The organism is Microvirga makkahensis (assembly GCF_009830105.1).
In the GTDB taxonomy this organism is placed as follows: Bacteria; Pseudomonadota; Alphaproteobacteria; order Rhizobiales; family Beijerinckiaceae; genus Microvirga; species Microvirga makkahensis.
In genome coordinates, this window is record NZ_WURB01000002.1 from 282,089 (window position 1) to 339,759 (window position 57,671).

Sequence of the window (57,671 nt, forward strand, 5' to 3'; positions counted from 1 at the left end):
CGACCATCACGTACCCGCTCGCCATCAGCTGAGTCGGATCTCCCTTGGCGCCATTCACAAACTGGGCAATGCCGATCGTCCCACCCGCGCCGGGAACATTGGTGACCTGCACGCTCTTGGCGAGGCCGGCCTCGGTGAGGCCCTGTGCCACCGAGCGCGCGGTCTGATCCCAGCCGCCGCCAGGAGCTGCGGGCGCCATGACCTTCAGGCTCGGGGCCTGCGCGAAAGAAGCCGATGGCAGGGCCGCACCTGCTATCAGAGCCAGCCCGAAAAATGTCCTACGGTTGAATTTCATGGTTTATCCTCCTTGGGTAAGTGGTCATGCCCGACACTGGCGTGGCGTCGGGCTGTTCTTGGAGCCCGTCTGAGGCTCGTGGCGCCTCCTCACGCTCCAGCTTTGGCGTTCGGAATGGCGAGAGCCTTGGCTTTCGACGGGGTCGGCTCGTGGAGCGCGCGGCGCTCCTTGGCGTAGCGAACAAGCGCTCCGAAGCGGTAGATGCCGTGCACGAACTTGCTGTACGGCATGGTGATGAAGAAGCCGAACACGAAGCCCATGTGGAGCGCCAGCATCGTACCCATCATGGGGGTTGCACGCAGCACCAGGAGCAGCAGGCCGGTCAGGCTCACAAGGAACAGCATGGCGATGAAAGCCATCTCCATGCCGCGGCCGTTCTCGTCCCGCAGGGCCGGATCGCGCTTGACCTTCGCCCACATCAGGCCCGCAGGCCCGATGACAAGGCCGATCCCGCCCAGCGTCCCGAGCACCACTGGCAGGTCGTACCAGGGGTACGGCGCCTGCATTCCGAGCAGATAGTGATAAAGGGTCGCCGTGCTGGTCGCCGCCAGGCAAAGGAAGAATCCGTAGAATGTCAGGTGGTGATAGAGGCGGCGACGATCGGTCGGCCGCTCGTCCTCGTTGAAGCAGCCGGGACCGCCGCCATCGAGGTAGCGCAGCGCCATGGTATCCTTCATCGCCTGCCAGACCGAGACGCCGTTGGTCAGCGTCTCCCGCGTCTCGCCGATGTCGCGCCAGAACATGCGAAAGCCCATGATCAAGGCCGCGATTGCATAGAAGAACGCGGCACCGAACACACCGGCCATCGCGTTGTGAGACATGATCCGGTAGAACGCGCCGGGCCCTGTCTGCACGCCGAACATCACCGCCGGATCGTTGATCGCCATCAGCCCGAAGAAAAACACGCCGACGCTGAGCGCCGCGATGAGGCTGACCGCTAGGCCGTTGCGCTCGAACAACGGAGCCAGCGCCCGTGGCCAGACATAGAACTTGTAGGAGTCGTTACGAACCTTCGCCAGCGTCTGCGGCACGTTGACGTTGAACTCGTGCGGCGGCGAGAACTGGCAGTCGGTGTAGCAGGCTCCGCAGCTGTGGCAGAGATTGGCCAGGTAATTGAGATCCCCGTCCGAGAAGGCGCGCCGCATTTCCATAGCAGGAAAGACCGCGCACAGTCCTTCGCAGTAGCGGCAGGAATTGCAGACCGTCATCAGACGGTCGGCTTCCTTGAGTGCTTCAGTTGCGTGCATTGTTCGCAGCCTCCCGTCCGGCAATCCGTCCGAAGACGCTGCCGATGGTCATTCCGATTCCGGCGGCATAGCCCTTGCCGAGCACATTGCCGGCCATGATTTCGCCTGCGGCGAACATGTTGGCGGCAGGCGTCCCGTCGGCCATGAGCATCCGCGCTTCCTTGTTCACGCGCGTTCCGAGATAGGTGAAGGTGATGCCCGGCCGCACTGGATAGGCATAAAACGGCGCGGTCTCGATCCGTCTGGCCCAATGGGTCTTCGGCGGGTTCAGTCCTTCTGTCCGGCAATCGTCCAGGATCGTGTGGTCGAAAGTGCCAGGGCGGACAGCCTGGTTGAAGGTTTCGACCGTCGTCTCGAGGGCCTGGGGATCGAGCCCGAGCTTGCCGGCAAGTTCCCGGATGCTGTCCGCCTTCACGGGCGGGTAGAGCGACGGCATGAACATTTCGAGGGAAGGTCCGTCGAAGATGATGTAGGCGATCTGATCGGGCTGGGCCGCGACAAGACGGCCCCAGATGGCGTAGCGCTTCGGCCAGATGTCCTCGCCCTCGTCGTAGAAGCGCTCCGCGTTCTTGTTCACCACGATGCCGAAAACGACGCAGTCGAGCCGGGTGATGATGCCGCCGTCGAACTTCGGCGCCCGCGCGTCGATAGCCACCGCATGGCATTGGGTGGGATCGCCGATCTGCTGCACACCCTTGTCCAGCAGCATCTTGAGCACGGATCCGCGGTTATAGGGCGTGCCGCGGATGAGAAAGTTCTCGGCGACGTCGCCCCAGTACTGCTTCAGCCACTCGATATTGGCCTCGAAGCCTCCCGCAGCGGCGACCAGGGCAGCCGCGCGTACCTTGTGCCGCTGCCCCCCGTAGGCCACTGTCGTCGATTGAAACCTGCCGTCCTGAATGTCGAGGTCGACGACTTCCGCGTCGTAGAGGACGTCGACACCAAGGTCCTCCGCCGTGCGGTAGAGCGCATTGAGCATCGCCCGGCCTCCCCCGAGGAAGAACGAATTCGTGCGCCCCAAACTGAGAGTTCCGCCAAGAGAAGGCTGCCAACGGACGCCCTGCTCGACGATCCAGTGAAGAATCTCCTTCGATTCCCGGATCATGAAGCGGGCGAGCTCCTCGTCCGTCTGGCCGCCGGTGACCCGCAGAAGGTCTTCCCAGAACTCCTCCTCGGTGTAGGGGCCGGTCAGGATCTCGGTGGCTGTATCGTGGGCGCAGCGCATGTTGCGGGTGTGGCGCGTGTTGCCGCCCCGATAGAACTTGGGAGCCGCCTCGAGCACAAGCACGGAGGCGCCGGAACGGCGGGCGCTGATGGCGGCGCAGAGAGCGGCGTTCCCGCCGCCGACGACCAGGACGTCGTATTTGCGTGTCAGTTCGACCGGGACGGTCCCGGCCCGTACATCAGAACGGGAGGCCCCCTTCGTCCCATCCTGCGGAAAGTCCCTCGCCACCACAATTCCCACCTTCACCTCTCCAATTCCCGGCATAACCGTCGGAGTTCCGACTGGCGCGAGCCCGAAACAGCCCGGAGCCCATCGAACCCACCCGGACTGGGACGCAGCGCCACAGCGACGGCCGATTGCCCAAAGATCCAGACAATGAGGGTGCCTCCCTCAAATGTGCCCTGATCTGCAGCTCGCATTTTGAACACCTTTGTATACAAAAATATCCAAACCCTCTCCCTAGTCAACCCGGATGTTCGGTGCTTCATAGAATTGAGCAATATCCTCAGGAGGACCGATGGCAGATCAATCCGCTCACGAGCTGGAACTGGTTGGCCGGAACTCCGGCATTCCACTGAGCGAGGCGGTCTTCAGGTCGCTCTGCCAAGCTTTCCGTGTCGGAGTTTACCGCCCGGGCGACCGGTTGCGGGAGGAGGACGTGGCCCAACGCCTCCAAGTCAGCCGCACGCCGGTCCGGGAGGCTCTTGGGCGCCTTCTGGCCAAAGGATTGGTGGAGCCAGCCGGAGGGCGGGGATTGGTGGTGCGCAGTCTTGGGACTGCCGAGGTTCTCGAACTCTATGCCATGCGAGAAATCCTGGAAGGCGCCGCAGCCCGCCTCGCAGCCCAGCATGCCTCTCGGTCGGAGATCGACGCCCTCGTTGATCTGGAGAGCGCCTTCGAGGCTCGGTCGAGCGACCCTCTCGAAATGGCCCGGCTCAACCGGGCCTTCCACGAGATGATCTTCCGCTCCGCCCGAAACCGGTATCTCGACAGTGCCTTGCAAGAGCTTCAGGACGGGATCGCCCTCTTGGGCACGACCACGTTCAGCATCGGAGGCAGGCCCTCGACGGCGGCCGAGGAACACCGCGCCCTCATCGATGCCATCGCCGCACACGACGCCGACCAAGCCGAGAGCTTGGCAAGGGCGCACATCCGGGAAGCCTTGCGGGCGCGCCTGAGGCTGCTGCAGGAGCGTTGAAGCATTCTTTGGCGAAGTGGTTCCGGTTCGCAGCCAAAGAATGAGACGAGGTGGAGCAGCTCCCTCCTGCTGCGCGGAGTGGCGCAGTATATGGGCGACCGCTCGGATCCATGCCTGAGACAGCATCAGCGAAGAGGGGGCGGCCGATGGCCAACATGGGGCCAGTCGCCGACCGCGGCGAGCCCGGACTTTCATCAAGCTCCTCCGGGCTCTTTCTAACGACCGGGACCCGCACGGCCGAAATGTCGCCTGCAAGGCCATTCGTTGCGGTCAGGATTCCCTTACGCTCACGCGCCATGCCGTCGCTCAACGCAAGGCCTAGGCCCGTTTCCGCTCCGGAAGGCGTCGTCGTGACGACGGCTTGAAGATCTTGTCGAAAATGCTGCCTCCGTTATCCTCAACCAGAATGCGCGCGAACTGACCGGCCTCTCGTCGTCTATCCGGCATGTGATTCGATCCGGCCGAAGAATCCGTATCAGCCGCGCGTCCTTTCCTCGCGGATGGATATCGGGCATTCCGTACGAGATTGACGACGCCCTGCTCAATCTCATCCTGGCGACTGTTCTACCTCCTGAACCTTTCGAACTGATCGGAAGCGTAGACCAATCCGCGTTCCCGAAAGGCTTGCGGAAGTTCCGCTCAGCTCGTGATCTCGAGCTTCAGCTTGACCGTTTCGGAGGGAATCCCCATTGCTTCCGCGATCCGGTGCCTCGCCTCGTTCAGAATGTCCTCCACACTCGACTTACTGATCCCTGATTCAGCCTGGCCTTGATCAGCGATACGTTGAGGCAGACTGGCGCCAAGTGCTGTGCCCTGCGACCCTTCAATGAAGGCGACCCCATGTTCCTTTCCGTCAGACCAGACTGCTTTTGCCTTCACCGAGATCTTTCGGCTCGGTATCTCCAACTCGAATTCCGGAGGGATTTCGGTGGGGTGAGAGAAAGCGATTCGTGCTCCTGTCTCGGACAGGTTCCTCACGGTGCATTCGATCAGCGAGAACCGATTGTTGAATATGACCCGCGCATCGAGCAGCGTGCGTACGCGATTGCTGGAACGACGTTTGTTCATGAGGATCTACCCTACCATTGCCGACCCACCGAAGCCGGATTCGGCCAGGCTTGCAGACACACCTGCACTCTCGGAGCGGGACCGCATCCTGGTCACACGATCGGCATGCATTCAGTTGCGACTGTCGTGTCTAAGCATCATCGTCTTTGTCCGCAGATACCAGATGCCGGGCTCCAAGCGCCGCGGCAGCAGAACGGCTGTTGACGCCGAGATTCTTGAACAGCGCGGCCATATGAACCTTGATCGTGCCGTCACTAAGCTGAAGGGCCCTTGCAATCTCCTTGTTGGACTTGCCCGCGATCAAAAGATCCAACACCTGCCTTTGCCGTGGCGTGAGCGAGCTGACATCACCCGTCAGACGACTCGAGCGGCCATGCAGGAACGTGGCCGCATCGGAGGCGGAGGACACTTCGGCGACAGAGGGCGGAACATAGATCCAGCCCTCCACGATCTTCCGAAGAATCTTCGTCATCTCGGCCATGGAAAGATCTTTTGAGACATAGCCATGGGCGCCCGCATCAAGGGCCATCAGGATGTCCCCGCGCGCTTTCGATGCGGACACCATCGCGACCTTCGTGTTCGGAAAGAACTCCCGAACTGTTCTCAGGCTTCCCGGGCTGTCCATGCCCGGCATGGCTAGATCGAACAAGGCAAGGGCAATGTCACCCCGTGCCGTGAGATACTCCAGGGCATCGTCGAACGATCCCGTCTCAATCACTTCCGAAAAGCCGAGATGGCTGGTGAGAATGAATTTCATCGCAGCCCGGAAGAACTCGTCATCATCGGCCGTCAGAGCTATTCGAGGAGCGTCCTGCAAACTCATCTCCCTACACTGTATGCGCATTCACGCGGTTGAGCATTTCGCATACCCTTGCATGCACGTCGTCGGCAGCAACCCGTACAACCTGGAACACACCGGATAGCTCCTCGCGAGCCTTGCACGCTTCTTCAAGCCTGACGCAAAGATGCGCGAAATCGGAAAATCCGAAGATCGAGGAACGGGAAACCATCACGTGCGCTTTTCGGGCCAGCTGCTCACTCTCGATGGTTTCGGGATCTCCTTCGAGAAAAGTGCTTTCCAGCTGCTCCTTGAGTTCCGTCAAGCCTCGGGCGACCCACTCGCGCCCCATGAATTGGCAAAGGCTCTCTATGCTGTCGGGTTGATCCGAGCCTTGCGATACTCCATCCATTTCAGGCTCTCCTGCAGTAACCGCCGCAGCGACCAAAACGGCGTCCACCTTCTCCAAAAGTTGCGCACGGGTGTATGGCTTAGCAAGATGATCGTTCATTCCCGCCGCCCTGAACTCCCTGATGTCCTGCGGGAGGACGTTGGCAGTCATCGCTATGATCGGAACATTCCTTGCCGGATGGTCGAGGCTACGAATCATCCGCGCAGCTGTCACCCCATCCGTATCAGCCATTTCGACATCCATCAGAACAAGATCGTAGCGCCTCGTTTGAACGGCTGTGACAGCCTCTGCTCCATCCTTCGCCGTGTCAACGATATGGCCGGTCGCGCGGAGCATGGCCTGTGCGAGCTCACGGTTCTGGTCGAGGTCATCGACAACGAGGATGCGACCCGTCCCAATGGAAACGTGAGGATTATCGGCCTCAGACACATGGCGGGCCGCCGTCTCGGCTCTTGGTAGCGGCACGACGAACCAGAAGGTCGAACCTTTTCCCTCTTCGCTTTCGACGCCGATCTCACCACCCATGAGTTCGACGAACCGCTTCGAAATGGCGAGTCCAAGTCCCGCTCCACCCATCCGACGGCCGGCCGGGTGATCTAATTGCGCAAAACGCTTGAACAACTTTCTCTGCTGATCAAGGGCAATTCCAGGTCCCGTATCGATAACCGAGAACCGTATGCGATCACCCTCGTCGGAAGTTCCCGTGTTCTCAATCCGAAGAGTTATGTTTCCTTTGTCGGTAAATTTCACCGCGTTATTAAGGAGATTGAGAAGAATCTGGCGCAGCCTGCCGACATCGCCAAGCAAGCATTCCGGAACGTCTTGGCCCGCTTCAACACGGATGGGCAGCGCTTTCTTTCGAGCGGCTGCGCGAACGATGGATACCGCGTTATCGACGAGCTTCGGCAAAGAGAATGGCTCGGCTACGAGAAGCACCTCGCCTGCTTCGACCCTCGAGAAATCGAGAACGTCATTGACCAGTGCGAGCAATGCGTAGCCTGCATTTTGAATATGATCGACATAGCTTCGCTGTTCGCGCGTCAAGCCCCGGCTTTCGTGCAGGAGTTCGGTATAACCGATCACTCCGCTCAATGGCGTTCGGATTTCGTGGCTCATCGTGGCCAGGAAATCCGTCTTTGCCGCGCTTGCTCTCTCGGCCACGTCACGGGCCTGCTGCGCCAGCTGCTGGGCTGCCTTCAGCTCTTTCTCCACGCCGCGCCGACGCCGAAGATCTCTGGCCACGGCCGTGGAGGCGACGATCATCGCAATGACCATCCCGGTGAGCAGAGTGAGTGTGATCGTCTCCCACATGTGTGCCTGCCTTCTGAGATTCTCGGACAGGCGTCGACCGGTCTGGACTTCCTCTGCACGGGTTCTTTCGATAAGCGAGCGGATCTCATCAACACGGATCTTGCCGGTCCTGCCGTGAACTGTCCGAAGCGCTTGATCCGAGCCTACGAACTGATAAACGGTAATTGCGAGGTGCAGCTCGGCCAATCTGTCCTCGATCAATTTTCTCAATATTTGCATACCGGGCCGGAGACTGACTCCGTTCTTGACGAGCGCATCCAAGTGGCCCGAAACGGCATCATAGGCGGTCTGATAAGATTTCAGGGCCTCGGGATCCCCTCTCAGGAGATATACGAGATGATTGATCTCTGCCTCTTGAAGCGCTTCGGACAGATCGCCGATCAGAACGCGCCGCTCGAAAGACCGACCAAGGTTTTCGCCGAACTCGGTGCCCTGCCTTCCCTGTGTCAGGATCAGCGCGAAGATCACGGGGAAAAGAAGGCCGATCGTGCCGATCACGAGCAGCGTCGCGCGTGCGATATGCCTCCCATCCCTCGCAGACAGATACGAACGCAAGTCTGCTAACTTCCGGCGAGTGTCGAACATGGTATCCAGAAGGTCATTCAGTGCCGCCCTGCCCCGGTGGTGTTGCCGGCCCATCCTGATCGGGCAGGGCCGCTGCCGCTCCAGTGTTGGCGTCCGCGCCGCCGTCGAAATAGCTGCGAGTGGCTCTGGCCACTCGCTCGCCGTCGCTCGTGATCCGCGTGTTAGTGACGTATGGAGGCCAAGGATCGACCGTATGGACGACGCGGTTCCAGGCTTGCGCCTCTCCGGCCGCGAAGGTGATCGTGTCGCGCCGCTCCAAGTAATCGGCGCAGCCACCAAGGGTCGAGGTCGTCAACGCAAGAACAAGCGTGACTACCTTAGTCCTTGACGATCTTCTTCCGGACGATCCTCTTCTTGACGACTTTCTGTGCGGCATGCGGCTTTCCGGGCGTGAGGTCGACGATGTGTCCGTAGGGACCGATGATCCCTTTGCCAGCAGCGATCCCCTGCAGTGTGTCGTTGTCCACCTCCAGCTTGCCGAGAAGGAAGAACTCGAGATCGTTGCTGGGACTGGCTGAATCGAGCGGCGTACGGAGAGGGCGCCCAGGCCGCGTGGGCTTGACGAGGCGCGGCGTCACGATGATGACGAGATCGGTTTCCTGCTCTCTGAAGGAGGAAGACCGGAACAGGGCTCCCAGAACCGGCAACTGTCCAAGCCAGGGAAGTTGGTCTTGGGTTTTGGTATGAACGCTCTGCAAGAGACCCGCGATGACGAAGCTCTGACCGTCCCGGAGCTCGATTGTCGTGTCGGCCCGCCTTGTCGTGAACGCCGGAATCTGAATGGCCCCAGTACGCACCGTCGTCGAGAAGTCGACCTCGCTCACCTCCGGCTGAAGCTTGAGATTGATCAGCCCGCCATCGAGTACGGTTGGCGTGAAGTTCAGGCGTACGCCGTACTCCTTGTATGTAACGGTGACCTTGCCGTCCTCCTCGGAAACGGGAATCGGAACTTCGCCGCCGGCCAGGAAGCTCGCCTTGTCACCTGAGAGCGCAACGAGATTCGGCTCTGCGAGGCGGCGGGCCAGTCCCTTCCCCTCCAGAGCCTGGACCAGGATGTCAGCATCGATGCCAACGCCCAGCACTTCCGCTAGGATGGTCCCGAATGGAGCGCCTCCACTCGGAAGATTCGCGTTGAAAGTGATAGCGCCCGAGGAATTGGGGCCGCGGAACGCTCCGGTTGCCACTCCGCGACCGCTCCGATCGTTCTCCCGGCGCATGAACCAGCTTATTCCGAGCTCCCGCCCGGCATTGCGGCTCGCCTCGACGAAACGAACCTCCAGCATCACCTGCTGGCCACCGGTCACGCGAAGCGTATTGATCACTCCTTCTGATCCGTACTGCTCAGCAACCTCGAGCACTTTGCGCAAGGCTACGGCGTCTGGAACCGTGCCGCCGAGCCGGATACGGCCATTGACCGTGTCAACCCGGACATTGGCGTTTGGAACGGCCTCTTGGATCGACTGTTCCAGATCGATGGTATCGGCGCCGACCTCGACATTGGCCATACCGATCATTACGTCGTCTGCATTGAACACTGCAACATTCGTGCGCCCCTCGCCCCGGCCAAGGATATAGAACGAGCGACCGCTCATCACGACGGCCGTTGCAATGTCAGGATCGCCGACAACCACCTTGCCGATGTCGACCGCCGTCCTCACGGTCATGAATTGACCTTTGGCCAGGTCAATCCCGCTGGCGCGGCCGTTTACGAAGGTGATCAGCCGCTCCCGTGCCTGGGATTGGGACGGGACCAGGAGACTGCCCAAGCAGGAAAGGACCAGAAGAAGCACCTGGGAGAGCGCCAACAAACGGCAAGCAACAAGCCTGCGACGCCACTTCGTCAGAAACACGGGCATATCCCCATTGAGGCAACCAGAAAGCCGTAATGAAATTCACCGGAATCTGACGCTCTGCGCATATGCTTCAAGTGGCAACATAGCCGTTGGAGCAAGGTCCCCATACACGTGAGAAAATTTCGCTCATGGAGGTATTAACGAAATTTCGTTTCGTCACGTGAGAACCATTATCGCTCTTCCGCATGAACCTCTATCAGGCCACCGAGAAATTCCGCTCGGACTCCGCTGCACTCTATCATTGCACTTGCTGTTCCTCGGCGGATGGTGTGCATTAATGCGTCCTCCGACAGTGCATTACCCCATCGTACCGAATAGCGGGCGAAGACGGCTGAGAGTAAATCATTCCCACCAGCGAGGACGAACGGTTCGGCCTCCACAGGGATACATGAAATGATCAAGCTCATCACTCGCTTCGGCAAAGATCAGTCTGGCGCCACCGCAATCGAGTATGGCCTCATTGCCGGCCTCATCGCCGTCGCCATCATTGGTGCGGTTCAGCTGATCGGCGCCGATCTTGCTGCCTACTTCAACAACATTGCGACGACTCTTACGCCCCCGGCAGCCAGCAGCTAATACATTTGCGTCTGGCAGAGGCTACTATCCCAGCGCCTTCTGGCAGAGTGCATTCCAACTGACCTTCACAAAAAGGCCGCTGTTTTCAGCGGCCTTTTTCGCATCTTGGCCAAACTCCTGCCCACAAACGACGGCTGCGCCGTACATCCTGAATGGGCCATCTCTGGGGAAAGACATCACTCCACGAGCTTGACCGACTGGCTGGTCACGATTGGCCGCGTTCCGGTCGCCTGGCAGTCCGACTGCACCTCGGAGTTGCCGGTGAAGGTGACGGTCTTGCCGATGATCTGGGTGCAGCCGCCTGTGGAGCCGGCACGTCCCGAATATTCAATGCCCGAGCCAGGGAAATAGATTGCTCCATTGAAGGCCGATCCGGACGCGCCGTTGACCTGATGGCTCGCAACCGTGCTGTCTCTTGCACCGAAGAAGAGGATTCCGGCGAACGGGCCTTCGGCCGGTGCATCCAGGTTGATCTGGGCGCCACCGTTGAGCTTCAGACTCGCCCCCTTGGCCATGTAGAAGGTCACGCCAGACCCTACGAGAGTCGTTCCGGCACTCACGGCGAACTCCCCCTCGATGATGTAAAGGCCGGGGTTGAAGGTGATGCTCCCGCCCGTCACCTTCAGGCCAGCACAGAAACGCAGGGTCGGAAGGCCGCTCGGGTGCGATTGGTAGGTCGGAGTCAAGAGCGCCGAGCCGGTGCTGTAACTGTCCGGCTTGTAGCATGTTCCGCTTATCGCGGGCTCTGAAACATCCGCATAAGGATCCATTGTCACCGGGGCCTGTTCGCGCACGGCGTCGCAGGTCTGCAGTGTCAGGTCGGAAGTCGTAACGGCCCCGCCAACGGTACTGATGCAGTCCGTCGTCAGATGCCCTCCGCCTTGCATTTTCAGGGAATCCGACGCGTTTGAATTCGAAGCGACATCGCAGCCGTTGAGGGTCACGACTGTCGATCCCGCGACTGTAACGGCCCCGGGTGCGCTCGGAGAGAGCGCCAGAATGCATGCCTGAGAAACCATATCGAGCTTTGCAACGGCGCGTGCGTGGATGTTCACGGGATCGCTCAGGAACAGTGATGAGAAAAGCAACGGCTGAACCTGTGTCAGCACGACTTCGATGCTGCTCCTATCCCCGGAGTATGCATGAGACGTGGGAGGAGTACTGACCTGGATCGTGCCGGCTTCGGACGAGAAGCCCGAAGCCTGGGCCACATGGAGCGCCGCTGCCGCAATGCCGCTTTGATCATCGCCCGCACGCTTACGGATTGCCGCGGCATGGGCGGAGACATCGGCGGCGTGTTGCAGCTTGCGCTGGGCCAAGTACCAGTAGCCTGCCTCGGCTCCGAGGCCCATGGCGCCGATCAGAACTGGGAAAACGATAGCTGCAACCACGGCGATCGCGCCGCCGTCGTCGGTACGAAACGTGCTGAGCTTGGCGCGGAAGGCCTCTGCCCGGTACTGCGACCGCGACAGGTGGGCTCTCAAACGATTCCAAAATGGGGGCATCGGCGGAAGTACTTATGGGTTATGATAATTTGGCGACCTGAATGATGGCCGGTGTTATGATCACGGCGAACAGGACCGGCAGGAAGAACAGGATCATCGGCACCGTGAGCTTGGGCGGAAGAGCCGCCGCCTTCTTCTCGGCCTCGCTCATGCGCATGTCGCGATTCTCCTGCGCCAGAACTCGAAGCGACTGGCCGAGAGGGGTTCCGTATTTCTCGGACTGAATCAGACTGGTGACTACACCTCGTACCCCGTCAAGACCTGTGCGCTCGCCGAGGTTCTCATAGGCCTTACGTCGATCCTGAAGGTAAGCCAGTTCGGCGGTGGTCAGGCTCAGCTCCTCCGCCAGCTCCGCCGACTGGGAGCCAATCTCCTCCGACACCCTCCGGAAAGCACTCTCGATTCCCATGCCAGACTCAACACAGATCAAAAGAAGATCAAGCGTGTCCGGCCATGCGCGCCGGATTGCCCGCTGGCGCTTGGTGATCCTGTTCTTCACGTAGATCAGCGGCGCGTAATAGCCCAAGGAAGCCACCGCGAGGACGATCCCGAGTTTCACGAATAGAGGATGTTTCAGTTGCAGAACGAGGAAGACGTAGAACCCGGCGATGGCGAGCAGTACGGCCGGGGCGATCAGCCGTGCCGCGACGAATGTTATGGCAGGCCCCTGTCCACGGTAGCCCGCCATCCGGAGCTTCTGCATAAGTTCGGCGTCCTCGGCCTGCTTAACGAGATTGAAGCGCTCGACAATGGCCTGATAGAACTTCCTCGGCTCACTTCTGAGGGTAACCTGTTTTTTGCTCTGGTTGAGCCGGGCGCGCTCGCGAAGCCTGATCCGTTCCCGCTCATTGGCGACTTCGGCCATGCGGGCTTTCAATTGATCGCGCGTGAGATAGGGCCATGCCACCACGAGGATGGCGAGGAAGACCGAGCTCGCCGCCGACAGAGCCACGAGCAGCTCGACATGGGTGCTGATTGCGCCGAAGGACATCCTGGGAACCTCAGAAATCAAAATTGATCATCTTGCGCATCACGAGGATGCCGGTACCCATCCACAACACACATGCGGCGAGCACGAGCTTACCGGTCATGGTCGTGAAAAGGAGCGCAATGTAGTTGGGGCTCGTGAGGTAGACAAGCAGTGCGACAACAACAGGCAAGGCACCAATAATGCCGCCGGAAGCCTTCGCTTCGGCGCTCATCGATCGAATTTTTGCCTGCAGCTTCGTGCGCTCCCGGAGAACCTTCGAAAGGTTCCCGAGGGCTTCCGACAGACTACCGCCCGTGCGGCTCTGGATAGCGATCACGATAGCGAAAAAGTTCGCCTCCTGGAGAGGAACGCGTTCAGAAAGGCGCTCTACGGCTTCATCCAGAGGCATGCCAAGGGTCTGATCCTCGACGATCTCGCGAAATTCACTCCGGACCGGTTCCTGTGCCTCAGTGGCGATGATTTTCAGGCAGTCGACGAGAGGCAGACCGGCCTTCACGCCACGGACAACAATATCTACGGCGTTCGGGAACTCGGCCGTGAACGACTTGAATCGGCGCTTGCGCTTGGCGCTGACATATAAGTGTGGCAGCAGCAACCCGCCCGTGCATCCGAACCCGATAGCCGTGATCGGTCCGATCCCGATCACGATTACCGCCAGGAGAAACGAGGCAACACCGGCCGCTCCGCAGATGATGAAGTAGGTCTGCTTGCTCCAGCCGAGACCAGCCTGACGCATCCGTCCTACCAGCGAAGGCTTGGCATTTCTTCTGATCTTCTGCTTGTCCTCGATCTCCCGTAAAGTGGCCTCGACGGCACGTCTACGCCGGCTTTCATCGGATCCGGCGGCATTGACGCTCTCGTTACCGCCCATTGCCGCCACGACCTGGAAGCGCGTTTTGGCGATCGAACGGCTGGTCATGCGCGAATAGAAGCCGGCGACCGCCAATCCTCCGATGCTCAGAGCCATCAGAACTGCGATCACATAGGGGACAAGATCAGGCGGCAACATTAATCAGGCTCTCGGAAGATGTTGTTGCAGGATCACGCGGCGGCCTTTTCAGCCGAATCGAGAGCGGCGGCGAGGCGCTTCTCCTCGCCGTAGTACCTGGCCCGATCCCAGAATCGAGGGCGCCCGATTCCGGTGGAGCGATGCTGACCGATGAGGTTTCCGTTCACATCCTCGCCCAGGATGTCGTAGACGAAGAGGTCCTGCGTGATGATGACGTCGCCCTCGAGACCGAGAACTTCGGTAATGTGAGTGATCCGGCGCGAGCCGTCCCGAAGACGTGCGGCCTGAACGATCACGTCCACGGAGGACACGATCATCTCGCGCAATGTTTTCGACGGCAGCGAAAAGCCACCCATCGTGATCATCGACTCGATGCGCGACAGGGCTTCGCGTGGCGAGTTGGCATGCAACGTTCCCATGGATCCGTCATGGCCCGTGTTCATGGCCTGCAACAGATCGAAGGCTTCGGATCCGCGCACCTCACCGACGATGATGCGTTCGGGACGCATGCGCAGGCAGTTCTTGATGAGATCGCGCATTGTGATCTGCCCCTCGCCTTCAAGGTTCGGCGGCCGTGTCTCGAGACGCACGACATGAGGCTGCTGCAGCTGGAGCTCCGCAGCGTCTTCACAGGTCACAATGCGTTCACCAGGCTCGATGTATCGTGTCAGACAGTTCAGAAGTGTCGTCTTGCCTGAACCCGTTCCTCCGGAGACGATGACGTTGCAGCGCACTTTTCCGATGATCTCCAGGATCTCGGCACCCTCAGGCGTGATGGAGCCGAACTTCACCAACTGGTCGAGGGTCAGCTTGTCCTTCTTGAATTTGCGGATGGTGAGCGACGGGCCATCAATGGCGAGCGGCGGTACGATGACGTTGACGCGGGACCCATCGGGCAGGCGCGCGTCGCAGATCGGCGAGGACTCGTCCACCCTCCTCCCGACCTGGCTTACGATTCGCTGACTGATGTTGAGGAGCTGGGCATTGTCCCGGAACCGGATATCCGTCTTCTGGACCTTGCCGCCGACCTCGATGTAAACGGTGTTGGCGCCATTGACCATGATGTCCGCGATATCGTCGCGCGCGAGGAGTGGCTCGAGCGGCCCATAACCGAGTACATCGTTGCAGATGTCCTGAAGCAACTCGTCCTGCTCCGCCGTGGACATCACGATCTTCTTGGCCGTGATGATCTCGTTGACGATGGCTCCGATCTCGGACCGGGCCTGATCAAGGCTCATACCTCCGAGCTGAGCAACATCGATGGACTCGATCAGCGCTGCGAAGATCTTGGTCTTAAGTGCATAGTATTCCTCGGTCTTGAGCGTCGCTTGCGGGCGCGCGGACACGACGGGCATGGATTGATCCACGGCCGGAGCGGATACCTGGGAGATCGGCCTCGCGGCAGGACGAGCCATCGGCGCCGATGCGCCCGCCCGGTTCAGAACTTCAATCTTGTTGCTCTTTTTTCCGAACACGATGTCGACCTCTTCAGGGTAAAATCCGAGAGAGGCATGGTGAAAGCGCGTGCAACCAGCCCCGGGAGTAACCTCATCCCCAGCGTTATTTGCTCGTTCTGGTAGCATAGCGCTATTCGGAAGGATGCATTAACCCTCTGGGAGCCATGGATTAAGGCGTAGCGCTTGGCCCGACAATCGAGCCAAGACGGTCTCCCGCCGCGTCTACTGCGCAGCGCCGTTCCCGGTGGCGAATTCCTGCCGTGACTGTATCTGGGCACGGGCTCGGTCAAAGTGTCCTGCCTCATCTCCAACAGACAGAACCGGCGTGCAGGCACTAAAGCAACTATATGTCTGACGTTGCAGGCCCTGGTACACCGTCGTGACTTGGCGACCAGGAGTGACGATCACGCTTGTGTTCAGGATTTCTTTGTTGTCCTCGCCGAGAACGATCATGTTGGTCGTTCCTGCGGCCTTACCTGTCAGTACGACGGTCCTTTCGTCGTTCACCGTAGCGTCAAGGATGCCCGAGTTGCCGATCACGATCGTCTTGGCGGTTCTCTCCAGCGTCAGGATCTTGGCAAAGTCGATCACCACCTGAATCGCTTGGCCCACCTGTAAACCCACTTGGGCGCTCGCGGACGGGTTCGGCATGGGACTTAGCTTCGGCTCGTCCGCATGGGACGGGGCGTCGGCAACACACATACCGACGAAGACAGCTATGGTGCTGATAGCTCTCCCAGGCTTGCGCATCGACATTCCTCGGCGGTCGGTGTCAGGTCTCTAACGGCAATGGTTGGTGCGGGTTCCGCACACGGCTCATCCGACCGGTACGCGACGAGTGACATTGAGACTCAACGTGCTATCGGACAGGCTCGGCACAAGCAGATTCATAGGATATGCAACAGCTATGATGCGGTATTCAATTTCGTCGATGACTTCGGTCGAGATTGCGATCTGTAAAAGTGCGTCGTCCTTTGAGAACACCTCGCGCATCTCGTCTTGAAGCGCGTCATCTGCAATTCCGGGGTCGATCAGAACCTTACGCGATCCGATATCCGCCAGATATGCAATTTCATTGTGCACGAGAAGTCCACGGCCAAACTCAACGAGTCCGAGCATGATCAGGATCATGACGAAGCCGACGATCGCGAATTCTATGGCGGCCGCCCCGCTTTCATCCCGACGCCATGACCCGAGAAGGCGAATAATCCTCTTCATCGAAGCTGCACCTCAATGCTGGTCTGTAATCTCAGCTCCTTGAGAAACACGCCGTTATACAGTTTCTCTGCCGAGAGCCGATAATAGACGTGGGCCCGGTTCGAGCCGGCACAAGCGGTACACTCCTCTGTGCCGTTTTCCCCTGAGCACATGCACGTGACCCTGAGCGTAACAGGATTACCGGTGCTCGTTTCCGGCGTCGAACCTGCGAGCGAGAAATGCTCTGAAGCCGTCGTCTCAAGAACTTTCAGGATGGCCTGTTCTTCACGCCCAGCCATTGCGGCATGTACACCGGCGCGTAACACGTGATCGAGGTTCATCCGCTCGGTCACCGCAAGTCCGATATCGACCATCGACAGCAAGCCGCCAATCAGGATCGGAGCAAATAATGCAAACTCTACCGCCGCGACGCCGCGCTGATCCCGGGACAGCGCAGCCAGATGCACCCTCGCCCGGCTCACCGCCGCCTGAGCCAGCATCCTTAACCATCTCATTGGTTCTTGACCTTGCTGGTGAACTTCCCCACGAGTTGGCTGAGGCCGCGTACGCCCTTTTGCCGTTTTGTATCCTTTCGCCCCGTGATGACCTGCGTAGCCCTGGCGAGGATATCCGACACGCCGGATTTAGCAGAAACTTGTGGGATCATCTGTCCGTTGTTGGATGCGGTTCCGAACAGATGCGCCTCAAATGGAACGCAGGCGATCGGCTCTATTCCTATGGCATCGGCAAAGTCGCGTGGTTTGATTTCTGGACGTTTCGGCATGCCTACCCGGTTCAGAATGATCTTTGGCGGGGGATCATTCGGACGCACTTGCTTGAGAAAGCCGACCATGTTCTTGGCGTTCCTGAGATTAGCCAAATCAGGCTCTGCCGTAATGACGACCTGGTCGGCCAGAGTCAGCACATTCTTAGCCCATGACGTCCAAAGATGGGGAATGTCCAGCACCGTGAAGGGCGCGCTCGCCTGGGCAATATCGAGCAACGGGTCGAACGCATCTCCGCTTAGCTCATATGTCCTCTCGAGAGACACAGGGGCAGCAAGCAGGCTGAGATGATGGTCATACTTGGTCAGCAGACGGTCGAGCAGCACACTGTCGAGACGGTTGACGTCCTGGATGGCCTCGTTGATTCCCTGGGCGGGATCCAGATTAAGATCGAGGCTCCCAGTCCCGAAGGGCAAATCCATATCGGCCAAGATGACGTCCTGACCAAAGCGGTGCCCGATCATCCATCCCACGTTGTGAGCTATTGTCGACGAGCCTACTCCCCCTTTGGCACCAGTGAAGGCATAGACCTGTCCGAGCTTGTCCGAGGTTTCGTCCGAATAGATGCCAGAAATAGCGGCGATCACCGTCACAGGGTCGACAGGTGCAATGATGTAATCGCTGACACCCCGCCTTACGAGTTCCCGATAGATTGCAACGTCATTGGTGTGTCCGATCACCAGGACTTTTGTTCCTGCGTCACAAATCTCCGCCAGCCGATCCAGTTGCGAAAGAAGAACCTCTGCCGGATCTCGGCTTTCCACCACGATTAGGGAAGGGGTGGGCTCACTTTGCAGAGCCTGCACAGCCGAAGCGGCTCCACCCGAATGGACCGTCACACGGGCCCGGGCCATGAGCCGGTCCTGCGCTGCCAGCTCGATCGCTTCCATCGCATCGGGACTGTCACAGAAAGCCTGAATGACGACGCGGGGGACCGCGGCAATCTCCCGGCGCTGGTCCAGAGAGGCCTCGGCTACAAGATTATGAATGGAACTCTTCATTTGAAGTCGCACTGGATACTTGCTGATGATTGCTGTCTGACTGCTTCCTCGGCAGCGTTCTAGCGAATGGTCACGGTCTCGCTGCGACCGGCGCGGAAAAAGCGTATCGTACTGGTAGCCTGCGATTTGACTGTGGGACTTGCCGGCACTTCGTCACCGTCCTCTAGCGAACGGAGAGAGAGGGACAGAATGCCAGAAGCCTGAGCACCGGCAATGATCTCCGCCTGATCCGCATCCAGCTCCAGCGTGGCGGTCTTTCCGATGACGCTTGCTTCCCCTTTTGCGTCATCCACCTTCTGATCGATCGCAAGCACACGGATGTTTCTGAGGATCGTTTCTCCGACAAGCTTGATCTGCCCTTCAGGCTGCCCTTGCTGGTTTGCGATATGAATCACGTCGACGCGGCTGTTCGGTAGAATGAAGCCGCCGGCAGAGCTTTCAGGGGAGACGCGGATTGCCACGGCGCGCATGCCGGGGCTCAAACTGGCTGCCAGCAGGTTCGAGCCGTCCTGGAGCAGCTTGTCCTCCCGGATCGGCTCCCCCGAAACGATGCGTGTCCGGACGATTGCACCATCCAGTTCCTCTACCGCATTCGGCTTTGCCGATTGCGTGATGAAGCCAGGGTTGATGGCCTCCTCCGGCCAGGGCTGCCAACGCAAATGGGCCTTGACGAGCTTACCTCCCTGAGCAAGCTCAGCCGTGGCGACGAGAACCTGAACGGTTGGAGCTTTCACTGGCTGTACGGATGCGACGGACGGACTGGCGCCCGATTGCAGCGACAGGGCGAGCCAGGCTGCGAGAATGCCGGCGCCAAGCGCTCCGACGAGAATGAAGATGCGAAGCATCGTTACACCTCTGCTTATACAGATAAAGATGCAAACCAGATGGTATGCGGAAGAACGAGGAGCGCAGCTGGAGCCATGGCGACGCCATAGGGTAAGCCAGTCTCATTCATGGACAGGCGAGACATCCAGGGCGAGGCCCGACCGCTGAGAGGGAGCTCCAGCTTCCGTAAGCTTAAAAGAATGACGGAGAGCACGCCTCCGAACAGGGCCGTATACATTATATAATCCGGCGTCCGTTCGGCTCCGAGCCAGAGGGCGGTGACCGCGGCCAGCTTGGCATCGCCTCCGCCGATCCAGTTGAGGGAGAAAAGCAGAAACCCGCAAATTAGCACCACGAGTGCCGTTGCAACGCTCCACCCAACAGTTTCAGGATCAAGACCCGCAGCGGGAGCCAGGACAACGTAGAACGCAAGGAGGGTAAGAACGAGCCAATTGCGGATCTTCATGGTTAGGAGATCCATCAATCCAGCTCCTACCATGCCAGCCACGAACACGAGGCCGGCAACGAGAGCCGATAATGTGGAAAGTGTCATGATTGCATCGATTCGCCAGAGATAGTCCGATGACAGGTATTTGCTCACTCCTGCCTCGGGCGGCCATTCGGGCTGATGGATTAACCCATACCGCCCCCTATGCTTGGCGTGCATTAATGCACGCGAACAGGCGGTCAGCTGCAACAATGGACTAAGCCTCCTGCCCGGGTAGTCCCTGCTCTTGACTTGTGAAAACTTGGGAGCCGACCAGTGCCCCAGCAGAGCACGACCACCTGGATTGAAATGCTATGCCGCTCCCCTCCCCCATACGGATCCTTTTCGCGGAGGATGAGAGATTCCTGCGGGAACTCCTTACAAAGCAATTGCAGGCCAGGGGCTACATCGTTGAGGCTACCCAGTCAGGCGACGAAGCCCTCGCGATCCTCCAGGCTGGCATCGGGATCGACATTCTTCTGACCGACATCAACATGCCGGGCGCCCTTGACGGCTGGGCACTGGCGGAACACGCCCGCCATATCCAGCCACGGCTCGGCATCATTTACGCCACGAACGAGTGCCAGGATCCCACCAAGCAGCTGATCGACAGCCATTTTGTGGCCAAGCCGTATCAAGTAGAGACCATTGTTGACGCCATCAGCCGGATCGTCTCGCGTCAGAACGGTCCGCAGATTCCGCCTTCGACAAGAGATGATTTAAGTCATCCCGGCTTTCCTGGCGCTGTCCCGCAATAGTTCCAGGTTATTCAGAAGCGTGAGATTGTCGGGATCTAGCTCAAGCGCCTTCAGAAAATTGCTGCGGGCTTTTTGGATATCGCCACGTAGCAGGTAGGAATATCCGACATTGTTGAAATACTCGGGACGGTTCCCGACATAACGCGCGGCGCTCCAATAAGCCCGGTCCGCGAGATCGAAGCGCCGGACCCGGTCATAGGACGCTGCAAGCCCCAGCCATGCTTCCCCGTCAGTCGGTTCTACTTCTACGGCCCGCTCATAGTAGCGCGCCGCGTGGCCATAATTCCCTTCGGCAAAGTGGGCCTTCGCGGCGCGGAGCACCTCATCATCGGGATATGGCTCGACGGTCGCAGGGAGTTCGATCGCTGCCATGGAGTTGCCGAAGCTCGATGGCAATCCCCCGCCCATCGCCGTACACGCGGAAACCAGGAAAGCGACGCCAAGGCAAGCCAGGAGCGCAAGGCTGGAGCGCCATCCGCTGCGCACGGGATCAATCGGCTGAGTTCTGAAGATTTCCTGATTCGACAAGACAGGCACCCTCAACGTCCACGACTCGAAAGCATGACAGCAATCTGCTCTTGAGACAAAGCTGGTGAAAACAGGTAACCCTGCATTTCCCGGCAACCGGCAGCAAAGAGAAGCCGTTCCTGTTCCTTTGTCTCCACTCCCTCTACCGAAACGGCCAAGCCCATCGCGCGGCCCAAGGAAACCAGAGCCTCAATTATCGCAAGAGCCTCCTGATAGTCCGTGCCGGCGAGGCTCTGAACGAATGATCGGTCGATTTTTATCTTGTCGACGGCGAACTGTTTCAAGTAGCTCAGGCTTGAATACCCTGTCCCGAAATCGTCGAGCGCGATACGGAATCCGAATTCCCGCAATGCATTCAAGGTGTCGCAGACTACGTTGTCGTCTTTCAGCAGAATACCTTCTGTAATCTCAAGCTCGAGCTTTGTTGGATTAACTTGGCACTCTCGTGCGATCTCGATGCAGCGCTCCGCGAATCCGCGCGACCGGATCTGGACCGGTGACAGATTGATGGCGATGGAAAGATCCGACCATCGGCGGGATGCAGCGCAGGCCTCCCGAAAAACCCACTCTCCCAGCTCCAAGATCAAGCCTTCATCCTCCGCAATAGGGATGAATTGAGATGGAGGGATAAGGCCTCGGGTCGGATGCTCCCATCTCACCAATGCCTCAAGGCCGACGACCCTCTCGTCGACACCAGAGATCAAGGGTTGGAAATAGACCATCAATTGGTCTTTCGATAGGAGAGCCCTACGAAGATCATCTTCGATCATGCTTCGCAATTTGATCGTCTCATCCATGATAGGCCCAAAGATACAATAGCGGTTCCTTCCCTGGCTTTTCGCATGATAGAGCGCGATATCCGCCCTGCGTATGAGTTCAGTTCGATCCATGCTCATCTCGGGAGCCAGAGACACCCCTATGCTGAGCCCAACAAACATCTGATGGCCCAGCAGATCGAAAGGGGGGCTCACAGCGGTGAGAATATTAGCGCAAAAGGCTTCGATATCCTTCCTGCACCGAGCCTCGGCCTTGAGGATCGCAAACTCGTCCCCCCCGACTCTCGCGATGGTATCACTGCCACTGATCAGCCCTGAAAGCCTTCGAGCGAATTCCCTGATGAGCGCATCCCCCGCTTGATGACCGAACGTATCGTTGACATGCTTGAAGCGGTCGAGGTCGAGCAACAGCACGGCTAGCTTTTCACCTCGTCTCACGCGAACAAGCGCTTGTTCCATCCGCTCTTCAAAGAGCGCGCGGTTCGGCAGGCCCGTCAACACATCATGGGCCGCGAGATGTTGCGCATGAGCTTCACTTGCCTGAAGCTCGAGGGTTGCACGCCGAAGCCGCCGGGTCAGCAGAAGCATCGCTGCAACCACCATGACAAGGACGATGACCGCAGCAGGCAGGAGAATTCTCAGGATCCTTGTTCCAGGAAGTTCCGGCGACCACACGAAGTAGCAGAGGATCGAGCCGTCCTCGGCGTGCAGGGGAACTGATTGCTCATTGCCCGATGCCGTATCAGTCCGGGAGAACCGTGGCGCCTCGATCAGGTTCTCTTCGGAAAGCTCTTTAAGGAATCGGCCATCGAGATAGCGGATGCTGACAATGAGGAACTCCAAGCCGGATTGTTGAACCACTACCGCGGTGGACGGCTTGAACTTCATCGCGCTGGCCACAACCGGCCGCCCGTTCAAGTCCAGAAAATGAGCGTGAGCCTCGACACGCTCATCTGCTACGCCTCCCAAGGTTTCCAGGCCCTCTTCAATCTCGTGGGCTTGCCGGCCGCGCACACTATCGATGATGTGGTGAAGACTGGCGCGAGCCTCTTCGAACTTGGTGGCCGGAGCTCTAATTCCCTCCGCCATTGCATAGACTGGTTCGTCATGGGGGGTCAGGATATAGACCTCGTCATGGCCGAACAGCCGATATAGCCAGGTACCAATCTCGTCATCGACCCACTGCCAGTTTGTGGTCGGGCTGTTGAGTTCCTGGACGGCCTGATCCCAGATGGCGATCGTCTGTTGCTCCTTCACGAGATTACTGACGCTGCTGCCGATCGCATGGCGCACCATTCGAATCTGACGCTCGGCAGAGACGGAATTGCTTTCGTGCGCGGCCCAGAAGAGTGCAGTCACCGTGAAAGTTATTGCCAGAACCACTACGGCTCCGACAGGCAGCAGAATTTTCGTGGAGAAACGCCAGTTCTGACGTGCCCTTGAAATGCGACCAGCTTGTCTCGTCTCTACGGCGATGACTGCCATGATTTCAACCGGCAGCAGATAGATGGTTCGTATCGGGCCTTTCGTCAATCCCGTGGACAGGTGCCACGGTTCTCCTCCCGTCAGGTGTTACCGAAAACCCGACTCCGGCTTGTTCGAGTGCACTGCGAACTGCGGCGAACATGCGGGCATCGTGGCTTTGCGCCTCTTCGATCCTGCGGACCGTTGATACAGAAACCCCCGATGCCTCGGCGAGCTCACGCGCAGACCATCCAAGAATGGCCCGAGCAGCCCGTATTTGCCAGGGGAGGAGCCGACCTGCCGCGGAATCCTGGCACTTCGTATCCCGAGGAGCATCCGTCAAAACCCTGCTCTTTTCTGGGAGCACGACCTTTATTTTGTGACATGCCCCGATCCATTCCCGGCATGTACCGTCCTGAGCAAGGACGGGAGCAATGCGCATTCTCATCCAATGGTATGCTCCATCCCTGTCACGCACGCGGCATTCGAATACCTGGCACGACCTTTCATCTATGACATGTTCCAAGCTATCGCGTGTCCGTTCGCGGTCAGCCGGGTGGATTGCGTTCAGCCAACCCCAGCCGCGGATCTGGTCAATCCGCAGACCCGTGAATTCACGCCATTCCGGCATGTCTGCGACCTTGCCTTCAGGACCAGCAGACCAAACGATGTCTCCCGCGACCCCTTGTAGAGCACGATGCCGTTCCTCCAGCTCGCGAAGAGCGCTCGTTGTCTTCTCGTAAGCGGCCTCTGTTTCCCTGCAGCGGCCCTCCGCCATCTTTTGCGAGGTGATGTCGAGCGTCACCCCAATGATGCGATTGGAGCCTTTACGTACACTCCGCAAGAGACTTCCACTCGAGTAAAGCCACTTGAGGTTGCTGTTTGGGTCAATGATTCGATACAGGATCTGCAACCGAGAACCTGTCTCCAGCATGGCTTCTAGTGCACGCTTCACCGATGAGCGGTCGTCGGGATGTATACGGGCGAAGAATTCGCTGGCCGGGCCCGACCCCATCCCATGAATATCGGTCGAGTTAGCTGAACGCGTGATATGGCCCCTCTCATGATCATAGTCCCAAGTGGCCATGCGGGCCCCTTCAAGTGCCAGACGGAGACGTTCCTCGTTGATCCTTAGAGCTTCTTGAGCTTCGCGCCACCTATGAATGTCTTCGCTTGAACCGACCCATTCACGCACGGATCCATCGGCGTTTTTGATCGGGACCATCTTCGTGATGAGCCAACGGTACTCACCGGTGCGGTGACGAGCGCGATAGCTGAATTGAGTGCTGCAGCCGATCCTGATGGCATCACGCCAAGTCGCCGACACCGCATCGGCGTCCTCGGGATGAATAGCATCAAGCCATCCAAAGTTGCGCGCCTCCTCCTCGCTCTGTCCAGTGAATTCGCACCAATATTCAGCCTCAAAGATCTCACCTTCCGGACTGGCGCGCCACTGACCGAGAGAGTTTGCTCTTACCAGCGCCTCGTATCGAGCCTCCCTTGTTGCCAGTTCGAACTGCGCTTCCCGTAGATCTGTGACATCGATCAGCATCCCCGATGCCCAAGCCAGCTTTCCGCTCTCGTCGTGGAATGCCTCGCCCAGACTGGTCACCCACCTTACAGTGTCGTCGGGCCGTATGATGCGGAATGCTGCGCTGAGCGTCTGCCCGGAGTGCGCCATGAAGCTTATCGCCTCTGCGGCTCGTCGATCGTCAGGATGAATTCGGCTGACGAAAAATTCATATGAGGGCGGGACCGACCCGGGCTCCAACCCCAACAGCCTGAATACCGCGTCTGACCAAGTCACGGCGCCGGAGAGGAAATCCCACTCCCAAGCCCCGGCAGGTGTCAGCTTTGCTAGATCGCGCAGATACATCATGTCATTCAGCTCCGACATCTCTGCCTATACTCGACGCCCAGAACCGAAATGCCTTCGGAAACTCCTCTCTTTCGAAACAAGGATGAACCCATCTTCTGAAGTAGTAACCCACTAGAGTTGAACTGCCGTAAATCAGCAGACTTTCAAGCCTGACAACAGGATGAAAAGGGTCGCGGCGGATTAGTTTTAGCTCAGATTGACCGATTGAGCCATCATATCCATGCCATAGAGCGAAATTCATTCAGAGAGGTTGCCCAGGCACTGAACGCATCTCCATTACATTAAGACGCTATTGCCCGAGTACCTCGCTTTGAATACGAATCCTGCGGCGTTGACGGCCATATGTAAGTTCGGACGTGCCAAATGTTCACTATTTAAAAACTAAAGCATTGCAAAGACCTTCTAGAACCCGAGAGCGTTTTGATCTCCGATATCGCGGGTTGACATCACCAGTCAGCCTTGCGGGCACATTTTACTCCGAGCGCAACGGACGATGAAATATTTCGAATGCTAGGACGAAACCCCACTTGCTGGGCATCGTTGTGATAAAAGGCCTGCGGCCTACCGACATTATTCCGTAATTTCCATCGACAAACACCCGCCGATGCACTGCTTCTTTCATCTCGTAAATGCAAATGACATCATCGTCGACAACACCGGAGTCGACGTTGCCGATCTTACCACCGCAAGAAGCCTCGCTCTGGAGGCGATTGAGGATTTGAAGCGGGAAAATCCAGGAGATTCAGACGACTGGGAAGGCTGGAGCCTTGCCATCACGGACGTCGCGGGACGTGTTCTATCGTCCATAAGCCTAGATCCCGCAACAGAGTTTCGCGCCCGTCCTCGCCGGAGACAACTCGCGAGCTGATGAAGGAGCCCCTCTCGTGCTGGCAGATGAGAGCATATGGAGTCGGGGGGTGTACACACCCCGTCCCATCGCCTTTGTCGATCTTCTGGACGTGCTAGGCCAACAACTGGCAGTCGAGTACAATGAAATATTGGAGACGCCCTTTCCTGAAAGCCTAATGTATCTGGTGCGGCAGCTGTCACCGGAGCAGAGCGTATCGCCACACCAGAGTGAGAAATGATGGAAGTGCAGGAGCATCTATTCCAATAACCTAGTTTCCGCACATCGATCTGTTCACCTGACCGCCTGCCGGTCAACTACTCCAATCCACCATCTCTTTTGCTTAACCTTGGCCGATTCGAGGAGCGCGGCTGTTCAGGGAGGCGCTTCCATGTCGCTGCGCAAGAATTGCCGCTTAGTGGGCTGACGCAGAACGCCTATTAGGTTTTGCGACACCTTCGGAGGATCCCGCAAACCGCCAAATGGGTTTGAACGTCTTTTACCATGCTTGCCCGCCTCCAGCACGGCGACGGCACGAAATCATGATCCAAATGCATGCCCCATATGCAAAAATCGACATGCCGCATTGCAGCAAGAATCTATAGCCCCGCTTTGGAAAAGGGCACGCGCCTCTTACCCTGTTAAAGTTGCCAGACGCTCATGATCATTCTCAACGCACTACGTTTCATACGGCTTCTCTTGGCCGATATTCCTGACGTGCAGAAGACCATCAAAACACGTTACCCAAGGCTGCGGAATGATCACGCGTGGTAAGACAGGAACGGTCCAGAGAGCGTGACCCTCCTAGAGAGGGCCAACGTCATCAGATGTGATCGATGACCCGGCACAGAACTCCCTTTAGCAAGAAAATTCCATGAATCAGTGAGCCATTCCGGCCGACGCGCGCACTAAACGCGATGGGCCGCATTGTGCTCTCTTTCAGCCTGCTGGATGGCTGGACCGCAAGTCCAGACTTGGAGACCTGCTACTGCTAAGCTTGCCACTGCGCCGCAAAGCAAATACCTATATTCAGGTTGCCGCTTTCAGATAGCCGCAGCAGGTGACCGGACGCTCAAAGCGGACGCTGTTCCAGCCGCTCGCGATCTGGAACGGGAGGATGCTATGTTAACCGCCGCCGATGTGATGACCACCAACGTCATCAGCGTGTCGCCCGAGACGCTCGTTCAAGATATTGCGAAATTGCTTTATGCACATCGTATCAGCGGCCTGCCCGTTGTTGACGCTGAACAACGCATCGTAGGCATCGTCAGCGAAGGAGATCTCATCAGGCATGTCGAAGCCGTCGGTCAGCCACGCAGGTCCTGGTGGCTCACGCTATTCTCGGATGACAGCGCGTTGGCGCGGGACTATGCGAAGATTCACGGTCGCACGGCCCGGGATGTCATGACGGCGAAAGTCATAACAGTCGACGGAGCGACGCCGCTTGTCGAGATCGCTATGCTTATGGAGCGCCATAGGATCAAGCGCGTTCCCGTTCTGAATGAAGGCAAACTGATCGGTATCGTGACTCGAAGCAACCTTCTCCAGGCACTTGCGACTGCCGATGTCCAGAAAGCGGTGAGTGCTGAGGACAGCGCCATTCGCGAACGGCTCACCGAGGAACTCAGGGCGCAGCCTTGGTTCCGCTTCTCGATGACAAACGTCGTGGTCAAGGATGGAACTGTCCATCTTTTCGGTCTCGTCCGAACAGACGATGAGCGGAACGCCCTCCGGGTCGCCGCTGGGAACATAGCCGGTGTGAAGTCAGTCGAGGACCATTTGAAGCGCTGGGCCCCCGTGAACGACCTTTAGAACTTGCCTCTTTGAGCGTCTGCAGACTGCAGGGACTCAGCACGTATGCGAGACAATCAGAAGCCCGCTTCGTGAAGCAAGGGCGATCCTCTTAAGCGGCCTTCCAGCTCAAGAGTGCTTGAGGATCGTGAATGCCGGTCCAGCGCCGACCATGACAAGAACAACCCGAATGATGTGATGAGTGGCAACGAACGCCACGTCGATGCCCAACGATAGGGCCACGAGGCTCATCTCAGCCAAGCCGCCAGGCGAATAGGCCAGGGTGAGAGGAACAAAATCGTAAGTGGAAACGTAACTGATCCCACTGGCGAAAAGGAAAGTGATCGTCAGCAGAATGAAGGTCGATCCTATCGATATGACCAGAATACGTATGATTTCGCGTGGCGATGTTCCGGCGAAACGGCATCCGATCGTGGTTCCAAGAACGACCTGAGCCACGTTGACGATTTCGTAGGAAGGCACGAAGTGCGTCCACCCGAGCATGTGAACAGCAGCGCTCACCAGCATGGGACCCAGGAGAAGTCTGGCCGGCAGCCGCAGGATCTTGCCGATGATCGCACCGGCGACCACGCTCGATGCGAGCCATGCGTGACTGGTCCACGGCGCATCCAACACTGACAGACCAAGTTGAGGGCGCGCCCCAAGAGCAACTCCGCTGATGAGCTGCATCAGGAATGGCAATGTGAGGACTACGAGAAGCACACGGGCCGAGTGGACGAGAGCAATCTTACCTGCATCGCCGCCCTTGGTCTCGCCCAGGATCACCATCTCGACAAGACCGCCCGGCATTCCCGCAAAGAAGGCTGTTGGAACATCGAACCCGGCAACGCGCCGGAAATAAGTCACACAGACAGCACCGCTGACGATAACAAATCCCGCAAGACCAATTACGGTCGGGCCCCAGGTCGCGATGTTTCCGATGGTTTGCGAGGTAAAACCTGTTCCCAGCATGACCCCGATGACCATGGTCATCGGAGGGCGAATGATCGCGGGAGCCCCGATCGGTACTCGCAGGACAGCTGCGACCGTGCATGCCGTCATGGAGCCCAGCATCCATGGCAAGGGCAAGCCTAAACGAGCGAACAGCCATCCGCCAAACGTTCCAAGGACTATGGCTGCAAGGAACCGTCCGTATCCGAACTGAGCAGGCGAAAAGCTCCGCATCCAGGACCGCGAAGTGTCCGTGAGCTTTCTGATGACGATCTCAACACCCGAGTTCACCTGCCGAGGCTCTTTCTCTTCTTCCCTTGCAGGGAACGTCTAGCCGAAGGTCGTGGTGTTCACAACGCCGCTTCGTTCTCCTGCGTGAACGCGGTTTGTGGATCCCGGCTGCGCAACCCCGATGAAGGATCCTGACCTAGCCATGAAAAGCCCAGAAGTTCGCACGCAACTCTTCCAGAAGCCCTGTGACGGCGCCGACCGAAGCGCAGGAGAGGCGTCGACAGGTAGAGGAGAGCTTCTAAACCACAAACAACCCGGCTGTCACCGTGATGAGGATGATGAGAGTCGTCCCCGTAAACACGGCAATATGCCGCCAACCGATGCGCAGGAGAGAGGTCAACGAGGTACTCAGCCCCAATGCCGCGATGGCGATCAGCATTCCCCAGCTGGAAAGTTGGATGAGGGTGCTCCTGATCGGCGCATAGACAGGCTGGAGATCCGGGACGAGCGGCATCATGCTGTTGACGACACTCAATCCGAGGAATGCTAGCGCGAAGACCGGAACGGGCACTTTGGCTGCGGCGTGCTGAGCGTTGCTGCGTGTGAACCACCAGCCGATCGCGAGCACGGCCGGAAGGAGCAGGAACACGCGAAAGAGCTTGACGATCACCGCAGTGTTGCCGACAGGCTCGGACACTGCATAGCCGGCCCCGACGACTTGGGCCATGTCGTGAATTGTGGCCCCGAGCATGATGCCAGTCCTCTGGGCATCCAGACCGAGCAGAACGCACAACGGCGGATAGAGGATCATGACAAGGGTCGAGACGGCGTTGGCCGCTACGACCGTGAACGCCACATCTGCTCCTTTCTGCGGATAGGAAGGCACCACGGTTGCTGTCGCGAGCGTCGCCGATGCTCCGCAAACAGCCGTGGCGGCGCCCGCAAGCACTCCATAGCCGTCGCCGACCTTGAACCACCGCGCCAAGTAAACGCCGGCGGTGATCGTCAGCGCCATGGCAGCCATCATCAGGAGCGCGGATGAGAGGCCGAGTTCAATGATATCGCTCAAAGCAATGCGAACCCCGAGCAGGCCGATAGCGATACGCAGGAGCTTCTTAACGCACCAAGCGATGCCTGGCTGGAGCGTAGGGCGTGATGCGAGGCCGTTGAGGGCGATTCCGACGATCAGGGCGATTACAATGGCCGGCAGCGTATACGACCAGCCTGTCACTCCCTTGAGGGCTCCCGCGAACACAGGCTCTGCAAAATACGAGCTTGTGGCCACCGCAGCCGAGAGGGCGATGCCCGGGCCGAGGCTGCGCATCGTGCTCACGACTCCCTCTGCCGAGTCTTGGGTTGTCGCGGCGGCTTTCGACATTATCGTACCTATCGTTCGTGATGCTTTGTTGTGGATCGTCAGATCGCTCGCCTGAGAAGATCGACGAGATCCAGCCGTTCCCATGGAAACGAGCCATTCTCGTCCCCTGCCCTCCCGAAGTGCCCATAGGTGGCAGTCGGCTGGTAGATCGGACGGGCCAATTGCAGGCGGTCGATGATGCCCCGTGGCGTAAGATCTACGTTCTCCCGGATCACCTTGCCAATCCGCTCGCTCGGAATAGGGTCAGAGCCCTCAGCCTGAACATAGATCGAGACAGGCTCGGGAACGCCGATTGCGTAGGAGATTTGAATGAGGCACCGGTCCGCGAGGCCCGCCGCGACCACATTCTTGGCCAAATGCCGGGCCGCGTAGGCCCCGGAGCGATCAACCTTGGTCGGATCCTTCCCGGAGAAGGCGCCGCCGCCATGCAGAGCTGCGCCGCCATAAGTGTCTACGATGATCTTGCGGCCGGTCAGGCCGGTGTCGCTCTCGGGGCCGCCGACGACGAAACGCCCGGTCGGATTGATCAGAACGCGCTCGGCTCCTTCCTCCCATCTTTGGCGGACAGTGTCATCAAGAACAGCCAACACGAGCTCCCGCACGTCGTTCTGGGACAGGTCTGGTCGATGATGGGTCGACACCACGACCGTGTCCACGCCTACAGGTTTGCCGCGCTCGTAGCGAACCGTGACCTGGGATTTCGCGTCGGGCAGGAGACCGGCAGCGCGACCGGACTTGCGAGCGGCCGCCAGATTCCGAAGGATCTGGTGTGCGAGAACGATCGGAGCCGGCATCAGCTCGGGCGTCTCATCGCAGGCATAGCCGAACATCATGCCCTGGTCGCCTGCGCCCTCGCTGCGGCGGTCGCCTGCGTCCACCCCCCTGGCAATATCCGGAGACTGGCTGTGGACGAGGACGGAAATGTCGATACTCCGCCAGTCGAATCCCGGAAAGTCGTAGCCGATGCTCCGCACTGTACGCCGGGCAATGTCCTTGAGTGTCTCGGAATCCAGCTGCGCGGCACTGCGAACTTCGCCAGCGAGCACAACCGTGTTTTTCGTGCAAAGGGTCTCAAGGCCCACCCGGGAGTCCGGATCCGCACGGAGATAGGCATCCAGGATGGCATCGGAGATCTGGTCGCAGACCTTGTCGGGATGCCCCTCCGAGACGGATTCACTCGTGAAAAGAAAGTCGTTCGCATCTAGCATCGGCTCGATCTCTTGGCTGCCCGGCGGCGGGCCGCCTGTCATGGTTGGCAATCACTCGCTACACTGCCTTGCTGGGATAGCCGGCCGCCTCCACACTGGTCCTTCGGCGTCGGCGCACAGTCTGGATCAGCGGCAAGACGAACACCACCAGCGAAATGGCCAGACAGACAGCCGAGATCGGCTGGGAGACGAATACCGTCATCTCGTCGCCCGACATCACGAGAGCGCGGCGGAAGTTCGATTCCATCATATAGCCGAGAACGAGAGCGAGAATGATCGGGGCTGGCTCTATATGCACCTTGGACAGACCATAGCCGACGATGCCGAAACCGATGGCGACCCAGATCGAGAAGATGTCCTTCGACTCCGAGAAGGTACCTAGAAGACAGACCGCGCAGACGATCGCGGCGATCACGCCGCGCGGAATCTGCGTCAGACGGACCCAGAGCCGGGTACCATAGAGGCCGAGCAGGACCATGAAGGGCATGCCCACGAGAAGCGAGATGTAGATAGAGTAAGGAATCTCGGGATGCTGGCTGAAGATCAGCGGCCCGGGCGCGACACCGTGGATCGCCAGCGCGCCGATGAGCACGGCGGTGCTGGCCTTGCCCGGGATGCCAAGCGCCAGCATGGGCGCCAACGCGCCCGGCATGCAGGCGTTGTTCGAAGTCTCCGCGGCTACTACGCCCTCGGGGTTGCCGCTGCCGAAGCTGTCCGGATTTTTCGAGAGGCGCTTCTGCACCGTGTAAGCGACGATCGATGCGATGGTTGCGCCGGCACCAGGAATGACGCCGACGATGTAGCCGATGAAGGTGCTGCGAACCATGTTGCCCATGTGAGGCTTCATCAGACCGAGCTGACCGGAAACGCCGGGAATGTCCCGCATCGGCGTGGCAGGTTCATCGGTCGTCTCGAGCATGCGCAGCACCTCGGACAAGGCAAACAGGCCGATCAGAGCCGATACAAACGGAACTCCGCTGAGGAAGCCGTCGTCGAAAACGAAGCGCGGCAGCCCATCGACCGGGTCCGTGCCGATCGTGGTCAGAAGCAGACCGAACAGGAGCGCAATGAACCCGCGGATGATGGAATTCCCGGACAAGGTTGAGATGAGACTCAGCCCGAGAACCGCGAGCGCAAAGTATTCCGCAGGTCCGAATGCAAGCGCGAATTTGGTCATCCAGCTGACGGAGAAGATGAGAAGGATCGTGCTCAGAACGGACCCGAAGGCAGAACCCAGGATGGACAGGGTGAGCGCGTGGCCCGCCTCGCCTCGCCTCCGCATCGGATATCCGTCGAGAGCGGTGATTGCCGCGGACGGTTCGCCCGGCGTGTTGACGAGAATGGCCGGGATGGCACCCGAGTACTCGGAGGCCATGTAGACGGCGATCAGCATGACCACCGATACCACAGGATCGAGGCCGAATGTGAAGGGAATGAGCAGGGCCATGCCGACCCCGGCCGAGAGGCCGGGCAGCGCTCCAACGAGATAGCCGACGAAAACGCCGGCGAAGAGACCCGCAACGACCTGCCAAGAGGAGAACGCCGCCAGCCCAGCCGTGAATCCTTCGATCATTGATGACCTCTCACGAGAGCGGGGTTTGCAGGATCATCTCGAAGATGATCTTGGTGAACAGGAGAAAGCCGGCCACGCAACCGAAGACGAGAAGCGGCCGTGTGATGCCAGCGATATAAAGAAGGGCGGTGAGGAAGATTCCCATCGCGAGATAGTAGCCGGCGTAGGACATCATGAGCGGGAAAGCGACAAGTAAAAGAACGCCAATCAGCACGTGGAGAGGCCGGCGAATCGTGGACGATTCACCGGCTTGGCCAGTCGCCAAGCGCCACACAGCCCCACCGAGGAGACCAAGCGAACCAAGGAGCAGAAGAATGGCCAACCCCTTGGGGAAATCGGCCGCGCCGATGGCGGTGCCCGAGTAGTCCGGCAGAGCACTCGCCTCGACCAGGAACCACACGGCGACACCCGCGAGCCCGAGCCCGGCGACGATGTCGCCAAGCTCGGACCTGATGGTGACTTCCGTCGCCGGGGGCAGCGTATTCTCGTGCGTGCGGTCATCAGCCAAATTCATGGACATGGCTTTGTCTCCCACGGTTGGGTTCATCGTTCCAGTGAGAGAATCTGCATCCATTGCTTGGTCAATGCGTCCTGCTGCTTGGCATATTCGGTGAACTCCTTAGGGCCAAGGAACGCGGGAACGAGCGAGGATTCGTTGATGTAAGTCTTCATGTCCGGCGCCTCAAGCGCCTGCTTGATGGCGTTCGCGAGCTTCTCCTTGATCTCATCGGGCATGCCCTTCGGCCCAATGACGCCACGCATCTGCTGCCAAGACGTATCCGCCTTGTAGCCCTGCTCGGCCAGGGTCGGAGCATCGGGAAGCTGAGGCACCCGCTCGTCGGCCATCACTCCGATCACGCGCATATTGCCGGCCGTTACATGGTTCTTGACGAGGTCCACATAGGCGATGGCCACTTCCGAATGGCCACCCAGCACAGACGTCACAGCGTCGCCCACGCTGTCGAAGGGCACCCAACGCACCTTGCCCGAATCGAGGTTGGCCGCCTTGGCCATGATCTCCCAAGCGAAGTGACCGCCCGAGCCGCGCACGAAGCCCGCCATCACCACGCTACCCGGCTTGGCGTTGGCAGTGTCGACGAGATCCTTCATCGTCTTCAACTTGCTGTCGTTGCGGACCACAACGAGGTAAGGCTCGTTCACCAGTCGCGCGATCCAGTCGAAGCTGTCGACATTGTATTGCTTGAGCGTCTGATTGAAGGCTCCAATATGCGTGCTCGTCACCGACGCGATCGTGTATCCATCCGGCTTGGCCTTCTTCAGGTCGGCCAGCTGCGCCGCGCCACGTCCACCGGCTTTGTTCTCGACCGGCAGCGGAACCCCGAGAGACTTCTCCAGCAGCGTGGCGAGCTTGCGCGCCATGATATCTGTCGCCCCGCCGGGGGAAACGTGCAGAATGTAGCTGATAGGCCGTTCAGGATATTCCGCTCTCGCTGCCGCCGAATTCGCTATGACGGCGACGGCGAGACTTGCTGCGGAAATAAAACGAAGCAACATGATGGTTTCCTCCACTTGGCTTTTTTCTGGAGGCCTGCTTGTCTGCCGGCTCGTTGCTCTTGGGGTCCTCCTGATGCATGTGCGGGAAGAACCCTGCTTTACGGTGCAGATCCTCGGTGCACCGTCCCGCTTATCGAAATTAACAGACGCCTTCCCCTAGTGTCGTACCCGGATCATGAAGAGTAGTTGCGATTGATGCAACCATTTATTTTGCAGCCAATCGGTTAAATGACGTCCGGGAATCCGGCTATTCCTGGAAGGCTGTCAGGAGATGCCCGACAGGGCCGCTAAGGCGGCTGCGGACCCAAATTATCAGCCTCCCATATGCCATCCACCGTTCACATGGATGATCTGGCCGGTCATGAAACGGGTGGAGGGCCCTGCTAGAAAGCGGGCCATTCCGGCAATCTCATCAGGTCTGCCTGGACGGCCGAGGGGAACCGGCCGGGTGCGGAAGTGCTCGGGCACGGCGCCCGCGCGGGCAGTCTCGATATAGCCCGGCGAGATGCAATTGACCGTGATCCCCGAGGCGGCAAGTTCGGCGGCCAGGGCTCGGGTTAGACCCGCAACTCCTGCTTTCGCGGCAGCCACATGGGCGCGGTGGGTCACTCCCGCATGCGCCGCAACTCCGCCCATCATGATGATCGAGGCCGCATCGCTTTGGCGCAGATGAGGCAAAGCCGCCTGCGAGCACAGGAACGACACGTCGAGAATGCTCGACACCACCCGCCGCCACTCATCGTATCCGATTTGGGATACTGGATTGTCCGAGCGGAGGGCTGCGTTGTTCACCAGAATATCGAGCGATCCGAAATGCCCGATGCAGGCCTCCACCAGCATCTTTGCGGCTTCGGGATCCGTAAGGTCGGCCAAATGCACGGCAGCTCTTCCACCGCCCGACCGGATCATGGCGGCGGTTTCCTCGGCTTCGACCCGGGAGCCTTTGGCTGCGATCATGACGGACGCGCCGCCCTCGGCCAGCGCCAGCGCGATGGCGCGTCCGATATTCTTCGCGGCTCCGGTGACGATGGCAACGCGGCCCGACAATTCGCGATCAGCCATTTCGATGCTCCCGAGCGGACGATGCTTCCCTGTTCCGGGCGCTGACGGTGAGGATACGGCGTGCGATATCGAGATGCAGCCGCTCGACCATCTGCCCGTTGACCTTGACGACGCCGGCGCTGGCCTGGGCCGGATCATCGAAGGCAGCTTTGACGGATTCGGCCCAGGCCACTTCCGCCTCGGAAGGCGAGAAGATCCTGTTGCAGGGCTCCACCTGCTTCGGATGGATCAGGGTCTTTCCATCCATGCCGAGATCCCGCCCCTGCTCGCATTCGCGGCTGAAGCCCTCGATGTCCTCAAGATTGTTGTACACGCCGTCGAGGATCGCCAAACCATTGGCGCGGGCGGCGGCGATGCAGTTCATGAGCCAGGGCAGCATCGCCGAACGGTCCTTGCTCAACCTGACGCGGGTGTCCTTGGCAAGATCATTGGTGCCCATCACGAACAGGGCGAGACGGCCGCCCTCGCCTCGCGCGGTATCGGCGATGGCAAGTGTGTTCAGCATGGCCCGCGGGGTTTCCATCATAGCCCAGATCCGGGTGGTCTCCGGCGCGGCCTGCTCGTCCATCCGCCGCGCCACAGCCACGATGTCGTCCGGCGCCTCCACCTTGGGAATGAGGATTGCATCGGGACAGGCCGCGCAGGCCGCCGCAAGGTCATCGGCACCCCAGGGCGTGGAAAGCGCATTGATGCGGATGACAATCTCGCGGCCAGAATAGTTTCGCGTCTTCACGGCCTCGCATACCTGGCTGCGAGCCTGCGCCTTAGCGTCCGGCGCAACGGCATCCTCAAGGTCGAAGATCAGGGCGTCAGCCGGGATCTCACGGGCTTTTTCGAGAGCGCGGGCGTTCGACCCGGGCATGTAAAGGGCGCTACGGCGTGTCAGTTCTGTCACGATCATCTCCTGAAAGATTGGGTTAAGCATCGAGCCGGCATTAGTCGGGGGCTCCTCTCGCGGTCCGGCGCGCGACCGTGGTCCTGAAAAGGAGCGGTGCGCCCACGTTGCAAATGACACCACGTCCGGCCTGGAAGGCCGTGACGAGCGCGGCATCCGCACCGATGGATTTCGCGGTGAGAACCATTTCGGCCGTCCCTCCTGTCGCGAAGCACAGAATCATAGTCGGAAGGTCAACTTCCGCGAGGCCGTGAAGCAGCCCGGCAAACAGCGCCATAGCAACGGCCTGCACGGCGATGACAGGTATGGCCATGCTCATCCCGCGCGGTAGTCGGCGGAGCGTCGTCTTCCCGAAGCGGGAACCAAGATTGAGGCCGAGCGCCACTTGCGCTGCAGCGAGCAGCGGCAACGGCATGCGCGCCTCTACAATGCCAGTGCCGGAAAGCGCGGCGAGCGTCATCATGGGCCCGAGGAAATAGGCTGCCGGAAGCCGCGCGAGCACACCAAGCCACCCGCCCGCCGCCCCCGCCGCAATGGCCACAAGGAGCATGGGGTTGAAGGACGCTGTCGAAGCCGCGACAGCCTGCCGCTCCGTACCCGGGATCAAGAGCATCAGGGCAGGCACCACCACAACAATGACCGCCACGCGGAGGGCGTGAATACTTGCCACCGCAGCCGGATCAGCACCGTAGCTCGCACTCGTCTCAGCCATTTCGGCAATGCCGGCTGGAATGGTGGCAAAATAGCAGGTGGCGGCGTCCAATCCACTCAGGCGCGCATAAAGAGGGAACAGGAGACGCGCGATCAGGAGATTGGCCAAAGCGGCAACGGGAATGAGGTAGCCCACCTCGACGATGCGGTCCGCAACGACCGATGTGACGGTGAGGCCCACCGCGGTGCCCGCCAGAGCCAGGCCCGTCCGATAGACGACAGGCGGCGGGGGGCGTCCGATGCCTGAAAGCGTCAGCACCATCGTTGCCAATGTCGCACCCACCATCCACGCGAGCGGAAGCCCGAAGGCGGAGGCCGCCGCTCCGCCGAGCGCGGCGGTCAGCGCGCGCGCCGCAAACCCAGAAATCCATTGCACATCAAGGGTCTTCACAAATGGCTCGCAGATCGTGGAGCGATACGCCCCGCAGCATATTGCAAATGGTAGAGCGGCGTAGTAGCAATAACAACCACTAAATGCCAGAGCCGACGGAATCCCTGTTTCAAAGCCGCGCAAGAGGTCAGTCCATGCCTGTCGTCAGCCGCGTGACCCTCCGGCATCTCAAGATGCCCCTGGTCAGGCCCTACCGCCTCTCCTACCGAACGTTCGAGGAATTCGAACCCTATCTCGTCGAGATCGAGGACAGCGACGGCCGATCCGGCTTTGCTGACGCGCATATCTCGCCGGGTTCGAGCAGTGAGACCCGCGAGGGGGGCTGGCGCTTCGCGTGCGAGCGCATAGAGGAGATCCTCGGGCTCTCCGGCGGAGCCGCGAAGGACCGCCTGCTTGCCCGATTCCCGGAAAGCAAGGCCGCCACGACGGCGCTCGTCAGCGCCATCGAGGTGATGGAGCGAAACGACAATCTGCGCATCACCCAGCCCGCGACCCTGCCCCTCCTGGTGCCGGTAAATGCTCTGACGAGCGAAGAAATCGGCCGGGAGGTGGCGGATCTGCTCGCGCAGGGCTTCACGACCTTCAAGGTCAAGGTCGGAAAGGACGTGGACGGAGATCTGCGCCGGGTTGCCGCCATCCAGGACGCCTCGCGAGGCCGAGCGACCCTGCGTCTCGATGCGAACCGCGCCTATACGCGAGACCAGGGCGTCGCCTTTGCGTCGGAGCTTCGCCCGGACGGCATCGAGCTCTTCGAACAGCCCTGTGATGCGGACGATTGGGACGCCAACGCGGCGGTCGCAGCCGCCTCCCGCGTGCCGCTGATGCTCGACGAGCCGATCTGCACGCTCGCCGACATCGAGCGTGCTGCGACCATCGAGAATGTCGGCTACTGCAAGCTGAAGCTCAAGCGCTTCGGCGGCCTTGATCGGTTGCGCGAAGGTTTGGACGCGGTGCGGGCGCGAGGCATGCAGCCGGTGCTCGGCGACGGCCTCGGCAGCGAGGTGCAGGGCTGGCTCGAGGCCTGCGTGGCGACGCATACCATCGACAATGCCGGCGAGTTCAACGGCTTCCTGAAGCCTCACGACCGGCTGTTCGAGAATCCCCTGCCCTTTTCAAACGGCTCCATCCACTTGCCGGAAGGGTACTGGCCTCGCCTCGACCGGGCGGCGGTTGACCGCTTCACCATCCAACAGCGCAGTTTTCACAAATCATAATGGGAGGAATACCAATGGCGCACGACACGATGCTCGCCGAACTCGAACGCCGCAGAGGCGCGGCCAGGCGTATGGGTGGCGAGGACAAACTCGCCAAGCGCAGAGATCGCGGACAACTCAACGCCGAAGAACGTCTGACTGCGCTCGTGGACAGGGGCAGCTTCATGGAGGTGGGACTGCTCGGAGCGTCCGGCGTCTTCGAGTCGGACATTCCGTCCACGCCACGCGACGGCAAGATCACCGGATTCGGGAAGATCGACGGGCGCGATGTCGGCGTCGTCGTCAACGACTTCACGACGAAAGGCGCGTCGACCAGCGCAACCAACTCCAAGAAGATGGGCTATATCCGCAAGGTATGCACCGAGAAGGGCATGCCCTTCGTGCATATCGGCGAGTCGACCGGTGCCCGCCTTCCCGACGCCATGGGCTCGAAAGGAATGGGGTCGATGCTCGGCAACGACCCGACTCAGTTTCGGCGCATGCGCGACACGCCCTGGGTGGCCGCGGCGCTCGACACCTCGTTCGGATCGTCGGCCTGGCTGTGCTGCTGCGCGGACTATGCCGTGATGAAGAAGGGCTCGATCATGTCGGTGTCGAGCCCACGCCTCGTCTCGATGGCGATCGGCGAGAAGGTCGATCTGGAGGATCTCGGCGGATGGCGGCTCCATGCCGAGCAGACCGGTTTGATCGACAATTTCGTCGACACGGATGAGGAAGCGATGGCGGCCATCCGGCATTTCCTGTCCTACATGCCTTCCCACAACGGCGAGCTGCCGCCGGTTGCGCCCGTCACCGAAGGATCGGGCGAAGGCCAGGAGCAGATCCTCGACGTGCTGCCCGAGAAGCGCACGCAGGTCTACGACATGAAGAAGATCATCAGGATCATCTTCGACCGCGACAGCTTCCTCGAGATCAAGCCGCGCTTCGGCAAGCCTGCGACGGTGGGCCTGGCGCGCCTCGATGGCAAGACGGTCGGCGTCATTGCCAATAACCCGCTGGTGGGCGGCGGCGCACTCTCGGCGGAGGCCTGCCGCAAGATCATTGATCTTACGGTGCTCTGCGACAGCTTCAACATTCCCATCATACGCCTCATGGACACCCCCGGCTTCGTCGTCGGTCTCGATGCCGAGCGCCGCGGCGCTCCAGGGCACATCATGAACTTCATGAACGCCACGAGCCTGACAACGGTGCCGTCGATCACCGTGATCTGCCGCAAGGCCTATGGCCGCGCCTATGTGGCCATGGGCGGCGGCACCCAGAACGACGCCATGGTGGCTTGGCCCACTGCCGAGGTGAGTTTCATGGACCCGGTCTTCGCGACCAGCATCGTCAAGAATCTCTCGCCGGGTCAGGAAGGATTCGAGGGTGCTCTCGCGGAGATCCAGAAGGACCTCGAGATCTGGGACATGGCGCGAATCTTCTCCGCCCATGACGTCATCAAGCCGCAGGAAACCCGCAACTATCTCATCCGGATGCTCGACATCCAGCAGCGCCGGCGCTCGAAGGGTCTCGGACAACACCTGATGCGCACCTGGCCCACGAGCTACTGAGGCAGATCATGAATCATCACGACATCACCAACGCCACGGCACTCATCGCCAAGGCCCGCGCCGAGGGCCGCACGGCCCTCGACGAGAGCGCCGGCAAGATGCTCCTCGCACGGTTCGGAATCCGCAGCCCGCGCTCGGCCGTCGCCGCCGACGCCAAGGAGGCCATGGCCATCGCCGAAGGGCTCACGCCGCCCTTCGTGGCAAAGGTCGTCTCGCGCGAGATCCTGCACAAGTCCGATGCGGGCGGCGTAGCCCTGAACCTGACCGATGCTGCTGCGGTGGGCGCTGCCATCGAGGCTATGCAGGCAAAGCCGAAGATCGCATCCGCCCAGGTTGAAGGCTGGCTGGTCGAGGAAATGATCCCGGCAGGACGCGAAGTGGTGGTCGGCGGTTTCCGCGACCCGCAGTTCGGCCAGATGATCATGGTGGGCCTCGGCGGCATCTTCGTCGAGGTTCTCAAGGACGTCTCGTTCCGGATCTGCCCGATCAGCGCCAGCGATGCGCGTGCCATGCTGGCAGAGCTGAAAGGCCACGAACTCCTCAGGGGAGTCCGCGGTGAGGCAGGCGTCGACGAGGATGCCCTCGTGGACCTGATGGTGCGCATCGGCGGCGAGAACGGTCTGCTGATGACGCTCGGGGACGAAATCGCGGAGGCGGACCTCAACCCAGTGATCGTCTCATCCAGCGGCGTGATGGCGGCGGACGCGCGCTTCCTTCTGACCCCTGAGGGGAATCAGGCGGAGAGCGAGGGAGAGGCCGCGCCCCACATGCCGCCGCTCCAGGCGTTCAGACCTCTCTTCGAGCCCAAGACCATCGCCGTTCTCGGAGCCTCGACGAAGGATGTCGCCATCGCCAATACGTTCATCCGGCGGCTGAAGGAGTTCGGTTATGGCGGCGCGATCTATCCGATCCATCCGTCCGCGACCGAGATCGAGGGCTGCAAGGCCTATCCCAGCCTCGCCAGCACGCCCGAGCCGATCGACTACGCCTATGTGGCGATCGGAGCGCAGCGCATTCCCGACGCTATTGCCGAAGCCAAGGGGCGCTGCCGAATCGCCCAGGTGATCTCTTCCGGTTTCGGCGAGGTGGAGGAAGGAAAGGAACTGGAGAAGGACCTGCTTCGGAAGGCTAGGGATTCCGGCGTTCGCGTGATCGGCCCCAATTGCCTCGGCACCTACTCGCCGCGCGGAGGGCTCACATTCCCGTCCGGAGCGCCGAAAGAGGTCGGACAGGTGGGGGTGGTGGCTCAATCCGGCGGCCTGAGCACCGACATCATCAAGCGCGGGCAATGGCGCGGCTTGCGCTTCAGCGGCCTCGTGACCATCGGCAACAGCGCCGATGTGACGCCGCATGAGTTGCTGGAGTACTATTTCGCCGATCCCCAGACCCGGGCAATCGGCCTCTACATCGAGGACGTGAAGGAAGGCCGGGCGTTCTTCGAGCTCCTGCGCTCGCCTCTCGCCACCAAGCCGGTCGTCATCCTGAAAGGCGGGCGCTCCAGTCAGGGACGCATCGCGGCGGCGTCGCATACCGGCGCGCTCGCCGGTGACGACAAGGCGTGGGACGCGCTGACGAAGCAGGCTCCCGTGGTGCTGGTTCCGACCGTGGATGCCTTCATCGACACGCTGCTCGCCCTCCAGCATCTGCAGCTTCGGCCCTGGAAGCCGACCAAGGCGGTGACGCTGTTCGGGAATGGCGGCGGTTCGAGCGTTCTGGGCACGGACGCCTTTGCGGCGGTCGGCCTCGATGTCTCGCCCTATTCGGGCCGGGCTCGGGAGTTGCTGGAAGGCCTGGGCCTGCCGCCCGGCACCAGTGTCGCCAATCCGATCGACACGCCCGTGCGGACGTTGCAGGAAAGGGACGGCTTCGTGGCAGGCGAGATCCTGGACATCGTCTACGAACACGCCAAGCCCGATGCGATCGCCATGCACCTCAACCTCGCGGCCTTCGTCGGGCGCGGCACGGTCGATCCCATCGACAACCTTTTCTCTGTCGTCGCGCAGACGCAGGAAAAGTGGCCCGGCGTCGCCCATTTCGCACTGGCCCTCAGGACCGATGGTTCCGCCGAACTCGACGAGCGTCGCCGTCACTACCGTGACAAGGCCAGGGAGATCGGCGTACCGGTCTTCGACGAGATCGCCCCCATGGCCTTGGCTCTCGCCAATGTCGGCCACCTCGAAGGTCGGTTCGCCGCGAGAGGCGGCGCCTAGGAATGTGCAGAGACGACCGGGCTCGCGTTGTTCAGAGCCCGGTCTTTTGCTTGAACGAGACGATCTGCTCGGGAGAGAAGCAGGCCATGCGCAGGGCCTTCAGATGCGGTCCGAACTCCGCATCGATCTGGGGCCCGAATCGCGCGAAGATCTCGGCCATGTAGTAGTCGTGGCGGATCAGAGACTGCGCCAGGTTCACGATCGGCCGGTTGCGCGAATGGGCGGCCGTGACCTCGCCATCCAGGGCTGCGGTCAGCATCTCGGTATGATCGACCGCGACTGTGAAGAGATTGTCCGCGGAGCCCATGCGAACGCCACTGCCCTCGTGGATGTAAACGCGGCAACGGTCGGTGAACCGGAACTCGTCCGCATCGAAGCCGAACAGAACGATCAGCGTCTCGACGCCGCGCTCGGCGGCGGCTCTGAGGGCGGCCTTGTGCCGCCGCAGCACTTCATCGGCGGCCTTGATCCAGATCACCTCGCGGCTGTCGGAGATCAGGTCGTGGATCTTGTCATGGACGGCGACTTCGCCGCGCAGGGTCCAGACATATTGATCGTCGGCACTCGGAGCGATGGCCGACAGGCGCTCGGCAAGATCGCTGCAGAGGGTTTGCGTTTGCCGCGCGATGGCGTCGAACAGCTCGCTGGGTTTGGCTGCCACATAGCGCACCGGAGTCTCGCTGACCGGCAGCACGGCGGCACGCTGGGCGAGAGCCTCCAGCGCCTGGTATGTATTGGGCCTTGGAACACCCGTGCTCTTCGAAATCTCGTACGCCGTCGCAGGCGACTGGCGCAGGAGCTGGATGTAGACCCGCGCCTCGTATTCCGTGAATCCAAGGCGTCTCAGGTCGCCCGAAAGTTCATTTGACGTATGGGTAACTGCTAGCTTGCCGGCCACGAGGAACCTCCATTGCGAGAACCATTACCCGACGGGCTGTTGCGAGGCAAAGACAGGAAGCGGGCTCGCCGAGCCCGCTTCCGTTGCGCCTTGTGCCATACCTTCTCGTTATATCATAGGATCCTCGGGAGCCCCTTCCAAGCCATGGGAAGCAGCACCGCAGCGAGGGAGGCCTTGACCGCGTCGCCCACCAGGAATGGGGCAACGCCGACGAGAAAAGCCTTCTCGGCGCCCAGCAGTGCCGCCAGCCAGGCGAAGCCGAAGAGCGTGATGACCGCGGAGCCGAGAAGCATTCCCAACAGGGTGAGCGGGATAGAGCGGCTCCAGTTGTTTTCCGCGAGCCAGCCCGTCAAGGCCGCGGCAACCAGGAATCCGGCAAGATAGCCCCCGGTAGGGCCGGCAAAGTGGGCGATCCCGCCACCCCCGGCGAACACCGGCAGACCCACAGCCCCTTCGGCGAGGTAGAGCGCCACGGTGGCTGCCCCGAGTCTCGATCCGTATACGAAACCGATGAGCAGCACGGCGAAGGTTTGCATCGTAATCGGCACGGGCCACATGGGAACCTTGATGTGTGCGCAGACTGCGATCAGCAGACTTCCGGCCACGGCGAGAAGCGCGCCCCGTGCAAGACGGCGATGCCCGCCTGGAGCCCAGGCGGCGTCGATCAGAATGGGAGCCGATGACATGGTTTTCTCCTTTTGCGCTCACGCGGCGATCAAATGGGTGCGCCGGTTGTCGATGAAGCTGGTATGGACGTCGCCCCTGGCGAACTCGCCATCGCTCAGGCAGGCGACCAGGAAGTCGCGGTTGGTCCGCACACCCTCGATCCGAAAGGCCGTCAGGGTGTCGATCAGGCGCTGGCGGGCTTCGGTCCGGTCCTCGCCCCAGGCGATGACCTTCGCGAGCATCGGATCGTAGAAGGGCGTAACCGTATCGCCGCTCCGGTAACCGCTGTCGATGCGCACATGCGCCACGTCCAGCGGCCCCGTGAAGGCTTCCAGGGTGCCGGGCGACGGCATGAACATCTTGGCCGGGTTCTCCGCATAGAGCCGGCCTTCGATGACGTGCCCCCGGCACGTAACCTCGCTCTGATCCATTCCCTTGAGAGCGCCGCGGGCGAAGTCGAGCTGCATGGCGACGAGATCGTGCCCCGTGACCATCTCCGTCACCGGGTGCTCGACCTGGATACGCGTGTTCATCTCGAGGAAGTAGAATGCGAAGGTTTCCGCATCGACGATGAACTCGACCGTCCCTGCTCCGCCATAGCAGACCGCGCGAACGAGGCGCAGCGCGGCCTCGGCCATCTCCTGGCGCACGGCATCCGGCAGGCCCGGCGCCGGGCTTTCCTCGATCACCTTCTGGAACCGCCGCTGCAGGGAGCAGTCACGTTCGAAGAGGTGTACGGCGGTACCATCCCCGAAACCGAAAACCTGAATCTCCACATGGCGGGCCTTGGGAACGAAGCGCTCCAGGAACACCGACCCGTCGCCGAAGGCCTTGGCCGCCATGGACTGTGTGGCCACTACGGTTTCGGCGAGCTTATCCTCGCTGTCGACCCGGCGCATGCCGATGCCACCCCCGCCAGCCGCGGCCTTGACCAGCAGCGGATAGCCCACGTCCCGCCCCGCCTCGCTGAGGCCATCGAGAGCGTCCGGCTGGAACCTGCGGGAGCCGGGCACGATCGGCACCCCTGCCTGTTCGGCAATCTCGCGCGCCCGCTGTTTATCACCCATGCTGCGAATTACGTCCGGTGCAGGACCGATCCAGGTGAGGCCATTGGCGATCACCCGCTCCGCGAAATCGGCGTTCTCGGAAAGAAACCCGTAGCCCGGATGAATGGCGTCGGCGCCGGAACGGGCCGCCGCACCGAGGATGGCATCGACTTTCAGATAGCTGTCCCGCGCTGACGCGGGGCCGATGAGATGCGCTTCATCCGCGGCCTCGACGTGCAACGATCCGGCATCGGCCTCCGAGAAGACGGACACCGTGGAGAGTCCGAGCGTCCTGCACGAGCGAAACACCCGGAGCGCGATTTCTCCGCGATTGGCAACAAGAACCTTCTGCATCCTTGGCCTCATACCTCGATCCGCGCGACGACGGACCCTTCTGTGACGGTATCACCTTCAGTCACGAGGATTTCTGAGAGGCGGCCATCCTCCGAGGCCATGATCGGAATCTCCATCTTCATGGACTCCATGATGATGATGGGATCGTTCTCGCTCAGCCGATCCCCCACCTGCGCCACGATCTTCCAGATGTTGCCGGTGATTTCGGTCTTCACGTCCACAAGGCTCATTTCGCGCTTCCTCCTCGGCCATTGCCGTTGACTGCGAACTTAAACCGGCCCAATAGTAGTTGCAAGAGCTACTACGGAAAGAGTTGATGACTGAGACCGGAATTTTCAAAGAATGGATCGGGCGCACCGAAACGGCGAAGCAGGCGGCGGAGCGCTGGCCGATCCTTGGCCTCTGCGCGCTTCTGGACAAACACGAGGCTCCAGGGCCCGGCGATCCCATCCCGCCCGCGGCGCACTGGACCTATTTCGGCCCGACCGTTCCCCAGTCGCAGATCGGAGCCGACGGCCATCCGGAGCGCAAGGGATTGCTGCCTCCCATCGTTCAGCCGAGACGGATGTGGGCTGCAAGCGACATCACCTTCTCGGGCGAGATCCGGGTCGGCGACGTCATGACCAAAACTGCGCGGATTGCCGATATCTCCGAGAAGGAGGGAAAGACGGGATCGCTGATCTTCGTCAACATCGACAACCGCTACCATGTCGGCGGTACGGAGGTTCTCTCGGAGGTGCAGACGCTCGTCTATCGCGATCATCCAGGTCCGGGAGAAGCCCCTCCACCGGTCAAGGCGGCTCCCACCAGCCCAGCCTGGTCGCACCGGATCGACCCGGACCCCGTCATGCTGTTCCGGTATTCGGCCGTGACCTTCAACGGCCATCGCATCCACTATGACGAACCTTATACGACGCACGATGAAGGCTATCCCGGCATCATCGTGCAGGGGCAGTTGACGGCGACGCTGCTGCTCGATCAATTCCGCACGCGCTTTTCCGGCCGCCCAATCCGAAGCTTCAACTTCCGGGCCGTCAAGCCGCTCTTTTCCGGGCGACCGTTCTTTCTCGAGGGTGCGGAAAAGGATGACGGCTCTTACTCGCTGTGGGCCCGTGATGAGGAGGGCGGATTATCTATGGTTGCCACGCTTAGCTAAGAGAGTTGCCAATCGATGGATCGACGAAAAGGGCTGCGTGCGCGCATTCCGGCAGCGTTCGTGCGGAGTACGGACACCGGGCCGACAAGGCGTACAGAAACCTCCGGGAGAAATATGGTGACATTCAACACCGAACCTTTGCTCGCATGCGGGTGCGCAGAGGATCCCGATGGTTCCGGCCGGTCGATGTCGCTCTCTCAGCAGCGTCGGTCTTGCCGGACTTGGCGCCGCGGCGGGGGGCGCGCTCCAGCCTGAAGGACAACGGGTCCTCGACAGTTCCGGCGAGGAATAGGGCTCGTCGTCCTGAGCGAACGCTCCTCGATGACCGAGCCCTCGAGCATCTGCTCAATGGGGGACCATGCTGATCTTGTTCTTCCTCCGCAACAACAGCCAGGGCCCGCAGGCTGAAGCTAACCCGGATGCCCGCCTCCTCCCGGTCCATGGAGCGAACACCCTATGACGGAGCCTTCACCTGAGCTTATATTCGCGGCTGCGACAGGCTTTGAGCCGGCGAGCGAAGGTTGGGAGATCCACCCTGATACAGGATTCATCGGCTTGATCGGCCCTTTCTGGCAACGATGGGATGGCGAGCGCTGGATACTAGGGCTCGTAACGCAGCCAAAGCATCGCAACCGTCGTGGCGTCGTGCAGGGCGGCGTACTGATGACCTTCGCCGACCGGGCACTTGGGATGACGGCGTGGCACGAGACCGGACATCAGCCACAGGCAACCATACAGCTCGATGTTCACTTCGTTGAAAAGGTGCGAATTGGAAGGTTTGTTGAGTCACGATGCCAGGTGGTGCGGCGTACACGCTCGCTGGTCTTTGTGGGTGGCACCCTCATTGCCGATTCCCGTGTGGTCGCAACAGCAAACGGTATCTGGAAAATCCTTGACAGGTCAAAGACCTCCCCGGGCTGAGAAGGGGCGTATTCAGGTGAGCGGACCCCGCGAAAGGAGCCGCACTTCCAGCGAGAGGAAATCCACGAGCTGGCGCAAGCGGGCATTCTCGCACTCCGTAATTTTCAGGCCCTGGTCTGCTAGAACCGTAGGTTAGCCTGCCGGTGAGGCAGCTTTCACGATGTGCAGCATCAAGACTCCCGGAATGCCCTCGACATGCTGTCCTTGAGCGGCTGCACCAGATATTCCAAGAATGTCCGCTCCGCCGTCGTGATATAGACCTCCGCCGGCATGCCCGGGGTCGGCTCGAAGTGCTTGAGGTCGCCGGTCTCCTGCTCGCTGAGCTCGACGCGGACGACGTAGATGTCGCTCCGGGTGCCGGCGCTTCTGTCGTCAGGCAGCGCGTCGGCCGATACATAGACGACCTTGCCGTTGATCATCGGTGTAATCCTCTGACTGAGCGCGGTCAGGCGGACCGCGGCGCCTTGCCCGTTGTGAACGTCGTCGATGTCCTGGGGGCGGACCCGCGCCTCGACCACCAGGGGCGCCCGTGCCGGCACGATCTCCATGATGCTCTTGCCCGACTCGATGACACCACCGGGAGTATGATAGCGCAGCTTGACCACGACACCGCTGACCGGGGCCGTGATCACGCCGCGCTCGACCACGTGGCTGGCGGCTCGGATGCGTTCGCGCACGTCGTTGAGCTCTGCCTGCACCTCCTGCAGCTGCTCCGTCGCGACCTTCCTGGCAGCGATGCGCAGCCCCAGGATCTGCTCGTTGATGCGGGCAATTCGCTCCTTGGAGTCGCCTAGCTCGCCAACGAGCCGTCCAGTCTCACCCTGGAGGCTGGCTTGGGCGCGCTGAAGGGCCAGCACCTCCGACTTGCGCACCATGCCTTTCTGTAGGAGGCCGGACTTGGTTTGGAGTTCCTCCTCAATGAGCTTGAGCTGGCGCCCCACCGCCTCCAGCTGGGTGCGCCCGCCCTTGATCCGCTCTTCCAGCGCGTCGATGCCGGTCTTCAGTGTCGCTACTTCACTGTGCAGGTTGGTGCGCCGCGCCTCGAAAGCGTTGCGCTGCGCCACCACGATCTCGGCGATATCCCGGTCGGAGCGGGCCCGTTCGAGAACCTCCAACGGGAACGAAGTCTCGTCCTGGTCGCCGGCCTCCGCGATCAGGCGCGCCTCCATCGCCGCCAGACGCGCCTGCCGTAGTTCGAGACGGCGCAGCTCCGCTTGCGGCGCTGTCTCGTCCAGAAGAATGAGGGGCTGCCCAGCCTCGACCTCGTCGCCCTCCTTCACGAGGATTTCGCGGATCACCCCACCTTCCAGATGTTGGACGATCTTGTTCTGCCCGGTCGCGACGAAGACGCCGTTGGCAACCACTGCGCCGGCGATGGGTGCGCTGCTGCTCCAGAACCCGAACCCGCCCAGCGCTACCGCGATGACCGCGATCCCGTACAGGGTCGGTGCGCGCGTGCTTCGCGGCACGTCCGCGTACCATTCCTTCTGCTGCCCCGCTGCGTCCGTCATGTCACTCCCCCTCATTGGCCCACCGGATTGCCGGGCTTGCGTCCAGCCAGAATTGGCAGGATCTCGTCCCGCGTCCCGAAGGCCTGCACCGAGCCGTCCTTCATGATCATGATCTTATCGACGCTCTTGAGCAGCGCCGGTCTCTGCGTGATCGCCACCACCGTGATCCCGCGCTCCTTGGCCCGCACCAGGGCCCGCGCCAAGGCCTGCTCGCCTGGATTGTCGAGGTTGGAGTTGGGCTCGTCGAGCACGACCAGGCGAGGGGTGCCAAAGAAGGCGCGTGCCAAGCCGATGCGCTGCTTCTGACCGCCCGAAAGAGGGCTACCATCCATGGCGACAACGGTCTCGTACCCTTGGGCGAACTGCGAGATCATCTCGTGCACGTCCGCCATCTCCGCTGCCTCGAAGACCTGCTCGTCGGTGGCGTCAGCGCGCATCCGGGCGATGTTGGCCTTGATGGTTCCAGGGAAGAGCTGCACGTCCTGAGGCAGGTAGCCTACGCTCTCGCCGAACTGCCGCGGATCCCAGTTGCGCAGATCCATGGCGTCGAGCCGCACTGCCCCCGCAGTCGGATGGATGGAACCGACCAGCATCTTGCCCAAGGTGGACTTGCCCGTGCCGGAGGCGCCGACGACAGCCAGCGACTCGCCGGGTTCCAGGGTGAAGTTGATCCCATTGAGGATCACTTTCTTGTTCGGCGGCGGCACGTAGAGCACGCGTTCGACGCTGAGCCGCCCCGCAGGCTGAGGCAGACGCAGTCGCTCCAGGTTGAGCGGCGAATTGAGGAGCAAGGTCCGGATACGGCCATAAGCGGACCGCGCCCCGACAAAGCTGCGCCATCCCTCGATTGTGCCCTCGACTGGGGCGAGGGCACGTCCCGCGACGATCGACGCGGCGATCACCATTCCGCCGGTAAGCTCGTGATTCAGCGCCAGCCAAGCGCCCCACCCTAGCATGCAGACCTGCGTTGCAAGGCGCACCATTTTCGATGCGGCCGACATCAAGATGTTCCGGTCCTGCGCGACGACCTGCGCCTTGAGTGACTCGGCCGTCTCGCTGCCCCAAATCTGAACGCTCTCCGGAATCATGCCCATGGCATTGATCACCTGCGCGTTGCGGGCCATCGCGTCCGCCTGCAGGTTCGCACGCGAGGAGAACGCGCTGGCCATCGAAAACGGGGCATGCGTGATCCGCTGGTTTATATAGGCTACCAAAAGCAGCAGCGCCCCCGTAGCCGTGACGATGTAGCCTAAGTCCGGGTGGATCAGGAACACCACGAGCAGATAGACCGGCGCCACCGGGGCATCGAGCATCATCAGCAGGACAGATCCAGTAAGGAAGCTGCGGACCTGCTGCAGGTCGGTCAGTGTCTGGAACTCTTTGCTCGACCCCGCCTGCGAGGCCCTCGCGGCGGCTGCCAGCACCGGCGCACCCAGCCGGCTTTCGAACTCCACCGCCACCCGCATCAGGATGAAGCGCCGCATCATGTCCATCAACACGTGCGCCATCACGGCCCCGACGACCACAACGCTCAGCATCACGAGGGTGTCGACGCTCCGGCTGGTCAGCACACGGTCGGACAGCTGGAACAGGTAGATCGGCATCGCCAGGATGAAGATATTCACCACCAGCGAGAACACGGCGACCGTGATGAGATTCCGCCGGACCCGCCCGAGCCCTTTGCCGAGTGCCTCGCGAAAATCGCCGTCGCGGAAGCGCCTCTGCAGCGGCGTCCCGCCGCCACCGCCGCCCCCGCCCTTACCCACACCACCACCCCCGCCGCCAGAGCCCTCGGTGGACGTCCTGCCGGAGGCCCCGGCGTCGCCTGCCCTTCGGAAGCGCAGCACCGGAGCCGCGGGAGAGGGAGCTTCCGCACGCCCATGCGGAGCCACGCGCCGTGGTGAAATGGCCTCTGCTGCCGCAGGCAAGATGGCTGCCTCTCTTCTCATAATAGGCACCTCTGATCAGATGTTCCTGGTATTCGGCCGTCAGGGATCAGGTCAGGATCGACCCCATCATGTCGTCATGGACCGCAGCCTCCCGGCCAACGGAAGTGTCGGGAGTGTCGGGCGCATCTTCCAGCAGTCCCGCGAAGGCGACCGCCTCCGATACGAGCGCCATCGTGTCCTGGTTCAGGACAGTGGCCGAAACATCTACGTACTCCGCTTGGACCAAGACGGCGTCGGAGTAATGCTCGCCACCGAGGTACTTGTCGTAGATGGCCCCCACGTCGATGATCTTGGCCATGTTTGCCAGCTGGTTTCCGCCGGTGGTGAGCCATTGCTCCCCCTGGCTGTTTGCCTGGTGCTGGGCCGCGACGTCCGCGTCGACTACGACGTTCGTCTGCGAGATCACATTGATGTCCCAGTAGTCACCGCGCACGACGAGCACGTTGAAATGCCCCGTGGCAGCCCCCCCAAAATTGGCCCACTCGTCGAGGCCCGGATGACCCTGACGGTCGAGGGTCGCAATCAGACTTTCCAATGGATCGGGCACATCCCTGAAATCCTGAACACCCCTGTTCTCGATACTGGCGTCGTTCACGAGAGTGTTGCGTCCGCCGTGGGCCGTTCCCCCGGATGCTCCCTCCCCGTTCATCGGCGCGACAATGTCATCGTCGATCAGGATGTTCGTCTGGGTAATCAGGTTGAACTCATGGTAGTCGCCGAGCACGACGATGATGTCGTAGTCGCCTAGATCCAGGAACTGGGCCGAACTGGACTGGATGTTGCCGCCGACGAACACCGCGCTGTGCGAGGCTGTCGAGTTCTGCACCACCTCGTCATTGTCCGAGATCCAGTTGCGCTGGACGAGCGATTTCACATCGAAGAGGTCGCCATCGGCAATGGTGACGTCGACCTTGAGTCCACTGGGTCCGATCCAGTTGCCCTTCGCAGCAGTTTCGACCTGCTCAGAAACCATCGTTGCGATATTGAGGGCAAGGTTGTCCCCGGTGCTCCCCGCTCCCTCACTCTGAGGCGTGACCTGATCGCGGTCGGTGTAGGCATTGGATTGGATGATGGCGTTCGTCTCGTAGTAGTCGCCCATCACGACGAGCGTGCCCGTCAGCTCGGAGAGATCGCCGATGACCGCGACATTGACGGCCTTGTTGCCGCCCGTCTCAAGAACCTGCGTTCCGTCGCCGCCTGTCTCCGGGGGCTCGGGCGGCGCCGCAGGCATATCCGGCGTATTGTCGACCAGCTCGCCATTGACGTAGGTGCCGGGCTCTGCCTGCGGTCCGGAAGCGCCACCCGCTTCCTTGATCGCGGCATCGCGTTGCTCGACATGGCCCAACCAGTCGAGAGCTGTCTGCCCGGTAGGGACGAGGCCGCCCGGAGTGGCCTCCTTCGCCTCTCCGATGAGGTCGACCAGCGTCGCAGACACGTCGACGGTGTGCATGTCGCTCAGACCGGCTTCAGCGTCGCCCCCGAAGCCGTCGTCGTCGTCCATCAGATTCGTCTGCACCACCGAGGCGAGCTTGTCGTTCCCGCCCTCCTCGTAGACGGCCGCATAGGCCGGCGTCTCGCCTTTGAGCACCACCGGAGCATGAGCACCACCGGGGGAGACTGCCGGTTCCGATTGCGGCCTCAGGCTCTCAGCGCGGAGCGGAGCGACCTCGATCGGTTCTGCGCCGGGCCTCGCCTCGACCCGCATGACGGCGGCCTCAAGGGGAAACACCGGAAACGAGGGTATGCTCACCCGCAGGCCGCCTGAGGCAAGTTCAGGAAGTTCCTCCACAACGCGACCATCGGGGCTCGAGGGAAGCGTGTAATCGCCGCTGGCAGAGGAATAAGCGCTCCCGTCATGTGCGTCCCGGCTGCCAGGCGTGCTCTCGAAGAGGCGGAGGTAGCCCGCGAAATGCCAGATGATCTCACCAGTGGCGCCGTCCGACATGTTCTCCCCCCATGTGCGCTGTTACGCCCTTCACAGGCTGCATTCCCGCCTGGAAATGAGGGAGCCCGCGCGAAGGCGCGAGCTCCCGTGTCACTTGGGCTACGCCACGTCGGCGTCGTCGATGGAGCTATTCCCGCCCACGACCGACATATCAACGCCGTTGTACTGGATGTTCGCGCCCATCACGATGTTCTGGGTGAACGCCTCCAGGTTGGCAACACCGTCGGCCGAGGCGGTGGCAGTGGCGCGATCATCGAAGTCATCGCCGCCGCGTGCATAACCGCCGTCGGAGTTGGCGTCCTGCTCGAAGCGGGCGTCGTTCTCGACCTCCGCCCTGTACAGGGTGTCGTTGTCCTTCAACTCGCTGACCTGAGCGATGTTGAACATGGCATCGTTGCCCGAGCCTGTGAGCACACCGTCACCGATGGCGGTCAGGACATCGAAATCGAGACCATCGAGCTCCAGCCAGTCGTCATCCGAGTTGTAGCTGTCCTCGATCTCGGAGACGGTCTTCGAGATATCGACCTCGAGACTGTTATAGCTGTCCTCGATCTCCGTTTCGTTCTTGGTGTTGTAGCTGTCTTCGATTTCCGTTTCGGTCTTGGTGTTGTAGCTGTCTTCGATCTCCGTCTCGGTCTTGGTGTTGTAGCTGCCTTCGATCTCCGTCTCGGTCTTGGAAACGTCGATGTCGTTGTAGCTGTCTTCGACCTTGGACTCGGTTTCGGTTTTGACGACGTCGATATCCACACCGAGCGTGTTATTGCTGTTCGACGTGTTGTTGCTGTCACGGATGTCGTCGTCCGAGACGTTGACCGTCTTGTTCTCGACCTCGTTCACCGTCACCGTCTTGTACTCGGTGTTGTTATGGCTGTTTGACTCGTTGTAGCTGCCGGTGTCGTTGCCGACATTCTCGATATCGTCAACGGCCACGGCCACGCCCAGAGCTGCGGCGACAGAACCGGAGTTGGTGTTGCGGGCGTCAGAAGAAGGATGTCCCATTTGAGTGCTCTCTTTCACGAGGGCACAGCTTTCCCTTTCGTCGCTGATCATCTACGTCTGCGACGGGCAAGGTCGGCTGGTGCCTATAATTGGAATTTGGGAGTGATGGATATGATTCCCGGGATCCCGCTAAACGCAAGGGCCCAGGGAAAAGCGTATGCTGAACGTCTCGATTCTGATTCCGGGCAGATCCTCTCCTTTGCGTTGAAGTCCTCGTATCGTCGGACACAACCTCCCTAGACACGCGTCCTCGTACGGCGTCCTGCAGGCAGCGCGCCGATACAAAGACATCAAACCTAGGGGTACTGTCTCGACCCCTGAAGCAGGGGCGACAACAGCTGGCTTCCAACAATGCAGGGGCCAGTTATCAAAACGAGCGGCCTTGACAGCGCACGACCGCATCAACTGATAAGCTGTTTGAAGAGAACTGAATTTTAGGAAGGCTTCCTAAGCAGCTGCGCCCCAACCAGCAGTTAAATCCTAGGAAGACAAAGCTAGTGGATCAACTGCCCATATCAGATAGGGGGCATTGCAAAGGGGTTAAGTCATTAGGGGGAAGACTATTGTCCAACACTACTTGTTGTACTGTTAGAATTTTCTTCGAGACGCGTTGACATACTTCTTTCGGATAGTTCCTTGCACCAGCCCTCTCTTGCTCAATCAAATTTTTGAGTAAAGATGCAGGAAGTGAATTGACGCTCTCGCACCGAGAGCGTGTCCAAGATCGCCACTTGCATGTGCGTTCAGTCATTGGAGGAATCTGTGCCGACTCGCTTGCCGCCCCGACCTGGCTTTGAGGCCATTGAAGCCGCAGCACCGGAGACTGCCAGTCGGCGCACCCTGATCTTGGCATTGATCGGGAACATCAGCTTCAGCTGGTCCAATAACGAGAGCATGTTCATCTACGTGCTGATGCTGCTTCTCGACATAGACCAGACCTCCGCGGCGATCATCTTCTCGACTCTGAACACGACACGCGCGCGGCTCGATCTGGTACAACGGCTCGCGGCTGCGAACATCGCCGACAAGCAAGTAGCCTCTCAGCTTGAGAACCTGGTTGAGCGCTTTAACGCCTGCACCAAGATCCGCAACGAATTCAATCACTGTATGTACGCTCTCAATGACCTTGGAGAAATCACTCACACCCATTCGATGAAAATCAGCGAGGTTCGCGGGCGCCTGAAGTTTGGCGCAGTCAGACCCGTCGATGACGACCGGCTGAAGGAAATGCAGGGTATCATCGGCGATCTGAAGGCGCTTAATCGGGATTTGTGGAACTTCCTGCCGGTATTGGAGAATCATGTCGCCCGAAAGGGAGAAGCGGTTCGCCAGAGAGGCTGAAGGCGAAAATCTGGTGCGGCTGCGGGGCTTCATCGCGCCCGGAACGGTTCGTTAATCGGAGGGAGCGCACCCAGAACGAGGATCTGATCTATGCCCATAGATCCCGTCACGGGTCCTGACTGGGTTGGTGGGAAAATCCGAGAGCGTCCACTCGTCAACCGCTCAGAGCTGAACATCCAGTGGGGCGCGGTCGATCACCAGGTCCGGATCCGGAGGGATAGACTCGGCCGCCGATCGCTGTTTGCCCGAAAAGAACTCCCCATCGAAGGGAGCCCGAAATAGGGCCAGACTGCGTGAGCGATGATCACAGGCGGGAAGCGGTGCGGGATTGCTCATATGGGCTCATCTACACGCCTTGTCCCCCTACGCCGGTCGATGCGGTAACGCCGCTCGAACGACAGGCGACCGACGCCCGCAATCCGCAGCAGTTGCTCCCAGAGTAATTTCATCCGCTCGTTTCCTAAGCATTGGGTAATGCCACTCACTCTCCCGGCTCAGGTCTGGATTTGCGACGCGCCCGAACCGGCATGTAACTCTCCAACAGATCGGCGGCGTCATCGGCACAACCAGCCGGTGCACATCATTCTTTCGAGGCGCAAAGCGCAGGACGCCTGAGCAGCAAAGCTATGGACAAGCGGCAGCCTGCGGGTGGGCCTGCTCTTGCTATAGAGAAGCGAACCTTTAGGATGGCGCCAAGCGCCGCTCACAGGCGCAGGAAACGCTCAGTTCTCATGCCTGCATCATCGACCACCTCAGCCGTTTCGCTCCTCAGCGTCGCCATCACCTTCGGGCCGAAGGTGGGAGGGTACACGGCTGTGAAAAACATCGACCTTACAGCGGCCCCGGGAGAGTTTATTGCGATTGTCGGGCCAACCGGCTGTGGTAAATCCACCCTGCTCAACGCGTCTGCGGGGCTGCTCAAGCCATCCCATGGCGAAGTCGAGATCTTCGGTGCACCTCTGGAGGGTCTCAACAGCCGGGCCGGCTATCTCTTTCAGCAGGACGCGCTGATGCCTTGGAAAACGGCGCTTCAGAACGTGGCCGTGGCCCTTGAGCCCCAGGGCGTTTCCCGCCGGGAGGCCGAGCTGAAAGCCCGTGAATGGTTGCGGCGTGTCGGACTCGCCGCCTTCGTCGACCGCTACCCGCATATGCTCTCAGGCGGCCAGCGGAAGCGGGTTGCACTCGCGCAGATGCTGATCCGCAATCCCGAGATCCTCCTGATGGACGAGCCCTTCGGCCCGCTCGATGCCCAGACCCGGCAGATCATGGGCAATCTGCTGCTGGAACTCTGGGCTGCCGATCGCAAAGCTGTTCTCTTCGTCACACACGATCTCGAAGAGGCAATTGCCCTGGCTGATCGAGTGGTGGTCATGTCGGCCGGTCCCGCGTCCCATATCATCGGAGAGTTTCCCGTGCCGCTGCCACGCCCGCGCGACATTGCCGAAGTGCGGCTTGAGCCAGCCTTCCATCACATCCATAAGGAGATCTGGGCAAGCCTTCGCACCGAGGTGCAGAAGGCCTATGCACAGGGAGAGGAAGCCTCCCCATGAACCGCTTGAAGTTGATCCTGCTTCAGGTTGCCGTAGGCCTCGGCTTCTTGTTGCTCTGGCATGTCTTGACCGCCTATCCCATCCTTGCGCCGACGCGGCAGACGCAGTTCTTCTTCTCGACACCTCTGGATGTGCTTGCGAGGGTCTGGAAGGAATTCGCTTCCGGCGAGATATGGCGACATCTCGGGATCACGCTCTTGGAAACCATTCTTGCCTTCGCCTTCGGCGCCGGTGGCGGAATCCTGTTCGGCTTCCTGTTCGCTCGCCGCGAGCTGCTCGCCGCCGTGTTCGATCCTTACATCAAGGCGGCAAATGCATTGCCACGCGTGGTGCTCGCGCCGATCTTCGCGCTCTGGTTTGGGCTGGGTATATGGTCGAAGGTGGCTCTCGGATTCACCCTGGTCTTCTTCATCGTCTTCTTCAACGTGTACCAGGGCGTGCGCGAGGTCAGCCCTGTCGTGCTGGCCAATGCCAGGATGCTCGGCATGAACGAGCGTCAGCTCCTGCGGCATGTCTATTGGCCGGCGGCGCTGACGTGGATGTTCTCGTCCCTGCACACCTCCGTAGGGTTCGCTCTTGTCGGCGCAGTGGTGGGCGA

The 57,671-nt window shown here is 60.6% G+C and carries 51 protein-coding genes (2 of these 51 running past the window's edge); 13 read left to right on the plus strand and 38 right to left on the minus strand.

Translation table 11 applies throughout. The annotated features are described in order from the left end of the window. The 3 genes from GR328_RS04245 to tcuA form a co-directional block, all read right to left on the minus strand. Positions 1-295, minus strand: the beginning of a protein-coding gene (locus GR328_RS04245) for a Bug family tripartite tricarboxylate transporter substrate binding protein (protein WP_160883272.1). It extends 674 nt beyond the left edge of the window; only the first 295 of its 969 coding nucleotides appear in the window; the start codon lies at positions 293-295; the stop codon falls past the left edge of the window. Positions 296-384: 89 nt separating this feature from the next. Then, complete coding sequence (tcuB, locus tag GR328_RS04250) at positions 385-1,542, minus strand: tricarballylate utilization 4Fe-4S protein TcuB (RefSeq protein WP_160883273.1); 1,158 nt, start codon at positions 1,540-1,542, stop codon at positions 385-387. Beyond that, positions 1,529-2,917, minus strand: a complete 1,389-nt coding sequence (gene tcuA, locus GR328_RS04255; protein ID WP_160883399.1) for an FAD-dependent tricarballylate dehydrogenase TcuA — start codon at positions 2,915-2,917, stop codon at positions 1,529-1,531. The genes tcuB and tcuA overlap by 14 nt, the downstream gene beginning before the upstream one ends. Before the next feature lie 367 nt (positions 2,918-3,284). On the opposite strand from tcuA, the gene GR328_RS04260 reads away from it, so the two are divergent. Next, entirely contained in the window at positions 3,285-3,965 is a 681-nt protein-coding gene (locus GR328_RS04260; protein ID WP_160883274.1) for a GntR family transcriptional regulator, read from the plus strand. Between the two features lie 639 nt (positions 3,966-4,604). Here the strand turns inward: GR328_RS04260 and GR328_RS04265 are convergent. The 5 genes from GR328_RS04265 to GR328_RS04285 form a co-directional block, all read right to left on the minus strand. After that, complete coding sequence (locus tag GR328_RS04265) at positions 4,605-5,033, minus strand: PilZ domain-containing protein (RefSeq protein ID WP_160883275.1); 429 nt, start codon at positions 5,031-5,033, stop codon at positions 4,605-4,607. Positions 5,034-5,163: 130 nt separating this feature from the next. Continuing rightward, positions 5,164-5,856 carry a LuxR C-terminal-related transcriptional regulator gene (locus GR328_RS04270; protein WP_160883276.1) on the minus strand — a complete coding sequence of 231 codons (693 nt, stop codon included), beginning with the start codon at positions 5,854-5,856 and terminating at the stop codon, positions 5,164-5,166. Positions 5,857-5,860: 4 nt separating this feature from the next. Further along, a complete protein-coding gene (locus GR328_RS04275; RefSeq protein WP_160883277.1) occupies positions 5,861-8,119 on the minus strand; it encodes a hybrid sensor histidine kinase/response regulator in 2,259 nt (752 codons plus the stop codon). 13 nt (positions 8,120-8,132) lie between these two features. Then, positions 8,133-8,414 carry a pilus assembly protein gene (locus tag GR328_RS04280; protein WP_160883278.1) on the minus strand — a complete coding sequence of 94 codons (282 nt, stop codon included), beginning with the start codon at positions 8,412-8,414 and terminating at the stop codon, positions 8,133-8,135. A gap of 22 nt (positions 8,415-8,436) precedes the next feature. After that, positions 8,437-9,975, minus strand: coding sequence for a type II and III secretion system protein family protein (locus GR328_RS04285; protein WP_281351901.1), 1,539 nt, complete (start codon positions 9,973-9,975; stop codon positions 8,437-8,439). Between the two features lie 390 nt (positions 9,976-10,365). On the opposite strand from GR328_RS04285, the gene GR328_RS04290 reads away from it, so the two are divergent. Beyond that, complete coding sequence (locus GR328_RS04290; RefSeq protein WP_160883280.1) at positions 10,366-10,548, plus strand: Flp family type IVb pilin; 183 nt, start codon at positions 10,366-10,368, stop codon at positions 10,546-10,548. A 176-nt stretch (positions 10,549-10,724) separates the two neighbouring features. On the opposite strand, the gene GR328_RS04295 is transcribed toward GR328_RS04290, so the two are convergent. From GR328_RS04295 to GR328_RS04340, 10 genes are all read right to left on the minus strand, one after another. Further along, positions 10,725-12,032, minus strand: coding sequence for a TadE/TadG family type IV pilus assembly protein (locus GR328_RS04295; RefSeq protein WP_160883281.1), 1,308 nt, complete (start codon positions 12,030-12,032; stop codon positions 10,725-10,727). A 40-nt stretch (positions 12,033-12,072) separates the two neighbouring features. After that, on the minus strand, positions 12,073-13,044 hold the full coding sequence (locus tag GR328_RS04300; protein ID WP_160883282.1) for a type II secretion system F family protein: 972 nt from the start codon (positions 13,042-13,044) through the stop codon (positions 12,073-12,075). A gap of 10 nt (positions 13,045-13,054) precedes the next feature. Continuing rightward, the gene (locus GR328_RS04305; RefSeq protein ID WP_160883283.1) at positions 13,055-14,053 is read right to left on the minus strand and encodes a type II secretion system F family protein; all 999 of its coding nucleotides are present in this window, start codon (positions 14,051-14,053) and stop codon (positions 13,055-13,057) included. A 32-nt stretch (positions 14,054-14,085) separates the two neighbouring features. Then, on the minus strand, positions 14,086-15,408 hold the full coding sequence (locus tag GR328_RS04310) for a TadA family conjugal transfer-associated ATPase (RefSeq protein ID WP_246215673.1): 1,323 nt from the start codon (positions 15,406-15,408) through the stop codon (positions 14,086-14,088). Positions 15,409-15,732: 324 nt separating this feature from the next. Next, positions 15,733-16,260: a pilus assembly protein N-terminal domain-containing protein gene (locus GR328_RS04315; RefSeq protein WP_160883284.1), complete on the minus strand. Its 528-nt coding sequence runs from the start codon at positions 16,258-16,260 to the stop codon at positions 15,733-15,735. A 66-nt stretch (positions 16,261-16,326) separates the two neighbouring features. Next, positions 16,327-16,728, minus strand: a complete 402-nt coding sequence (locus tag GR328_RS04320; RefSeq protein WP_160883285.1) for a TadE/TadG family type IV pilus assembly protein — start codon at positions 16,726-16,728, stop codon at positions 16,327-16,329. Beyond that, complete coding sequence (locus tag GR328_RS04325; protein ID WP_160883286.1) at positions 16,725-17,207, minus strand: TadE/TadG family type IV pilus assembly protein; 483 nt, start codon at positions 17,205-17,207, stop codon at positions 16,725-16,727. Before GR328_RS04325 ends, GR328_RS04320 begins: the two co-directional genes overlap by 4 nt. 11 nt (positions 17,208-17,218) lie before the next feature. Next, on the minus strand, positions 17,219-18,493 hold the full coding sequence (locus GR328_RS04330; RefSeq protein WP_160883287.1) for a CpaE/TadZ family protein: 1,275 nt from the start codon (positions 18,491-18,493) through the stop codon (positions 17,219-17,221). Between the two features lie 59 nt (positions 18,494-18,552). Beyond that, the gene (gene cpaB / locus GR328_RS04335) at positions 18,553-19,338 is read right to left on the minus strand and encodes a Flp pilus assembly protein CpaB (protein ID WP_160883288.1); all 786 of its coding nucleotides are present in this window, start codon (positions 19,336-19,338) and stop codon (positions 18,553-18,555) included. Positions 19,339-19,352: 14 nt separating this feature from the next. Further along, entirely contained in the window at positions 19,353-20,018 is a 666-nt protein-coding gene (locus GR328_RS04340; RefSeq protein WP_246215674.1) for an A24 family peptidase, read from the minus strand. Positions 20,019-20,119: 101 nt separating this feature from the next. Here GR328_RS04340 and GR328_RS04345 point away from each other — a divergent pair, with 101 nt between their 5' ends. Then, on the plus strand, positions 20,120-20,563 hold the full coding sequence (locus tag GR328_RS04345; protein WP_160883289.1) for a response regulator: 444 nt from the start codon (positions 20,120-20,122) through the stop codon (positions 20,561-20,563). Here GR328_RS04345 and GR328_RS04350 read toward each other — a convergent pair. The 3 genes from GR328_RS04350 to GR328_RS04360 all read right to left on the minus strand — a co-directional run bounded on the left by GR328_RS04350 (position 20,525) and on the right by GR328_RS04360 (position 25,210). After that, positions 20,525-20,935, minus strand: coding sequence for a tetratricopeptide repeat protein (locus tag GR328_RS04350; RefSeq protein WP_160883290.1), 411 nt, complete (start codon positions 20,933-20,935; stop codon positions 20,525-20,527). The two genes, GR328_RS04345 and GR328_RS04350, sit on opposite strands and share 39 nt — an antisense overlap. Positions 20,936-21,102: 167 nt before the next feature. Next, positions 21,103-23,352: a putative bifunctional diguanylate cyclase/phosphodiesterase gene (locus tag GR328_RS04355; RefSeq protein ID WP_160883291.1), complete on the minus strand. Its 2,250-nt coding sequence runs from the start codon at positions 23,350-23,352 to the stop codon at positions 21,103-21,105. A 4-nt stretch (positions 23,353-23,356) separates the two neighbouring features. Next, positions 23,357-25,210 carry a PAS domain-containing protein gene (locus GR328_RS04360; protein WP_160883292.1) on the minus strand — a complete coding sequence of 618 codons (1,854 nt, stop codon included), beginning with the start codon at positions 25,208-25,210 and terminating at the stop codon, positions 23,357-23,359. 604 nt (positions 25,211-25,814) lie between these two features. On the opposite strand from GR328_RS04360, the gene GR328_RS28505 reads away from it, so the two are divergent. Beyond that, positions 25,815-26,078: a DUF6894 family protein gene (locus GR328_RS28505; protein ID WP_425487007.1), complete on the plus strand. Its 264-nt coding sequence runs from the start codon at positions 25,815-25,817 to the stop codon at positions 26,076-26,078. Between the two features lie 1,101 nt (positions 26,079-27,179). Continuing rightward, positions 27,180-27,869, plus strand: a complete 690-nt coding sequence (locus GR328_RS04365) for a CBS domain-containing protein (RefSeq protein ID WP_160883293.1) — start codon at positions 27,180-27,182, stop codon at positions 27,867-27,869. Between the two features lie 108 nt (positions 27,870-27,977). On the opposite strand, the gene GR328_RS04370 is transcribed toward GR328_RS04365, so the two are convergent. The 9 genes from GR328_RS04370 to GR328_RS04410 all read right to left on the minus strand — a co-directional run bounded on the left by GR328_RS04370 (position 27,978) and on the right by GR328_RS04410 (position 37,748). After that, the gene (locus GR328_RS04370; RefSeq protein ID WP_246215695.1) at positions 27,978-29,033 is read right to left on the minus strand and encodes an AbrB family transcriptional regulator; all 1,056 of its coding nucleotides are present in this window, start codon (positions 29,031-29,033) and stop codon (positions 27,978-27,980) included. A 295-nt stretch (positions 29,034-29,328) separates the two neighbouring features. After that, a complete protein-coding gene (locus GR328_RS04375) occupies positions 29,329-30,354 on the minus strand; it encodes a YeiH family protein (protein ID WP_246215696.1) in 1,026 nt (341 codons plus the stop codon). A gap of 92 nt (positions 30,355-30,446) precedes the next feature. After that, a complete protein-coding gene (gene metK, locus GR328_RS04380; protein ID WP_160883296.1) occupies positions 30,447-31,616 on the minus strand; it encodes a methionine adenosyltransferase in 1,170 nt (389 codons plus the stop codon). Between the two features lie 58 nt (positions 31,617-31,674). Continuing rightward, complete coding sequence (locus GR328_RS04385; protein ID WP_160883297.1) at positions 31,675-33,189, minus strand: tripartite tricarboxylate transporter permease; 1,515 nt, start codon at positions 33,187-33,189, stop codon at positions 31,675-31,677. 10 nt (positions 33,190-33,199) lie between these two features. Beyond that, complete coding sequence (locus tag GR328_RS04390; RefSeq protein ID WP_160883298.1) at positions 33,200-33,709, minus strand: tripartite tricarboxylate transporter TctB family protein; 510 nt, start codon at positions 33,707-33,709, stop codon at positions 33,200-33,202. Positions 33,710-33,732: 23 nt separating this feature from the next. Continuing rightward, positions 33,733-34,704 (minus strand): Bug family tripartite tricarboxylate transporter substrate binding protein, encoded by a 972-nt coding sequence (locus tag GR328_RS04395; protein ID WP_160883299.1) that lies wholly within the window; start codon positions 34,702-34,704, stop codon positions 33,733-33,735. Between the two features lie 312 nt (positions 34,705-35,016). After that, entirely contained in the window at positions 35,017-35,766 is a 750-nt protein-coding gene (locus GR328_RS04400; protein WP_160883300.1) for an SDR family NAD(P)-dependent oxidoreductase, read from the minus strand. Continuing rightward, positions 35,759-36,661, minus strand: coding sequence for an aldolase/citrate lyase family protein (locus tag GR328_RS04405; protein WP_160883301.1), 903 nt, complete (start codon positions 36,659-36,661; stop codon positions 35,759-35,761). The genes GR328_RS04400 and GR328_RS04405 overlap by 8 nt, the downstream gene beginning before the upstream one ends. A gap of 40 nt (positions 36,662-36,701) precedes the next feature. Then, positions 36,702-37,748: an AbrB family transcriptional regulator gene (locus tag GR328_RS04410; protein WP_205789726.1), complete on the minus strand. Its 1,047-nt coding sequence runs from the start codon at positions 37,746-37,748 to the stop codon at positions 36,702-36,704. Positions 37,749-37,897: 149 nt separating this feature from the next. On the opposite strand from GR328_RS04410, the gene GR328_RS04415 reads away from it, so the two are divergent. The 3 genes from GR328_RS04415 to GR328_RS04425 are packed head-to-tail and all read left to right on the plus strand — an operon-like array spanning position 37,898 to position 42,737. Next, positions 37,898-38,977 (plus strand): mandelate racemase/muconate lactonizing enzyme family protein, encoded by a 1,080-nt coding sequence (locus GR328_RS04415; RefSeq protein ID WP_160883303.1) that lies wholly within the window; start codon positions 37,898-37,900, stop codon positions 38,975-38,977. A gap of 14 nt (positions 38,978-38,991) precedes the next feature. Next, a complete protein-coding gene (locus GR328_RS04420) occupies positions 38,992-40,527 on the plus strand; it encodes an acyl-CoA carboxylase subunit beta (RefSeq protein WP_160883304.1) in 1,536 nt (511 codons plus the stop codon). Between the two features lie 8 nt (positions 40,528-40,535). Next, a complete protein-coding gene (locus GR328_RS04425; protein ID WP_160883305.1) occupies positions 40,536-42,737 on the plus strand; it encodes an acetate--CoA ligase family protein in 2,202 nt (733 codons plus the stop codon). A 31-nt stretch (positions 42,738-42,768) separates the two neighbouring features. Here GR328_RS04425 and GR328_RS04430 read toward each other — a convergent pair whose 3' ends face one another. The 4 genes from GR328_RS04430 to GR328_RS04445 form a co-directional block, all read right to left on the minus strand. Then, positions 42,769-43,635, minus strand: coding sequence for a helix-turn-helix domain-containing protein (locus GR328_RS04430; protein WP_160883306.1), 867 nt, complete (start codon positions 43,633-43,635; stop codon positions 42,769-42,771). A 113-nt stretch (positions 43,636-43,748) separates the two neighbouring features. Then, positions 43,749-44,321 (minus strand): biotin transporter BioY, encoded by a 573-nt coding sequence (locus tag GR328_RS04435; protein ID WP_160883307.1) that lies wholly within the window; start codon positions 44,319-44,321, stop codon positions 43,749-43,751. Positions 44,322-44,339: 18 nt separating this feature from the next. Beyond that, positions 44,340-45,701 (minus strand): acetyl-CoA carboxylase biotin carboxylase subunit, encoded by a 1,362-nt coding sequence (locus GR328_RS04440; RefSeq protein ID WP_160883308.1) that lies wholly within the window; start codon positions 45,699-45,701, stop codon positions 44,340-44,342. Between the two features lie 8 nt (positions 45,702-45,709). After that, positions 45,710-45,931, minus strand: a complete 222-nt coding sequence (locus tag GR328_RS04445) for a biotin/lipoyl-binding carrier protein (protein ID WP_160883309.1) — start codon at positions 45,929-45,931, stop codon at positions 45,710-45,712. Between the two features lie 86 nt (positions 45,932-46,017). Between GR328_RS04445 and GR328_RS04450 the strand changes: the two genes are divergently transcribed. Continuing rightward, positions 46,018-46,857, plus strand: coding sequence for an HTD2 family dehydratase (locus GR328_RS04450; RefSeq protein ID WP_160883310.1), 840 nt, complete (start codon positions 46,018-46,020; stop codon positions 46,855-46,857). A gap of 456 nt (positions 46,858-47,313) precedes the next feature. After that, a complete protein-coding gene (locus GR328_RS04455; RefSeq protein WP_160883311.1) occupies positions 47,314-47,778 on the plus strand; it encodes a PaaI family thioesterase in 465 nt (154 codons plus the stop codon). A gap of 170 nt (positions 47,779-47,948) precedes the next feature. Here the strand turns inward: GR328_RS04455 and GR328_RS04460 are convergent, their stop codons facing one another. The 4 genes from GR328_RS04460 to GR328_RS04475 form a co-directional block, all read right to left on the minus strand. After that, complete coding sequence (locus GR328_RS04460; RefSeq protein WP_160883312.1) at positions 47,949-49,289, minus strand: HlyD family type I secretion periplasmic adaptor subunit; 1,341 nt, start codon at positions 49,287-49,289, stop codon at positions 47,949-47,951. A gap of 11 nt (positions 49,290-49,300) precedes the next feature. Beyond that, entirely contained in the window at positions 49,301-51,217 is a 1,917-nt protein-coding gene (locus GR328_RS04465) for a type I secretion system permease/ATPase (RefSeq protein ID WP_425487008.1), read from the minus strand. Positions 51,218-51,284: 67 nt separating this feature from the next. Beyond that, complete coding sequence (locus GR328_RS04470) at positions 51,285-53,183, minus strand: hypothetical protein (protein ID WP_160883314.1); 1,899 nt, start codon at positions 53,181-53,183, stop codon at positions 51,285-51,287. A 99-nt stretch (positions 53,184-53,282) separates the two neighbouring features. Then, the gene (locus GR328_RS04475) at positions 53,283-54,182 is read right to left on the minus strand and encodes a hypothetical protein (RefSeq protein WP_160883315.1); all 900 of its coding nucleotides are present in this window, start codon (positions 54,180-54,182) and stop codon (positions 53,283-53,285) included. Between the two features lie 762 nt (positions 54,183-54,944). Between GR328_RS04475 and GR328_RS04480 the strand changes: the two genes are divergently transcribed. The 3 genes from GR328_RS04480 to GR328_RS04490 form a co-directional block, all read left to right on the plus strand. Continuing rightward, complete coding sequence (locus GR328_RS04480; RefSeq protein WP_343039283.1) at positions 54,945-55,523, plus strand: hypothetical protein; 579 nt, start codon at positions 54,945-54,947, stop codon at positions 55,521-55,523. Positions 55,524-56,254: 731 nt separating this feature from the next. Continuing rightward, a complete protein-coding gene (locus tag GR328_RS04485) occupies positions 56,255-57,073 on the plus strand; it encodes an ABC transporter ATP-binding protein (RefSeq protein WP_160883316.1) in 819 nt (272 codons plus the stop codon). After that, positions 57,070-57,671: the 5' portion of an ABC transporter permease gene (locus tag GR328_RS04490; protein ID WP_160883317.1), read on the plus strand. The gene runs 190 nt beyond the window's last position; the window shows 602 of its 792 coding nt (coding positions 1-602); the start codon lies at positions 57,070-57,072; its stop codon lies off the right edge, out of view. The genes GR328_RS04485 and GR328_RS04490 overlap by 4 nt, the downstream gene beginning before the upstream one ends.

Coding starts and splice junctions, on each gene's coding strand:
- GR328_RS04350 (WP_160883290.1), bottom strand. CDS start 20,935: ATGGCAGCGATCGAACTCCCTGCGACCGTCGAGCCATATCCCGATGAT.
- GR328_RS04475 (WP_160883315.1), bottom strand. CDS start 54,182: ATGGGACATCCTTCTTCTGACGCCCGCAACACCAACTCCGGTTCTGTC.
- GR328_RS04275 (WP_160883277.1), bottom strand. CDS start 8,119: ATGTTCGACACTCGCCGGAAGTTAGCAGACTTGCGTTCGTATCTGTCT.
- GR328_RS04260 (WP_160883274.1), top strand. CDS start 3,285: ATGGCAGATCAATCCGCTCACGAGCTGGAACTGGTTGGCCGGAACTCC.
- GR328_RS04345 (WP_160883289.1), top strand. CDS start 20,120: ATGCCGCTCCCCTCCCCCATACGGATCCTTTTCGCGGAGGATGAGAGA.
- GR328_RS04420 (WP_160883304.1), top strand. CDS start 38,992: ATGGCGCACGACACGATGCTCGCCGAACTCGAACGCCGCAGAGGCGCG.
- GR328_RS04390 (WP_160883298.1), bottom strand. CDS start 33,709: ATGTCCATGAATTTGGCTGATGACCGCACGCACGAGAATACGCTGCCC.
- GR328_RS04290 (WP_160883280.1), top strand. CDS start 10,366: ATGATCAAGCTCATCACTCGCTTCGGCAAAGATCAGTCTGGCGCCACC.
- GR328_RS04440 (WP_160883308.1), bottom strand. CDS start 45,701: ATGCAGAAGGTTCTTGTTGCCAATCGCGGAGAAATCGCGCTCCGGGTG.
- cpaB (WP_160883288.1), bottom strand. CDS start 19,338: ATGCTTCGCATCTTCATTCTCGTCGGAGCGCTTGGCGCCGGCATTCTC.
- GR328_RS04470 (WP_160883314.1), bottom strand. CDS start 53,183: ATGTCGGACGGCGCCACTGGTGAGATCATCTGGCATTTCGCGGGCTAC.
- GR328_RS04425 (WP_160883305.1), top strand. CDS start 40,536: ATGAATCATCACGACATCACCAACGCCACGGCACTCATCGCCAAGGCC.
- GR328_RS04310 (WP_246215673.1), bottom strand. CDS start 15,408: ATGCCCGTCGTGTCCGCGCGCCCGCAAGCGACGCTCAAGACCGAGGAA.
- GR328_RS04395 (WP_160883299.1), bottom strand. CDS start 34,704: ATGTTGCTTCGTTTTATTTCCGCAGCAAGTCTCGCCGTCGCCGTCATA.
- GR328_RS04330 (WP_160883287.1), bottom strand. CDS start 18,493: ATGAAGAGTTCCATTCATAATCTTGTAGCCGAGGCCTCTCTGGACCAG.
- GR328_RS04360 (WP_160883292.1), bottom strand. CDS start 25,210: ATGATGTATCTGCGCGATCTAGCAAAGCTGACACCTGCCGGGGCTTGG.
- GR328_RS04355 (WP_160883291.1), bottom strand. CDS start 23,352: ATGGCAGTCATCGCCGTAGAGACGAGACAAGCTGGTCGCATTTCAAGG.
- GR328_RS04415 (WP_160883303.1), top strand. CDS start 37,898: ATGCCTGTCGTCAGCCGCGTGACCCTCCGGCATCTCAAGATGCCCCTG.
- GR328_RS04460 (WP_160883312.1), bottom strand. CDS start 49,289: ATGACGGACGCAGCGGGGCAGCAGAAGGAATGGTACGCGGACGTGCCG.
- metK (WP_160883296.1), bottom strand. CDS start 31,616: ATGCTAGATGCGAACGACTTTCTTTTCACGAGTGAATCCGTCTCGGAG.
- GR328_RS04300 (WP_160883282.1), bottom strand. CDS start 13,044: ATGTCCTTCGGCGCAATCAGCACCCATGTCGAGCTGCTCGTGGCTCTG.
- GR328_RS04370 (WP_246215695.1), bottom strand. CDS start 29,033: ATGCGGAGCTTTTCGCCTGCTCAGTTCGGATACGGACGGTTCCTTGCA.
- GR328_RS04450 (WP_160883310.1), top strand. CDS start 46,018: ATGACTGAGACCGGAATTTTCAAAGAATGGATCGGGCGCACCGAAACG.
- GR328_RS04305 (WP_160883283.1), bottom strand. CDS start 14,053: ATGTTGCCGCCTGATCTTGTCCCCTATGTGATCGCAGTTCTGATGGCT.
- GR328_RS04455 (WP_160883311.1), top strand. CDS start 47,314: ATGACGGAGCCTTCACCTGAGCTTATATTCGCGGCTGCGACAGGCTTT.
- GR328_RS04435 (WP_160883307.1), bottom strand. CDS start 44,321: ATGTCATCGGCTCCCATTCTGATCGACGCCGCCTGGGCTCCAGGCGGG.
- GR328_RS04320 (WP_160883285.1), bottom strand. CDS start 16,728: ATGAAGAGGATTATTCGCCTTCTCGGGTCATGGCGTCGGGATGAAAGC.
- GR328_RS04485 (WP_160883316.1), top strand. CDS start 56,255: ATGCCTGCATCATCGACCACCTCAGCCGTTTCGCTCCTCAGCGTCGCC.
- GR328_RS04325 (WP_160883286.1), bottom strand. CDS start 17,207: ATGCTGGCTCAGGCGGCGGTGAGCCGGGCGAGGGTGCATCTGGCTGCG.
- GR328_RS04265 (WP_160883275.1), bottom strand. CDS start 5,033: ATGAACAAACGTCGTTCCAGCAATCGCGTACGCACGCTGCTCGATGCG.
- GR328_RS04385 (WP_160883297.1), bottom strand. CDS start 33,189: ATGATCGAAGGATTCACGGCTGGGCTGGCGGCGTTCTCCTCTTGGCAG.
- GR328_RS04375 (WP_246215696.1), bottom strand. CDS start 30,354: ATGCGCAGCCTCGGCCCGGGCATCGCCCTCTCGGCTGCGGTGGCCACA.
- GR328_RS04400 (WP_160883300.1), bottom strand. CDS start 35,766: ATGGCTGATCGCGAATTGTCGGGCCGCGTTGCCATCGTCACCGGAGCC.
- GR328_RS28505 (WP_425487007.1), top strand. CDS start 25,815: ATGCACTGCTTCTTTCATCTCGTAAATGCAAATGACATCATCGTCGAC.
- tcuB (WP_160883273.1), bottom strand. CDS start 1,542: ATGCACGCAACTGAAGCACTCAAGGAAGCCGACCGTCTGATGACGGTC.
- GR328_RS04445 (WP_160883309.1), bottom strand. CDS start 45,931: ATGAGCCTTGTGGACGTGAAGACCGAAATCACCGGCAACATCTGGAAG.
- GR328_RS04285 (WP_281351901.1), bottom strand. CDS start 9,975: ATGCCCGTGTTTCTGACGAAGTGGCGTCGCAGGCTTGTTGCTTGCCGT.
- GR328_RS04315 (WP_160883284.1), bottom strand. CDS start 16,260: ATGCGCAAGCCTGGGAGAGCTATCAGCACCATAGCTGTCTTCGTCGGT.
- GR328_RS04270 (WP_160883276.1), bottom strand. CDS start 5,856: ATGAGTTTGCAGGACGCTCCTCGAATAGCTCTGACGGCCGATGATGAC.
- GR328_RS04365 (WP_160883293.1), top strand. CDS start 27,180: ATGTTAACCGCCGCCGATGTGATGACCACCAACGTCATCAGCGTGTCG.